This window comes from Glycomyces tritici (genome assembly GCF_030403505.1).
In genome coordinates this window covers 187,889-244,382 of sequence record NZ_JAUEMJ010000005.1, presented here as the reverse complement: position 1 = coordinate 244,382, position 56,494 = coordinate 187,889, and the positions used below count along the sequence as shown (strand labels likewise).

The following is a 56,494-nucleotide window of genomic DNA, read 5'->3' as shown; positions in this document are numbered from 1 at the left end:
ACCCGCGCGGCGAAGCGCCCGCCGCGCAGGGCCACCTCGATCCGGCGGCGGCCCCGCTCGACCCAGGCCGGAGCGCCGGCCTTCTCCAGGTCGAAGGTGAGCACGCCGTCGACCGCGCGGCCCTCGAAGCGCAGCCCGTCCGCGGCGATCGCGGTCAGCCGGGCCTCGTCGCCGCCGCTCCAGAGCCCGGGCAGACCGGGCAGCTGCGCGGGGGTCTCACGCAGCCAATGGAACGCGGTCAGGCTGAGCCACCCGTGCGGCTCGGTCAGCTCGGCCTCCCGGAGGCGGCGCCATGCGGTCCAGCCGCGCGTGAAGTCGTCAACGCGGGTAGCGGTCATCGCCGGTCCTCCCGTCGATCGGGTCCGAGGTGGACGGTGCCGGAGCGCCGCCTCGACCATGGGCGCCGGTCATCAGCGCAGCCCGGTGCCGTGCACGCCGTGCTCGTCGATCAGCGCCAGTTCCTCCTCGGTCAGCGGCGCGGCGTCCAGCGCCTCGGCGTTCTGCTCCAGTTGCGCGACCGAGCTGGCGCCGATGAGCGCCGAGGTGACCTCGGGGCGGCGCAGCACCCATTGGAGGGCGAGCTGCGCGAGCGACTGGCCGCGCGTGCGGGCAAGGTCGTCGAGCGCGGCGGCGCGCTTACGGTAGGTGTCGTCGATGACGTCGGGAGAGAGGAACGCGCTGTTCGCGGCGCGGGCGTCGGCCGGAATGCCGTGGAGGTACTTGTCGGTGAGCAGGCCCTGCGCGAGCGGCGAGTAGACGACCAGGCCGAAGCCGTCCGCGGCGGCGAGGTCGAGCAGGCCGTTCCGTTCGGGGCTGCGGTCGAAGATCGAGTAGCGCGGCTGGTGGACCAGGAGCGGCACGCCGGCCTGCCGCAGCAGTACGGCGGCCTTGTGCGCCCGCTCGGGGTCGTAGTTGGAGAGGCCCACGTACAGCGCCTTGCCCTGCCGCACGGCGTCGGCGAGGGCGCCGACGGTCTCCTCCAGAGGCGTGGTCGGGTCCTGGCGGTGGTGGTAGAAGACGTCCACGTAGTCGGTGCGGAGGTCGCGCAGACTGTGGTCGAGCGAGGCGAGGAGCGCCTTGCGGGAGCCGCCCTTGAGGTAAGGGCTCGGGCCGATCGGGTTGCCGGCCTTGGTGGTGAGGACGAGCTCGTCGCGGTACGGGGCGAGGTCCTTGGCGAGGACCTCCCCGAAGACCTGCTGGGCGGCGCGGTGGGGCGGCCCGTACCGGTCGGCGTTGTCGAAGTGGGCGATGCCGAGGTCGAAGGCGCGCAAGATGATCGCGCGCTGCGTCTCGTAGGGGTGGTCGGTGCCGAACCGCTGCCACAGGCCGAGGGAGAGCGCGGGGAGGTCGAGGCCGGAGTGCCCGGCCCGCCGGTAGGGCAGCCGCTCGTACCGGTCCCCGGCGGCGGCGTAGGTCGTCTCGAAAGCTCCGTGTGCCATGGGGGAAGCCTTTCAGGTGTGGTTCGCGCGGCTACGGCGGAGGGTGGGCCGCGCCTGGGGCGGCGGCACCGCCCTCACGCAATCTATACTACATCGATAGGATAACTCGAAGAACTGCCGCCCCCGACTTGGAGACCCGCTCATGAGCAGCCGATACCTCTGGTACATCCCCAATCAGGCCCACCCCGGGCACCGCGGCGACGACGTCGTCGAAGGCCACAACAGCCTCGACCACCTCACCGCCCACGCCGAAGCGCTCGAAGCGCACGGCTGGGGCGGCGCGCTCCTGGGCACCAGCTGGGGACGGCCGGACACCTTCACCGTCGCCGCCGCGCTCGCCGCGCGGACCACCGGTTTCAAACCCCTCATCGCGATCCGCCCCGGCTACTGGCGCCCCGCCAACTTCGCCTCGGCAGCCGCCACCCTCGACCACCTCACCGGGGGCCGGGTCCTCGTCAACATCGTCTCCGGCAAGGACGGCGTCGAAGCCTACGGCGACACCGAAGGCGCGCAGGCGGACCGCTACGCCCGCACCAAGGAGTTCATCCAGATCGCCCGCCGACTGTGGACCGAGGAGCGCGTCACCTACAAAGGCGAGTACTTCAGCGTCACCGACTCCAGCCTCGAACTGAAGCCGGTCGCCGACGGCGCGCGCCGCCACCCGACGCTCTATTTCGGCGGCGCCTCCGAAGCGGCCGAACAGGTCGCGGCCGCCGAGGCCGACGTGCAGCTGTTCTGGGGCGAGCCGCTCGACGGCGTCGCCGAACGCATCGACCGGCTCAAGCAGCTCAGCGCCTCGCTCGGCCGCGAGCACGCGCCGCTCGAGTTCGGCCTGCGCGTCACCACCCTCGTCCGCGACACCGCCGAAGAGGCCTGGGCCGACGCCGAAGCGCGCGTGCGGCAGATGGCCGACGCCGCCAAGGCCGCCCCCGACCACGACTGGCGCCAGGCCACCGGCCAGCGCCGCCTCCTCGACCTGGCCGCGCGCGGCGATGTGCTCGACGACAACCTCTACACCGCCCCTGGCAAGGTGGGCGGCGGCGGCGCTGGCACCACGTGGCTGGTCGGGTCGGCCGAGGACGTGGCCGAGTCGCTGCGCAAGTACGAGGCGCTGGGCATCAGCCACTTCGTCCTCTCCGACACGCCGTACCTGCAGGAGATCAAGCGCCAAGGGGATCAGCTCCTGCCGCTCCTGCGCGACTGACCGCCGCCGCGCCTCCGGTCCCCCGCGGGCGGCGACCGCGCTTCCCTGCCTGGTCCCTGATGCGTAAAGTCTCAGAACATGAGCGAGGACTGGCGGCGGGACCGGATCGGCAGCGCCCTTCGAGGCGAGAACCCCATGGTGCTCCGGCGGCTGGAGGCGGGGTTCGCGGTGATCGGGGACGTCCAGTTCCTGCCGGGCTACTCGGTACTGCTCGTGGACGACCCTGCGGTCCAGCGACTCTCGGAACTCCCCCGGGCCAGGCGGATCGCGTTCCTCTCCGATATGGACAGACTGGGCGAGGCGGTCGAACGCGCCTGCAGGAGACTCGACCCGGCCTTCCGCCGGGTCAACCTGGAGATCCTGGGGAACACCGATCCCTATCTCCATGCGCACGTCTGGCCCCGGTTCGACTGGGAGCCGGACGATCTCGTGGGCCGACCGGTGTGGCTCTACCCGCGGGAGCACTGGAGCGACGAGCGGTACGCGCTCGGCCCGCAGCACGGGGACCTGCGCGCAGCGATCGGCGAGGAACTGGACCGACTCGCGGTCAGCTGAGTTCCGGAGCCGCCTCGGGAAGCGGGCGCGCGCCTTCGGGGCGCAGGCCGTCGAGGATGAGCTGCAGGTAGCGGCGCCACAGGCCGGGGGACGCGTCCGGCACGTAGCCGGCGACGTAGTTCGGGGCGCACATCAGCAGGAACACATCGGTTCCCGTGACGTCGCCGCGTACCGAGCCGTGCTCGCGGGCGCGGTCGACCAGTCGATCCACTGCTTCGAGCATCCGGTCGCGAGCGCGGGCGACCTCGGCCATCGATGCGCTCGCCTCGGCCAGGAAGGACAGGTCGCGCTCCTGCCGCTGCATCGCCGCGGCGGTCAGGAACTCGCGCAGGGCCTCCCCCGCATCGTCGGCCTCGTGCAGGCGCTCGCCCAGGTCGCTCAGCGCCTCCATGCGGTCGATGAGGATCGCGGCGATCAGGTCGTCCTTGGTCGCGAAATGCCGGAACACCGTGCCCTTGCCGACCCCGGCCCGGCGGGCGATGTCCGCGACCGAGGCGTCGAGGCCGCGCTCGGCGAACTCGTCGGCGGCGGCGGCCAGCAGGAGCCCGCGGTTGCGGGCGGCGTCGGCGCGAAGCGGGCGGGTGTCGGGCATGACCCCACCCTATCAAGTTGACCGCGCGGTCCGGTTAGTGCTAGCGTTCCGACTCCAAGCTGACCGCACGGTCCGTTTATTGCATCCCAAGGAGCGCATATGAAGGCAGTCGTCGCCAACGACTACGGCCCGCCCGAGGACTACACCGTCGCCGACATCCCGACGCCCCGGCCCGGCCCGGGCCAGATCCAGGTCCGCATCGCCGCCGCCTCCGTCAACCCCGCCGACGTGCAGGTGCCCAGCGGCGAGTTCCGCGAGCAGTTCCCGCTCGAGTTCCCGCACGTCCCCGGCAACGACTTCGCCGGCACCGTCAGCGAAGTCGGGCCGGGAGTCGCCGGATTCGAGGTGGGCGACGAGGTCTTCGGCCAGGCCGTGCCGCGGGCCCTGCGGACCATAGCCGGCACCGAACGGCCCTCGCTCACCACCGGGACGCTCGCCGAATACGCGGTCTTCGAAGCGGACACCCCGTTCATCGCCCCACGGCCGCAAGGCATCAGCGTCGAGGACGCCGCGGCGCTCCCTACCGTGGGCCTCACGGTCCGCGCCATGCTCGCGAGCGTCGGCATCGCACCCGGTTCGTCGGCGCTCGTCGTCGGGGCCACCGGCGGCGTGGGCACCGCGCTGCTGCCCGCGCTGGCGGCCCTCGCGACGGTGACCGCGACCGCGAAGCCGGAGGACGCGGACCTGGTGCGCGGCCTCGGGGCGGCGGCGGTGATCGGGTACGGCGCGGCCGAGTATCCGTCTGATGTGGATGTGGCGTTCAACCTGGCGCTGCCCGGCGACCGGCTCACCGAGGTGGCCGCGGCGCTGCGGCCGGGCGGTCGGCTGGTGACCATCACCTTTCCCGTCACGCAGCCGGAATGGCTCGGGCGCGACGACGTCGACCTCCGGTTCGTGCTCGACATGGACGGGCGGCTCGGCGGGATGGCCGAGGTCGGCGAGGCGGCCGCGCGCGGTGAGCTGGCCGCGACGATCGGTCGGCGGTACTCGCTCGACCAAGGGCCGCAGGCGGTCGCGGACTTCGCGCGGCGGCACACCTTCGGCAAGCTCGTGGTCCGGGTCGACGCCGGGTTAGGGCCTGTCCTGCGAATCAGACCGGCCCGTTCCCCCGCTCGCTGCGTTGTCGGGCGGCTGGACGCGACACCGGTATGCAGCGGGCGATGGACTCGGATACCGCCGCCCTGATTCACAGGACACGCCCTAGTCGACGAGCTGCTCCAGGAGCTGTTCGACCACGTGCTCGGCGATCGCCATCGACGAGGTGGCCGCGGGCGAGGGCGCGTTGCGGACGGCGGTGACGGGTCCGAGGTGGTGGATGCGGAAGTCGTCGACCAGGCCGCCGTCCCGGTCGAGGGCCTGGGCCCGGACCCCGGCGCCGTCGCGTTCGACGTCCGCGAGGCCGATGTCCGGGAAGTACTGCTGCGCGGCTTCCATGTAGGCGCGCTTGGAGACCGACCCGTGGACCTCGAGGACGCCCATGCGCCAGTGCCGGGCGGCCATCCGCCAGGCTCCGGGCCAGGCCGCGAGCCGGGCGAGGTGCGCGGGGCTGAGGTCGCGCCAGCGGTAGCCCTCGGCGGCGAGGGCGAGGACGGCGTTCGGCCCGATCTCGACGGCGCCGGTGTCGACGCGGCGGGTGAAGTGGACGCCGAGGAACGGGTAGCCGGGCACGGGGATCGGGTAGACGAGCCCTCGCAGGAGATCGGCTTTCGCGTTCGTGACGCGCAGGTACTCCCCGCGGAAGGGCACGATGCGGGGGCCGGGCTCGTCGCCGGCGAGCGCCGCGACGCGGTCGGCCTGGAGGCCGGCGCACAGGACCAGGTGGTCCACGGTGACCCGCTCCTCGCCGGACGCGACGCGCACGCGCGAGCCGGCCGGCTCGATCCCGGTGACGGGGTAGCCCAGGCGCACTTCGCCTCCGGCGGCGGTCACTTCGGCGGCGAACGCGCGCGCTACGGCGGCGTAGTCCGTGACGGCGCTCCCCGGGGAGTGGATCGCGCCGAGGCCGGTCGCGTGCGGCTCGATCTCGCGGAGCTCCTCGGGGCCGACCCGGCGCAGGCCCAGGACGCCGTTGGCGACGGCGCGGCCGAACAGGGCGTCCATGCGCGGCACCTCCTCCTCGCGCACGGCGACCACAAGCTTCCCGCATTCCACATAGGGCAGTTGATGCTCGGCGCAGTACTCCTTGAGGAGGGCGACGCCGCGGGTGCACAACCGCGCCTTGAGACTGCCCGGGGTGTAATAGATCCCGGCGTGGACGACGCCGGAGTTGTGGCTCGTCTGGTGGGCCGCGACGCGGTCCTCCTTCTCGAAGACCACCACCTGCGCCCCGGGGCGGCGCCGCGCCAGTTCGCGCGCGACCGCCAGACCGACGATCCCCGCGCCTACGACTCCAAGTACCTCGTCAGCCATATCGGACCTCCACGATTGCGTATTGCATTCCCAGTTGTCCCATATGTAAACGCCGCCTTCGAAATCGGTGTGTTCGCACGAGGACGCGGGCAGGACGGGCCGGTTCACGGTCCTCGGCGAGGGCGAGTCGGTCGGGGCCGTGCCGGAGGCCGCCTCGGCGCACGCGGGTGCGGGCCGGTTCCCCGGCCCGCACCGCCGCTAGAGGGCCGAGAGCACGAGCAGGCCCGCGCCCACACCAGAGAGCACGAGGGTCGCGATCTCGAACTGCCGCTGGTTCACACGGTCGACCACCGCGCGGCCCAGGAGCGCGCCGACCGCGACGGCCGGGATGAGCAGCGCGGCCATGAGGAGCGTGTGCCAGGAGATGAGGCCGAGGCCGACGCTGAACGGGACCTTGAACAGGTTGACCGCGAAGAAGAACCACGCCATCGTCCCCAGGAACCGCAGCTTCGGGAAGCCCGAGAGCATCAGGTACAGGACCATGACCGGGCCCGCCGCGTTCGCCATCATCGTGGTCGCCCCCGCCGCGACCCCCGCGCCCGCGGCAGCGCTGCGGCGGGCGAGGCCGCTCGGCGGCTCCGGGTCCACCGCCTTGGGCCGCACCCGGTTCCACACCTGGATCGCGAGCATCACCAGCAGGATCGCGCCGATGAGCAGCCGCATCAGCGTGTCGTCCACGAACCACAGCACGACGGCGCCGACCACGGTGCCGACCACCACCCACGGGGCCAGGCGGGCGAGCACCCGCCACTCCACGTGCCGCGAGTAGAAGCGGATCGCGAAGAGGTCCGCGAGGATCAGCACCGGCAGCAGCGCGCCCGTGGACTCCTTGGCGGGGAGGACCGTGGCGAACAGCAGGATCGGCAGCGACCCCATGCCGCTGAAGCCGGTCTTGGCGATGCCGACGAGCACCGCCGCGAGGGCCAGCATGGCCCAGGCGGCGGCGCCTTCCGGGAGTGCGGTCACGGCCGGAGCCGGCCGTCCACGCGCTGCGGGACGGCCGCGTCGTCGCGAAGCTCCGGCGGCAGCACCGACTCCGGCGCGTTCTGCCAGGTCATCGGGCGCAGGAAGCGGCGGATCGCGGTCGCGCCCACCGAGGTGTGGAGCGTGTTCGTCGAAGGCCACGGGCCGCCGTGGTGCTGCGCCCAGGAGACGAGGACACCCGTGGGGAACTGGTCGAAGACGAGCCGCCCGGCCAGCGGCGTGACGAGCGCGACGAGCGCTTCGAGGTCCGGGTCCGCCTCGGCGGTGTGAAGGGTCGCCGTGAGCGAGGCGGGAAGCGCGGCGAAGGCGCGGCCGAGCTCCGCGGCGTCGCCGTAGCGGACCGCGATCGCGCTCGGGCCGAAGCACTCCTCGGCCACGGCGGGCGTGAAGTCCGCGGCGTCCACTTCGATCAGCCGCGGGCTGCCGAAGGAGCCCTCCTGCGGCGCGGCGGTGCCGACCGCGAGCTCCTTCACGCCCGGTGCGGCGGAGTAGGAGGCGGCGATCGCACGGTAGGACTCGGCGATGCGGGCGTTCAGCAGCGGATGCGCCGCGGTCTCGGCGACGAGGGCCGCGGCGGCGCCGAGAAGCGTGTCGCCCTCGGTCCCCTTGGGCACGAACACGATGCCGGGCTTGGTGCAGAGCTGCCCGCCCGAACCCGTGACGGAGGCGACGAGGCCGCTCGCAATGGCCTCGGGCCGCTCGGCCGCCGCGGCGGCGGAGACCACGAGCGGGTTGACGCTCGCGAGCTCGCCGTAGAACGGGATCGGCTCGGGGCGCTTGTTGATGATGTCCAGCAGGGCCTTGCCGCCGGTGAGCGAGCCGGTGAAGCCGACCGCCTTCACCGCGGGATCGGCGACGAGGGCCGCGCCGGCCTCGGTGCCGAAGACGATGCCCACGGTGCCCTCCGGCGCGTCCACGTCGGCGCAGGCCTGCACCAGCGCCTCATAGGACAGTTGCGAGAGCCCGAGGTGCGAGTCGTGCGCCTTCACGATCACCGGGTTCCCGGCGGCCAGCGCCGAGACGGTGTCGCCGCCGGGGACGGAGAACGCGAGCGGGAAGTTGGAGGCGCCGAAGACGGCGACCGGGCCGAGCGGGATGAGGAGGCGGCGCAGGTCGGGGCCGGGGCCCATCGGGGTGTCGGCGGCGTGGTCGATCGTGGCTTCGAGGTAGCCGCCGTCTTCGATGACGCTCGCGAAGAACTCGGCCTGGTAGGCGGTGCGGGTGAGTTCGCCGTTGAGGCGGGCTTCGGGGAGCCCGGTCTCCTGCTGCCCCAGGGCGACGATGGCGTCGCGGCGCTCTTCGAGGCGGGCCGCGGCGGCACGGAGGAGGCGGGCGCGGAAGGCGCGGCCGCGGCGGTCGAGTTCGGGGGCGGCGGCCGCTGCGGCGGCGGCGATGCGGCGGACCTCGTCGACGGAGGTGGGTGCGGCTTCGGCGACGTGGGCGCCGGTGCGCGGGTCGGTGCTGTGGATGCGGTCGGTCATGTCAGGCTCCTTGTTGTTCTTGGGCCGCTTGCGGTTGCGTCCGGTCGCTGTAGCCGAGTCGGCGGGAGAGGGCGGCGGCGGTCTCGGCGACGAGGGGGCCGAAGGGGTCGCGGGCGGCGTCCATGCGGTCGGTCGGCCCGGCAATGCTGATGGCGGCGGTGACCGCGCCGCTCTGGTCGAATACGGGTGCGCCGAAGCAGGTGCTGCCGGCGTCGAACTCGCCGTGCTCCTCGGCCCAGCCGCGCGTGCGCGCTTCGGCGACGGCCTCGCGGAGGCGGTCGCGGTCGCGGACGGTGGCGTCGGTGAAGGCCTGCATGGGGAGGCGCGCGATGGTCTGCTCGCAGTGCTCGGGTGCGAGGCCGGCGAGGTAGGCCTTGCCGACGGAGGTGGCGTGGAGGGGCCGGCGCGCGCCGAGTTCGGAGCGGACGTGCACGGCCTGGTGGCCGATCTCGCGGAAGACGAACACGATCTCGTCGCCGCTGTGCACGCCGAGGCTGACGGTCTCGCCGGTGCGGTGCGCGAGGTCGCGCAGGATCGGCGGGGCGATGGCGTGGACGTCCATGTTGTGCACGGCGGCCATCGCCATCCGGGCGGCGGCCGGGCCGAGTCGCCACTGGCCGTCGACGAGCTGGAGGTACTCGGCGGCTTCGAGGCGTTCGACGAGGCGGTAGACGGCGCTGCGGCTGACGCCGACGGCTTCGACGAGTTCGGTGGTGGTCGCCTTGCCGCGCATGGTGAGGACCTCGAGGATCTCCAGGGCCCGGTCGAGCGCGCCCTTCGGCCCCTCGGCGCGGGGTGTCACGCGGCGCCCTCGAACTGTGCAGAGCCGAACCGTTCGGTGGCCTCGGTCCAGGCGCGGGCCTGCTCGCTGAGGCTGAAGCCGAGGCCGGGCCGGGCGGGGACGATCATGCGGCCGTCGACGGTCTCGAGGCGCTCGTTGAACAGCGGCTCGAGCCACTCGAAGTGCTCGACCCACGGGTCGTGCTCGTAGGCGGCGGCGAGGTGGAGGTGGATCTCCATGGCGAAGTGCGGGGCCATGCGGACACGGGCCTGCTCGCCGAGGGCCATGATCTTGAGGAACGGGGTGATGCCGCCGACGCGGGGCGCGTCGGGCTGGATGAAGTCGACGCTGCGGTGCCGGATGAGTTCGGCGTGCTCGGCGGCGCTGGTGAGCATCTCGCCGGTGGCGATGGGGGTGGCGAGTTCGCGGGCGAGGTCGGCGTGGCCTTCGGCGTCGTAGGCGTCCAGCGGCTCTTCGATCCAGGTGAGATCGAACGCTTCGAGCCCTCGGCCCATGCGGATCGCGGTGCTGCGGTTCCACTGCTGGTTGGCGTCGACCATGAGCGGGAAGTCCTCGCCGAGGTGCTCGCGGACGGCGGCGACGCGGCGCAGGTCGATGCGGGTGTCGGGCTGGCCGACCTTGATCTTGATGCCGCCGATGCCGTTCGCGATGGCCTCGTCGGCGTTGTCGATGATCTCCTCGATGGACGAGGAGAGGAAGCCGCCTGAGGTGTTGTAGCAGGCCACGGAGTCGCGATGGGCGCCGAGGAGTTTCGCCAGGGGCAGGCCGGCGCGCTTGGCCTTGAGGTCCCACAGGGCGATGTCGAACGCGGCGATGGCCTGAGTGGACAGTCCGCTGCGGCCGACCGAGGCGCCCGACCACACGAGCTTGGTCCAGATGCGCTGGATGTCGTTGGGGTCCTCGCCGATGAGGTCGGGGGCGATCTCCCGGGCGTGCGCGTACTGGCCCTTGCCGCCGGCGCGCTTGGAGTAGCCGTAGCCGACGCCTTCGAGGCCGGACTCGGTGCGGATCTCCGCGAACAGGAACGCGATCTCGGTCATCGGCTTCTGGCGGCCGGTCAGGACCTTCGCGTCGCTGATGGCGGTCGTGAGCGGGAGGATCGCGTGCGAGATCCGCACGGAGGCGATGCGGTCGACGCTCGCCTCGCCCCGCTGGAGGGCGCTGAAATGGCGTTCGTTGACGGCGCTGGTCTCGGTGGCGCTGGTCTGCTCGATGAAGGTGGCTTCACTGGACATGTCGGCTCGCTTTCCGGTGAGGGACAGTCCCATTCATTGGGAATTCATATCGATGAATGGGACGTGACGAGCTTAGGCCAGGCCGCGGAGTGACGCAAGGGGCGCGGTCCGAAACCGATGGGATCGGGGTACGGGCCGGGTACGGGTTTCGGTGCAAGTCTCATGCAACCGGCCGGTCCTAATGTCATCTGCAGGTCGGGACACCTCCCCTGAGACGACCGGCCGCACCTCCCGAACCAGACCTGAGAAGTGGAGAACCCCATGGCCTCTCGATCCGAAACACCGAACCTCTCCCGACGCCGCCTGCTGCAGGCGGCTGCCATCGTCCCCGCGGTGGCGATCCCCACGCTCGCCGTCGCCAGTCCGGCGAACGCGGCGTACCAAGGCACCATCGCCCGCGACGAAGTGATGACACGGGCCCGCAACTGGTTCACTGAGGGCGTCCAGTACGACCAGGGCAGCACGTACCCCGACATCGAGGGCACCCACAGATACCGGACGGACTGCTCGGGCTTCGTCTCGATGGCCTGGCACACCTCCACTCCGGGCCACAGCACAAGGCACATCCCCGAGATCGCGGAACGGATCCAGTGGGACCAGCTCAAGCCCGGCGACGTGCTCAACTCCTACGACAACCACTGCATGCTGTACCACATGTGGGAGTCCCCCGGGTGGATCTGGATCTACGATCTGGCGTCGCCCGCAAGCGACATGCGGCACATCAAGGTGTTCACCGACGACCTGCGGGACCAGAACTACATCCCGCGGCGGTACCGGAACATCCGCGACAACTGACCGGTCACCGGCGGCGGGGCTCCGGCTCCGCCGCCGGCCACGCGCCGCGGGCGCGGCGGTATCCCCATCGCTCACACACTTCCTGGTCGCGCATACTCCGCCTCGACCCTGGCGGCCATGGGTGCCGCACCTGCAGCCCGGTACAACGTGACGGCCGCGGCCGCGAGCCGTGCGGCCGCCGCCCGGTCTTCGCTTGCGAGGCACTGGGCCTGCGCCGTCAGCGCGTCGGCCTCCAGGACGCCGTATCCGCGCCCGCGCGCGGCCTCGAGGGCGCGCTCCGCATGCCTGCGCGCGGCGGCGACGTCACCCCGGGCCAGCAGCACATTGGCGGTGCCTATGGTCGCGCGTGTTTCGAGGAACGGGTATTCGCCCGCTATCTCGAGCGCCCGCCCGAACGATTCATGAGCAGCCGCACCGGCATCGGCGCCCAAATGCGCTTCGCCGAGTGCGATCAGCAGGGCCGCCTGCGCGCGCCGGTCCCGGGCGATCACCGCGAGGTCGTACCCCTGCTCCGCGGCGCTCACCGCTGCCGCACTGCGGCCGCGTTGCGTATGCAGCAGGCTCAATTCCTCCAGCGCGGCCAGTTCACCGTTCAGATTGGCGGTGCGACGGTGCCCGTCCAACGCGGCGCGCAGGTGCTCCTCGGCCGCCGACTCGTGCCCGAGTCGGCGGAGCACCATACCGAGGTTCGAGCGGTTGGCCAGGAGGGATTTCTCGCGCCCCGTCTTCTGGTTGATGCGGAGGGCGGCGCCGAAGTACTCCGCCGCCTCCGTGAGTCGGCCCTGATCGAAGCAGACGTAGCCCAAGCCGTTGAGCGTCACCGCGCGAACATGCCCCAGTTCGTCGTCGCTGAGTTCGACCGCTCGGTGGAAGGACCGCTCCGCCTCGGCCAGTCGGCCCTGCTCGGCCAGTACCCAGCCGATGTTGTGCCGCAGGTAGGCAGCGGCCTGTCGCCACCCGCCGGTGTCGGCGGATCGCGCGCCCTCGGTGTAGACGGCGATCGCCGCTTCGTGGCGCCCGAGCGCCCACATCGCTTGTCCGCGAGTCATGTGCATCGCCGCTTGGGCGGAAGGATCATCGTGCGCGGCGCGCAGGCCCGCCTCGGCGGACCGCAGCCATCGGTCGGCCTGCCGGTTGATGAGGAAGTAGCCGCGGAGCTGATCGGCGATCTGCCAGGCGAGGTGGCGGTGCTCCTCGGTGTCCGCGATGCGCTCGATGAGCGCGACCAGCGCCGGTGCCTCAGTGTCGAGCCATGCCGAAGCGGCTTCGTGCGTCGCGAGCACAGCCTCTCGGTCGTCGCATGTGGACCATCTGACGAGCTGCGGGTACACCCACTCCATCGCCGCCGTCGCGACTCGCAGGTGCCAGGCGTAGTACCGGTCGCGGTCCGCGGCGTACTCCGCGGGGTCGCGCTCGGCGAGCAGCCTGGCCGCGTACAGGCCGAGCAGATCGTGGCAGCGGAACCGGTCCGGTGAGTACTGCAGGAGCATGTTGGCGTCGAGCAGCTCGCCGAGGATCCGGTCCGTCTCAGGCGCATCCGCATCGAGCAGGACCGCGGTGGCGTCCAGAGTGAAGTCGTCACCGGGGTGCAGCGCGCACAACCGGAACGCGCGCCGCGCGGCCTCGCTGAGATCCTGATAGCTGAGCTGGAAGCTGACCAGCACACTGAGCTCGCCGGTGCTCAGCTCGGCCAGCCGCCGGCTCTCGTCGAGCAGGCGCTTCGCCAGGTCGGCGGCGGACCACGCGGAGCGGCTCGCCAACCGCGCTCCCGCGATGCGCAGCGCCAGCGGCAGCTGCCCGCAGGCGGCGCTCAGTTGCCGGGCCGACTGCGGATCGGCGGCGATCCGCTGCGCACCTGCGGTGGCGGCCAGCAGGGCGAGGGCGTCGGCCACAGGAAGGGCGGGCAGGTCGACGACCGTGGCGCCCACCAGATCGGTGAGTCGCCTGCGGCTGGTCACCAGCACGCCGCACCCGCCGGTGCCGGGCAACAGCGGCGACACCTGCCGTCCGTCCTTCGCGTTGTCCAGGACCAGCAGCATCCGGCGTTCGGCGAGTTCGCTGCGCAGCAGCGCGGCGGCTTCGGCCTCGTCGGCGCCGATCCGCTCACCGGAGACGCCCAGCGCCCGCAGGAATCGTCCCATCGCCTCCAAAGGGGACAGCGGGGTGCCGGAGGCGCCGCGGAGGTCGGCGTACAGCTGTCCGTCCGGAAACGCCTCCCGCAGACGCCCAGATGCTTCCAGCGCCAGCGCGGTCTTGCCGATCCCCGCAGGACCGTTCACGGCGATGATTCGCGCCCCGACTCCCGACCGGTGGCCGCCGAGCGTCGCGACGATTCGGTCCAATTCCGCGGTGCGCCCTACGAAGTCCGGGGGTGGTGCCGGTACCTGCCGAATCGCGGCCCGCCGCCGCGACTCGTGCGCCTCCGCGCTCCAGCGCTGCCGGAGCGCCCCCTGGTGGGCGTCGCGGAGCCGCTCCCCCGGGTCGACGCCGAGCTGGTCGGCGAGTGCGGTGCGCACTCGGTCGAAGGCGGCGAGCGCCTCGGCCTGCCGACCGCTCGCCGACAGACTCGTGACGAGTTCCGTGTGCAGCGGTTCGTGCAGTTCGAACCGGTCGGCCAGTTCGCGCAGGCGCGGCAGCGCCTGGTCGGATTCGCCCAGGCTTCTTGCGGCCGAGGCATAGGCGCACAGGACGGTGACGTACTCCTCGGTCACGGCCGCCATGAGCGGTCCGTTCCGAAGTGCGTCCACATCGGTCTCTCCCCGCCACAGTCGAACCGCCTCGGTGAGGTGGTCCAGGGCCCGTTCCGGGTCGGGCTCCGCGGTGCCCAGGGAGGCCAGTTCCCGGAACCGTGCCAGGTCCAGCCGGCCCGGGTCCACTTCGAGGCGGTACCCGCCCGGGGCGGTCTGGAGCACCAGTCCCGAATCCGGCTGGAGCAGTCGCCGGAGCCTGCCGATATGGGCATGCAGGAGATTCGCGGCCGAGGCCGGGCGTCGCTCACCCCAGAGCAGCTCCATCAGGGCTTCGCGTCCCACGACGTCGCCGGCGCTCAGCGCGAGCCGCAACAGGAGGCACTGCAGCTTGGGTGAGGTCAGCGGCACCGGCATCCCGTTGTGCCACAGAGCGACCGGGCCCAAGATGCTCAGCGTCGTCCCGGCTTCGCACTCGGTGCGATCGGCGTCCTCGGGTGCGATCGGGGTCGGGGCGGTGTACACGTCGCCACCGAGAGCGGACGCGACGAATCGAGCACGGTCCTGATTCGACAGCTGCAGGGCATCGGCGAGGCGGTGCACCGAATCCCGCCGCGGCTGGCGGCTGCGTCCCTGCTCCAGGTCGCGGATGGCGGCCAAGCTGAGGCTGGAGCTCCCGGCGAGGTCCCGTTGGGTCAGGCCGAGGCGTTCACGATGCGCCTTGAGGAGCGCACCGAACCGCGACTCGGCACCGCCTGCGCTTGCGGGTGAGCCGCGACCGCGCGCTCCCAATGGCTCCGACACGTGACTCACATTACAACAGGACGACGAGAACGACCGTCCGCGACAGCCTCGGACTCGACCGAGGAGCGAGCGCGGCACGGCTCGCCGCTTTCGATCCGAACGAACGGGTCTCCCAGTGCCGCAACAGCGTCATCGCGGCCCGCAGCGGCCGAAGGAGCGCCCGGCCGCCGACTAGGTCAGGCGGTCGACGTCCGCGTCGATGTCGCCCACCGCGGGCTCGCCCGCCGTCTCGTACTCGAGCTTGACAGTGCCGTTCGCGAACACCCGCGACTCGGTCAGGCGCAGCGCGGTGGGCACCGCGCCGTCGGCGAAGACGCGCTTGCCCTGGGCGAGGACGACCGGGTAGACCCACAGGTTGAGGCGGTCGACGAGGCCGAGCCGCAGGAGCGACTGCACCAGGTCGAGGCTGCCGATGACGTGGACGTGCCCGAAGCGGTCCTTGAGCTCCCCCACGGCCTCGGCCAGGTCGCCCTGCAGCAGGCTCGCGGCGTCCCAGCCCAGCGGCGGTTGGAGCGTGCGCGAGGCGACGAACTTGGGGACGCGGTTGATGAGCGCGGTGAAGTCGAACTCCGCGGGGGCGGTGGGCCAGTAACCCGCGAAGATGTCGTACGTGCGGCGGCCGAGGAGGAGCGCGTCCATGCCCTTGGCCTGCTCGAAGATGAAGTGCTCCTCGTCGCGGTCGATGAGCGGCGCCTGCCAGCCGCCGTATGCGAAACCGCCCTCGGGGTCCTCCTCCGGCGCGCCGGGCGCCTGGGCCACGCCGTCGATCGACATGAACTCGGTGACGATGAGCTTGCCCATCTGCTGCTCCTCTGCTCGCTGGTCCTCAGGTATACCGACGACGCTACGGGCCGAAACTCATCGGGAAGGCGGCATCGGGGCGACACGGGCTCCGCCCGCCCGCGCCGCGCCGCACGCAATGCTTGGAGGGTCCTGTTACCGTTAGAACATGCCTGCGCTGCTCCTTCCCGGCGAGCCGACGCCGGTCCGGTTGATGAACACGGTCTGGGCCGACCGCTCCGGCCTCCACGACGACCTCGAGACCGCCGCCGACCTCCGCACCTGGATCGACGCGGTCGGCCCCGCCGCCGCCGAGGTCGGCGACGGCGACCTGGCCCGCTTCCGTTCTTTGCGGGACGCGCTGCGCCGCCTTGCCGCGTTCGCCACCGAGGACACCCGGCCCGCCGCCGCCTCGCCGCTGCGGGATCTCACCGAGGCCGTGGCCGAGGTCAACCGGGCGGCGGCGCTGGCGCCGGGCTGGCCGGTGCTCGAACTGGACGGGGACGCGCTCGCCCGCCGCTTCGGCAGCGAGGGGGACCCGGTGTCGCAATGCCTTGCCTCCCTTGCCGTGCAGGGCATCGAGCTGCTTACCGGCCCGGGCCGGGAGGACCTGCGCGCCTGCTACGGGCCCGGCTGCGTGCTCTACTTCGCCAAGGACCACCCGCGCCGCGAGTGGTGCTCGGCCGGGTGCGGCAACCGCGCCCGCGCGGCCCGGCACTACGCCAGGCACCGCACCGCCGCCGAGGGCTGACACTTCCGGGCCCAACGCCGCACGACCGCTGGTCGTGCGGCGTTTCGTCATGCCCGCCAACGGATCACGGCGGACAGCGACGACCGTCACAAATTTCTAATGGTTGTACGCGTTGCAATCATTAGGGACGCATGGGAAGCTTTCTTCTAACGGATTAACCGTTAGGCAATCGAAGTGCGTCTGACCCCGTGCAGTCCCTTCGCGACAGTCCTTCTCACCCGTGGAGCACCCATGACCGCAACGACCCTCAAGACCGGCCACGTCGGCATCAACGTCACCGACCTCCCCCGCTCGGTCGCCTTCTACCGCGAGATCTTCGGCCTCGGCCTCATCGGCGAGAAGACCGACGGCGAGGACCGGTTCGCCTTCCTCGGCGAGGACGACATCGTCCTGGCGCTGTGGGAGCAGAGCGAGGGGACCTTCGACACGCGCCGCCCCGGGCTGCACCACCTCTCGTTCGAGGCGCCCGACATCGCGGCCGTGCGCCGGGCCGAGGCCGCGCTCAAGGACGCCGGCGTCGAGCTGTTCTACGACGGCGTCGTCCCCCACGGCGAAGGCGCCGCCTCCGGCGGCGTGTTCTTCACCGACCCCGACGGCACCCGCCTCGAGATCTACGCCCCCACCGGTGCCGACACCGCCCCCGCGCCGGTCAAGGGCGCGCCCACCTGCGGCTTCTTCTAGACACCCGAGGCACGACGGCGTTCGCGGGCCGGCGGCCCGCGGGGGACCGGGGCCCCCCCCGGGGGGGGGTGCCCCCCCCCCCCCCCCCCCGCGGGGGGGGGGGGCCGGGGGCCCCCCCCACGCCCCGAAAGGAGCACGATGATCCACAAGGGAGAACGCGCCGTCCAGCGCCGGGTCGGCCTCGACCTCCCCGCCTGGGGTTCGGCCGGAGTGGACGCGGCGATCCCGGCGATCGCCGCCGAGTTCCTCGCCCGCCAGCGCATGGTCGTGATCGGCGCCGCCGACGACGACGGCGCGGTCTGGGCCAGCGCCCTCGCCGGCCCCGAAGGCTTCGTGGAGGCCATTGGCGAACGGACGATCACCGTCGACCGCGCACCGGTCGGCCCTGATCCGCTCGCCGGACTGTTCGACACCGAACGGGACCTGGGCATGCTCGCGATCGAACCGGCCACCCGCCGCCGGATGCGCGTCAACGGCGGCGCCCGGCGCGTCGGCGACCGGCTCGAGATCCGCACCGAGCAGGTCTACGCCAACTGCCCCAAGTACATCCAGGCCCGCACCCCCGAGGCCGCCGACGCTCCACCGGGGACGGCGACGGCGCGCACTTCGGCACGACTCACGCCCGAGCAGCAGGACTGGATCGCCGCGTCGGACACGTTCTTCGTCGCCACGCGCGCCGGCGGTCTCGGCGCGGACGCCTCCCACCGGGGCGGGAACCCCGGCTTCGTCGCCCTCACCGGCGACCGCGGCCTGGTCTGGCCCGACTACCTCGGCAACTCGATGTACATGACCCTCGGCAACCTCGAACTCGACCCGCGCTGCGGCCTGCTCTTCCCGGACTGGGAGCGGGGCCGGGCCCTGCACCTGACCGGGACCGCCCGCGTCGACTGGGACCCGGGCCGCGCCGCGGCGGTCCCCGGCGCGCAGCGGCTCGTCCGGTTCACGCTCGACCGCGCCGTCCAGATCGACGGCGCCCTGCCGCTGCGGTGGGCGTTCGGCGGCTACTCGAAGTTCAACCCTCGGAAGGAGACCCCATGAAGGTCCGCGTCGACCGATCCCGCTGCCAGGTCCTGGCCCAATGCGTCTTCACTGCGCCCGAAGTCTTCGGCATCGACGACGACGGGGACCTCGTCTACGACGCCGACCCCGACGACGCGCTGGCCGACGAGGTCGAGCAGGCCGCCCGCGCCTGCCCGCTGCAGGCCATCCTCATCGATTGACCTGCGCCGCAAGAGGTCCGGGCCGGAGACTCGTGGTCTCCGGCCCGGGGGTGTTGCGGTGTCGGGTCTCTAGAAGTGCACGTCGACGTAGCGGGGGCGGTACAGGCGGGCGTCCGTGTAGTGGTCGGATCCCTGGAAGCTGTTCACGTTGTAGGTGACGACGAGGGTGTCGCGGTCGCCGAGGTTCGGGTGGGCCTTCGCGTTGTAGGTGAAGACGTTCCCGCCGGTCTCCGGGGTCGTGTACAGCTCGGTCTTGCCGGTGTAGGGGCCGGTGATGGCGGCGCTGCGGTACATCACGATCTTGGCGCTGAGCGGTTCCGTCGCGTCGCCGGTGACGAGCGTGAACTTCCCCTGGAAGCGGGAGACGCTGAACTCGTTGGAGACGCCTTCGAGGATGCGGCTGGACGCGGCGGGGTCATCGGTCCACTCCCCCGCGTTGAAGTACTCCCAGCCCGCGGTGGTCAACGAACCGGTGGGGACGCGGGCCAGGTGGGCGTACTTCTGGGCCTGGTTGTCCTCGACGCCGAAGACGTAGGTGTAGCCGTCCGAGGGGTCCTCGTAGATCGCCGAGCCCCAGTTGACGGCGGCGTCCGGCAGTTCGGTGACCGACACGAGGCTCATGTCGGCCGGGTCGAGGGTCGCCACGGCGTTGCCGGTGAACTTGAAGTCGAAGACGCCGGTGCCGGTCTTGATGAACTCGAGCAGCATGACGCGGAGCAGGCCGTCCTCGACCGTGGCGTCCCCGAACCAGTACCAGCGCTGCGTCTCGTCCGCGCCCGCGACCTTCACGAGCGATTCGGGGGCGGCCTCCGTGCCGCCGGTGTGGGTGGTGAGGACGCCGCCGTCGTCCACGATGATCGAGTTGTGGAGGAACGGCGAGTCGGCGGGCCGGCCGCCGTCCGCGTCGACCTCGCCCATGAACGTGTCGGAGTAGATCCACGCGGTCGAGCCGTCCGGCAGGTCCACGCTGTACGCGGAGTCGGCGCCGGTCCAGCGCCCGGCGGTGTCGCCGTAGGTGCCGAAGCGCTCGGTGAGCTCGGTGTTGATCGCGGTGCCGCTCGGCGGGCAGGCGATCGGGGCGGCCGCGGCGGCAGATAGGGGTGCAGCAACGGAGAGGGGGACGAGGGCGGTCGCCAGTCCGGCGGCCACCGCGAGGGTGATTGATCGGCGTGTCATGGTCTGCTCCTTTGCAGGTTCATCGACGTGGAGGGGGATCGCTGGGGGACGTGGTCGGCGAGGACGCGGGCGGCGAACCGTTCGCCGATGAGCCGCTGCACGTCCGGACCGGGGTGCAGGTTGTCCGGCAGGGGCATCGTGGCGGCGTCGGCCTCGCCGTAGAGGGCCAGGCCGTCGAGGTAGTGGAGCCGGTGGTCGCCGTCGGCGCGGCGTCGGTCCACGATGGCGGCGAGTTCGGCGCGGATGACGCGCAGCGAGAGCTTGCCGGCCTCGGTGTCGGCCTCGCTGCCCGCCGCGATCGACCACTCCTCGGCCCGGGCCGGGTCCTGCATGGTCGGTCCGGCCGCGGTCTCGACCGGCTCGCACCAGATCGGCGAGACGAGCACGATCGGCGTGTCCGGGTGGCCGTCGCGGATCGTGTCGAGGAAGCCGTCGACCGCGGGCCGGAACCCGCGCACCCGCATCACGTCGCCGCAGACGAGGTTGATGCCGATCTTCAGACTGATGAGGTCGGCGGCCGTGTCCCGCATCGTCCTGGCGGTGAACGGGTCGAGCATCGCGTTGCCGCTGAACGCCAGGTTCGTCAGGGCCGCACCGGCCCTGAGCGCCGCGACCGCCGGCCACGTGCCGGTGGTGGTCGCCGCCCGGTAGCCGTGGCTGATCGAGCTGCCGTGGTGCACCCAGCGGAGCGCGGCGCCGTCCGGCACGGCGGTGACCGGGGCGTCGGCGCGCAGCGCGAGCAGTTCGACGTGGTCGTAGTACGGGAGCCACAGTTCCAGGTCGCGCTCGGCGCCCGTGCCGATCCCGGCGAATCGCACCGTCGCATCAGGACCCGGGACGATCTCGCCGTCCGGGCGCTCGAAGGTGAACACGAAGCGGGAGCCGACCGGGGCCGCTGCGGTCGCGACGACCGCGCCGCCCTCGGTGAGTTCGTAGACGCTCGGCGGCATGGGCGCCTCGGCGTCGGCGGCGATCCGCCTCGCCTGCAGGTCAAGCTCGATCACGTCGGCGGCCGTGCGGATCGCGAGCCGCACCCCGGCGCTCTCCGCGCTCGTCTGCACCATGAACCGGTCCGGGATCTGCCGCCGCGCCCACTGCGGCAGGCGGTGCGGGACCAGGCCGCGCTCAGTGGCCTCGACGTCGACCGCACCGCGGACCATCGAGGGGTGGATGTCGAAGGGCTGCAGGGTCATACGGCATCGGTGACGGTGCCGTCGGCGTGCACGTCCACCAAGCGGTCCCCGACGCGCAGGCCGCGCAGGACCGCGCCCGGATCGAGGTCGGCGATGCATCCGTGCGACGTGTCCAGGTCGGCGGAGCCGAGCCGCGGGTCGACGCCGAAGAACGACTCGATCACCAGGGCCACATACGCTCCGGCCGAGGAGCAGGCCCAGTCGATGATGTACGGCAGCTGCGGCGGGGCCTTGCGAGCACCGCCGTTGACGGGCGGCACGGCCTCCTCGGTGAAGTGCGCCTGCCCGGGCGGGCCCTGGTTCGCCGAGCGCGCCAGGCCCGGCAGCCAGTCGATGGCGACCTCGGGCGCGCCGAGCGCGACGAGCGAGCGCGCCGCGTCGGCCGGCCACGCCGGGTACGCGCCGTTCCACTGGTGGTCGGGTCGGGGGCTGAAGCTCGCATCCGGGTCCCATGGGGACAGTGAGCGGAGCCAGGCCTCGGTGCGCAGCTCGCGCTGGTAGAACTCGACCATCTCGCGGCGCGTCCCCTCCTCAAGGTCGGCGGCGATGGTCGTGCCCACGACGCTGAAGTCGTAGACGTGCCGCACCGGCACGCGGGTGCCGTCCGGCTGGCGCGCGGCGAAGTGGCCCGTGCCCGGCAGGTAGAGGTCGGCGACGGCTTTCACGAGCGCGTCGGCTTCCGCGGCGAGGGCGGCCGCGCCGTCCGTGTCGCCTTCGGCGGCAAGGATGCCCGCCACGGTGCGCAGGTTCCACACGTTCGCCGCGTTCAGGCTCGCGACCTCGTGGGTGTAGGAGCTGACGCATTCGAGGAGGTTGTCGATCTCGCCGTAGTCGGCGAGCGGTCCCGTGCCGCGCAGCGACTGCCAGGCCAGCGCCCAGTCGCGCAGGTGCTCGCGGACGGGGCGGTCCCCCGGGGTCTCGTCGAGGAGGGCCGTGTCGCGGGTGAACCGCAGGTAGTCGTGCACGAGCCGGGTCATCGCGTAGTCGTTGACCGAGTACCAGCGGCCCACGGGCCCGCCGGTGAGCGAGGAGGTGCCGAAGTGGGTGTGGATGTCCGAGGCGATCCAGTGCCGCAGCTGGGCCTTCATCGGCTCGGGGTCGAGGAGGGCGTGCGTGATGGAGCTGAGGCTGAAGTCCCAGATGAACGTGGTGGTGGCCCAGTAGTTGGGCATGAGGGTGTCGTAGCTGCGGCCGAGCACGTTGCCCGCGAAGTCGCGGCGGAACCAGACGGTGCCGAGCGCGCCCCACCAGTAGAGGCGGCGCAGCGCGTCGGAGTCGGTCTCCAATGTGGGCAGGTGGCCGGAGAACTCGGTGTTGCCGGGGGTGAAGGCGGCCTCGAGCTGGCGGTTCCAGAAGGCTTCGGCGCCTTGGACTGCGCCCGGGACGTCGGCGGCGACGCGTTCGAAGGCCGCGGTGGCGGCGTCCTCGGTGGTGCCGACGGCGTGGACGTACCCGAAGCGGGCGGTCGCCCCGGGGGCGAGGTCGAGGTGCACGGTGACGTCGCCGCCGCGTTCGATGCCGCCGATGCCGACCTCGTGCTCCCCGGCCATCGGGGCGATGCCGGAGAGCCGGACTTCGGCTGCGGTGTCGACGCCTTGGACGCTCCAGGCGGTGCCCTCCCGGTTGGCGAAGGCCAGACGGGACGCGCCGAGGGCGGCGCGGTTGCGCGCCTCCGGGGCCACCGCGTCGAGCCAGGCCGCTTCGGCGTGCGCGGCTCCGGCGGCGAGGGTGAGCGTGACCGGCACGGTCCGGGCCCGGTCGCCGGTGTTGGTGACGCTGATGTCGATCGCGACCGCGGTCTCGCCTGGGGCGCACACGGTCACTGTGGCCAGTTCGAGGCCGGGGAGGGTGGCGCTGCGGCGCACGCGGTCGGGGCGCCACTCGTGGGTGATCGGGGCGCCGTAGGACTCGAGCAGGCGCCCGTCCACGAAGCACGCGGCGGTGCGGGTGAGGCCTTGCGACACCGGCGGGAAGGTGACGGCGCTGACCGCGGTGAGGTCGTGGTCGACGCGGGCGGTGCCGAGGAAGTTGGTGAGGCCGCTCGGCGCGATCATGTCGTCGTAGTGGTGCGCGACCGGGTCGGCCGCGAGGTCGTCGACGTCGGGGATGAGGCGCATGGGGGCTCCTAGTACTGCCCGAGGGCGAGGCCGCGGGCGAAGAACTTCTGCGTGAACAGGAACAGGACCACTGTGGGCAGTGAGACGAGCAGGCCGCCCGCGAGCACCGTGGGCATCTGCGCGCCGCCGTAGGTGCTCTGCATCCCGGCGAGGCTGGTCACGATGGGCCGCACGGTGTCGGACTGGCTGAGCACCAGGCCGAGGAGGAAGTCGTTCCAGATGAAGGTGGCCTGCAGGATGAAGACCGCGACGAGCGCGCTGGAGGCCATCGGGAGGTAGACGCGGGCGAAGATGCGCCAGGTCGTCGCCCCGTCGAGCACGGCGGCCTCGAAGACGCTGTGCGCGATGCCGGTGAAGAAGTTGCGCATCACGAACGCCGAGAACGGGATCGAGATGGCCGTGTAGACGACGATCATGCCCGTGCGGGTGTCGAACAGGCCCGCCCGGGAGTAGGCGTCGAACAGCGGCAGCAGGATCATCTGGAGCGGGAACACGGTGCCGCCGAAGACCACGACGAACCAGGCGAAGCCGTGGCGCAGCCGGAGCGCGACGATCGCGAATCCGGCGGCGGCGCCGACCACGACGGCGATCGCGGGCGAGACGACCGCGTAGAGCAGGGTGCTCGCCGCGCTCTCGGCGAGCCCGGAGAGGCGCACCGCCTCGGCGATGTTCGCGAACAGCGAGAAGTCGGTGGGGAGCCAGGACTCCTTGGTGGTGAACGACTCCGGCGATTTCGCGGCGTTGACCAGGAGCAGGTACACCGGCAGGAGCCAGAACAGGCCGAGGACGGCCAGGACGGCGGTGCGGATGATGCGGGTGGTGTGCTTGAACGGCATGTCAGACCCCGTGCTTGCTGGAGAGCTGCTGGCGCAGGTAGAGGATCGAGGCCGCGAGCGTGACGATCGTGAGGAACACGGCGATCGCCGAGCCGAGGCCGTACTCGCTGTTCACGAAGGTCTCCTTGTACATCGTGAGCGCGAGCGTCTCGGAGGCCCGGCCGGGCCCGCCTTTCGTCATGCCCTGCACGATGTCGAAGGTCTTGAGGCTCGCGACGATCGAGAGGCCGACGACGACCGCGGTGAGCGGGCGGAGCATGGGCCACAGGATGCTCCGGAACAGGCGCAGCCCGTTCGCGCCGTCGACCCGCGCCGCCTCCAGCGGCTCCTTCGGGATCGACTGGAGGCCGATCGTGAAGAGCAGGGCGTTCACGCCGACGCCCTGCCATGCGGTCGCGAGGATCATCACGACCGTGTTGAGCGGGGCGTCGACGAGCCAGCGCGGCGTGTCGTCGATGCCGAAGGCGGCGAGCGCCTGGTCGAGCGCGCCGTCCCCGGAGAGGATGAACGACCAGATCACGCCGACCCCGATGCCGGAGAGGGCGTACGGGATGAGGAACGGCAGGCGCAGCCAGGTGCCGCCCTTGAGGTTCCAGGTGAGCAGGGCGACGCCGAGCCCGATCCCGACGGGGACGAGGAGAGTGCCGGCGACCCACAGCAGCGTGTTGAGCACGGAGCCGATGAACCCGGGGTCGTCGAGCATCTCCACGTAGTTCGCGAAGCCGACCCACTCGGGGTCGCCGAGGCCGTTGTACTCGGTGAGGCTGAGGAAGGTGGTCCACAGCAGCGGCAGGTAGAGCAGCACGGCCACGAGGATCACGCCGGGCGCGATGAACCCCAGGGCGGACCGGTCGAACGGGTCCTTGGGGCGCTTCGGTGCGGCCCGGTCGCGTCCCGAGGACCGGCGGAGCCGCTCCTCGGGACGCTTCAGGGTGGTCTGGTCGGACGTCATGCGGCGCTTACCCCTGGTCTGCCCAGTAGGCGTCGGCCTCGGCCTGGATGGCCTCCAGGAACGGGAGCGGGTCGCCGGGGTTGGCGATGAACGCGCCGAACTGCTCGAGGGCGACGGTGAGGATCGGCGTGGGCGTGGCCTCGTAGTAGCGGTCGAACCGCTCGTACCCGTCGCCGGCGACGGTGGTGCCGAGCTCTTCGAGCATCGGGTCGGCGACGACGGCCTGCGGGTTGAAGGCGACGTCGCCGCGGGCGGCGCTCCAGGCGGTCTGCGCGTCCGGGGACATCCACCATTCGGCGTACGCGAGGCCGAGGGTCTTCTGGGAGGAGTTCTCGGCGACGCAGAGCGGCCCCGATTCGACCGCGACGGGGGTCGTGCCGAGGTCGGGGTTCACGGCGGGGATGACGAACATGTCGTAGTCCTGGCCTGAGACCATGCCGGCGCCGTCGAGGGAGCCGTTGAAGAACGACCCGAAGTTGATCATCGCGAAGTCGCCCTGCTTGAGGCCCACGGCGGGGTCGACCGTGGCGCCGGCGTCGCTGAACCAGCCCGCTTCCTGCTGTGCGCGCCAGGTCTCCATGATCTCGACGATGCGCGGGTCGGTGTACTTCACTTCGCCTGTGGCGAGCCCGTTGTAGAGCTCGGGGTCGGTGCCGGCGACGAGCTGCTGGAACCAGGGGAAGGTGAACAGCGTGCTGGTCTGGTAGTACGGGGTGACGCCGGCGCCTTTGAGCTTCTCGGCGGCGGCGTCGAGCTCGGCCCAGGTGGCGGGCTCGGCGATGCCGTGCTCCTCGAAGAGGGGCTTGTTGTAGTACATGACCCAGTAGGCGATGTTCATCGGCACGCAGTACTGCTTGCCGTCGTAGGTGTAGGCGTCCTTGAGGTCCTCGCCGATCCAGCCTTCGTCCACGGCCTTGGCCCAGATGTCCGTGGTCTCGGCGACCAGGCCCTCGTCGACGAGTTCGCCGAGGGAGGGGCCGGTCTGCCAGGTGAAGAGGCCGGGGCTCTTGTCGGTGCGGAAGGACTGCTTGATGAACGCGTCGTACTGGGCGGCGTCGGAGTAGCCGGTGGTGTCGAGGCTGATGTCGACGTCGGACTCGCTCTGCGCGTTCAGCTCGTCGAAGTCGGGCTCCCAGGCGGCCTTGTTCGTGTAGAAGTCGAGCGTGCCGGTGGTGGCGCCGTCGTCGGCGCTGCCGCCGCCGCACGAGGCGAGCAGCATCGAGGCGGCAGCGGCGGCCGCGATGGCGGGGATCTTCCTGGATCGCATTGCGAACTCCTTTGTTCGGTAAGGGGGTGGGGTTGCAGTTCAGGCTTCGCCGGTCCGGGTGCCGCGGACCGAGGCTTTGACGGTCCCGAAGCGCTCGCTGCGGGAGCGGGCCGTGCGGCGGACGACGTAGGGGCCGACGGCGGCCGGGACGATGAACGTCTCGGCGTAGTGGATCGTGTAGGGCGCGAACGCTCCGGTGGGGCTGGTGATCTCGACTTCGTCGCCCTCGACGAGGTTGAGCACGTTGACGGTGCCCTCCGTGTCGTGGGCGGCTTGTTCTGCGAACCAGTGGCGGCGCACTTCGATGAACTCGAGCTCGTGGAGGCCGGTGCGCTCCTCGACGTTGCCTTTCTCGAGATCGCCGTCGCCGTCGCGCTTGATCTCCTCGACCCGGTTGACGAGGTTCGCCTCGGTCCAGGCCGTGTCGCGCTTCCAGACGAGGTTGCGCTCGCCGTGGTCGATGTGGACCGGGCGCGGGACGCCGTCGAGGCCGAGGCGGCCCCAGTCCCAGAGCTTGAAGGTGAAGATGAACGGGGTCGCCGAGATCTCCAGGACCATCGAGTTCGCGCCCGAGCTGTGGATGGTGCCGGCCGGGATGAGGAAGTGGTCGTGCTTCTTGGCGGGGAACGCGTTCACGTACTGCTCGGCGGGGAAGGGCCGCTCGCCGGACTCGGCGGCGCGGAGGTCGGCGAGCATCGCGTCCCGGTCGACGCCGTCCTTGGTGCCGAGGTAGACGACCGCGTCGTCCCCGGCGTCGAGCATGTAGTACGACTCGTCCTGCGTGTAGTGCATACCGAAGTGGCGCTGGATGTAGTCGGTGAGCGGGTGCACCTGGAGGGAGAGGTTGCCGCCCTCCATGGTGTCGAGGAAGTCGAAGCGGATCGGGAACTCGGCGCCGAACCGCGCGTAGGTCCGCTCCCCCAGCAGCGCTTCGGGTTGCGCGAGCACCAGGTCGAGGGAGGGGATCTCGACGACGGCGCCTTCGGCGTCCTCCAGGAGCAGCGAGTTCTCCTCCGGGACGCAGTCGAAGCACCACGCGTAGTTGGGCTTGGCGGGGTCGAGGTCGAGCCTCTGCTTCATCCACTGGCCGCCCCACACGCCGGGGTCGAAGAACGGGACGACCCGGAGCGGCGCGTGCGCGGCGTCGCGCAGGCCGGCGCGGAAGGCCTCGCCGGTGATCATGCCGGCGGCGCGATCGGTCGGCTCGGCGGCGCCGATCGCGTTGGCGTCCAAGACGAAGTCGAGCCGGTCGAACATGGCGGTCTTGTGGCGGTCGGCCACGCGCCACTCGACGAAGAACCCGCGCTTGTACTTGCGCAGCTGGTCCTCGTCCGGGTTCTCGGCGCGCCAGTTGGTGGCCCCGGCCCGCTGGCGCAGCTGGAGCTCCCAGCGGGCCATGTCCGCGAGCACCAGCGCGTACGGGTGCGCGAGGCGCCGGGCGACGAGGTCGGCGCCCCAGCCGAGCAGGACCGTGGGTTCGACGGCGCCGTCGACCTCGACGGCGAGCTTGTCGAGGCGCTCGGCGTCGTAGAAGGCGTCCACTGTGGCGTGCGAGAGGACGCCGAACACCCGGTCCTCGGTGAGGTTGTCCGCGAAGCGGGCGTCGATGTGCGCAATGGGGAGCGCGGCGGCGTCCTCGACGTCGACGACCCGCCACTGCGGCAGTGCGCCCGCGATCAGTTCGGCGAGCAGGGGGAGGTCCGCTCCGGGGTAGGCGTCGACCACGAGGAGCGGTGCTCGCCCGCCCGCTTTCGCGGCGGCCGTCTCGGCGGCGGCGGTCCATGCGCTCGCGCCGGTGAGGACCCGGGCGCCGGCCGGCAGCGGGACGGTCGGCTGCTTCTCGTACTGTCCGAGAGGGACGGTGGACACTGGCGCTCCTTCAGTTTCGGGGATCGGCGGCGAGGGCGGCGAGGCCGCGCAGCACCGAGAGGTCGGGGCGGTCGGGGACGACGAAGGCGGGCCGGTGCGAGCTGGTCCAGAGGTGCTCGCGGACGTACGCCTCGATCGGTGCGGCGACGGCGGTCCCGGCGCGCAGGATGCCGCCGGTGAGGATCACGACCTCGGGGTCGTAGGCGTGGCAGAGCGACACGGCGGTGGCGCCCCAGGCGCAGACCGCCCTGTCGCGCAAGGCGAGTGCCGCGTCGTCGTCGGTCTCGAACAGCGCCTTGACGTCGGTGACGGCGTCGCCGCGCACCGCGAGGTCGCGGCGCAGGGCCCAGGCTCCGGCGATGGACTCGGCGCAGCCGATGTTGCCGCAGTTGCACCGGGCGCCGGCGAAGTCGACGGTGAAGTGCCCGCCGAGGATGCCCGCGTGGTCGTGCGCTCCTCTGAGGAGGGTCCCGTCGATGAGCGCGGCGGTCCCGATGCCGGTGCCGAGGCTCATGAGGACCGCATCGCGCGCTCCGGCGGCGGAGCCGGTGGCGGTCTCGCCGATGAGCGCGGCGCGGGCGTCGTTCTCGATCACGGCGCGCAGCCCGAAGGATTCGCGGGCCCAGGCGATCAGGTCGAGGCCGTCGAGACGCGGGTGCTTGTCATGCGCTTTGACGAGGCGGCCGGCGGCACGGTCGACGACGCCGGGGACGGCGATGCCCACGGTTGCCGGGGCCTGCATGGGCGTGGTCTCGGCGAGCAGCGCCGCCGCGGCGTCGCGGACCTGTTCGAGGTCCCTCGCGCCCGTGGGGACGGTCGCGGTGCGCACGGGTTCGCCCCGGTCGAGGATGCCGAGCTTGATCTCGGAACCGCCGAAGTCGATGCAGAGCTCCATCGCCCGTCTCCCTCCTGCCGCACTGCCTGACGGTTGGTAACGTTACCAACCAAGGACGGGTTTTGGCAAACAGGCAGTTCAGAGCGGGTTCCACCCTCAGGGGTGCTCGATCGTGACAGGCAGTTCGACCGTGTTCGGCTCGCCTTCGGCGGTGCCCTCGAGCCTGGCGAACAGGAGGGTCGCGGCCTCGCGGCCGAGGAGTCGCGCGTCGTGGTCGATCACCGTGACCGGGACCGGCATGAGCTCGGAGAGCTCGAAGTCGTCGAAGCTCACGACGGCCGGGCGGGGCCCGGGGAGGCCGTCGCGGATGCGCCGCCCGATCTCGCGCAGTGCGCCGATCGTGTTGCGGTTGTTGGCGCTGAAGATCGCCGTCGGCGGCTCGGGGTGGTCGAGCATCGCCCGCGCGGCCCGGCTCGCGGCCTCCACGTCCTGCTGGTCCCGGGCGATGATCGACGGGTCGATCGGCGCGCCGCGCTCGGTCATCGCCTGCTCGTAGCCGCGGTACCGGCGCTCGCCGGTGAACACGGAGCTGCGGTTGCCGAGGAACCCGATGCGGGTGTGCCCGGCGTCGAGCAGGGAGACGGTGCCGCGGTAGGCGCCGCCCACGTCGTCGAGGAGCACCGTGTCGACGTCGAGGCCGGGCACGCGGCGCGAGGCGAGCACCAGCGGCACGTCCCCGAGCCGCTCCGGTTGCAGGTGCTCGGCGTCGCCGCTGGTCGGCACCAGGATGAGGCCGTCGACCTGGCGGCCGATGAAGTCGCTCACGAGCTGGCGCTCGCGCCCGGCGTCCTCGCCGGTGTTGCCGAGGATGATGCGCCGGCCGTGCGCGGCGGCGACCTCCTCGACGCCGAGCGCGAAGTTCCCGTAGTACGGGTTGGCGAGGTTGGTGATCGCGACGCCGATGAGACCGCTGGGCTGGCCGGGGCGCAGACTCCGCGCGTTCTCGTTGCGGTAGTAGCCGAGCTCGCGCACGGCCGCCATCACCCGCGCCTGGAGGTCGGGCCGCACGTTCACGCCGCCCGCGAGCGTGCGGGACACGGTCATCGGGCTCACCCCGGCGAGCGTGGCGACCTCTTTGATCGTCGGCTGGCGCGCGCCTCGCGATGTCGACATGCCCGCCCTCCTCTGCGTCGGCGCCAATCCTATGCGAACGCCGGGCCGGGCGCCGGTCTAGAGTCGGGCGGTCCCCCACCCCGAGAGGCCGGTACCCCGTGCGCACGCTCTACGTCGTCACCCACCCGCAGGCGACCCATCATGTCGAAGGCCGCGTCGGCGGCCGGTACGACTCGGACCTGACCCCCGCCGGAGCCGAGGCGGCCGGGCGCGTCAGCGAGGCACTGCGCTCCGCGATCCCAAACGAGGCCACAGTGGAGCTGTACTCGTCTGACCTCAAGCGCACCAAGCAGACCGCCGAGGTCATCGGGAAGCGGTTCGGGCTGGAGCCGGTGCTCGACGCGCGGCTGCGGGAGGCGTCCTTCGGCGAGGCCGAAGGGCACCCGCAGGCCCGTTGGGACGAGCTCTTCAGCCCGCCTCCGGCGGAAGGCGACCGGATGGGGCACCGCCACATCCCCGGCTCCGAATCGCGAGCCGAAGTGGCGCAGCGGATCTACGCGGCCGTCGACGAGATCACCGAGAGCCCGTGCGAGCACCAGATCGTCGTCACCCACGGCTACGCGTTCACGTTCGCGGTCGCCGCCTGGATCCGGATGCCGATCGAAGCGCTCGGGTACGCGCTCTTCAAGGCCCGCTCGGGCAGCATCACCACGCTCCACGAGGACGACCTGTACCGGGGGCGGCTGGTGCTGCGCCTCGGCGACACGCGCCACCTCGACTGATCCCGCCTGCGGCACAACCACTTCGGGAGGGGTCCCGAAATGAGCGGATATTTTCGGGCACGGGTGGGCCGTTCGGGTCGACCCTCATCTCACCCCCGAAAGGATGCACAGTGGACAGGAAGCAGCACCTGGTCCGCCTCGGCGCGGGCGTCGTCGCGGGCCTCGGCGCCGCGGCGATCGCCTGGACCGGCGTCGCCGCGAACGCGGAGGAGCCGGCGGCGGACGACTTCGAGGCCAAGGTCGTCGGCGGCCAGCCGGCCGCGGAGGGCCAGTACCCCTGGCTCGTCGCCGTCGGCGACGCCGGCTCGGGCGACCCGTACGAGCGGCGGTTCTGCGGCGGCTCGGTCATCGCCGAAGACGTGGTCCTCACCGCCGCGCACTGCGTCGACGAGGCCGACCCCGACGACCTCGTGGTGTTCTCCGGTTCGGTCGACCTCGAATCGGACGACATCGTGGAGACCGCCGTGACGGACCTCCACATCGCGCACGACTACGACGAGCCGGTCGAACTGGCCAACGACTGGGCGCTGCTGCGCCTGGACGACGCGCTCGACGTCGAACCGGTCGAGATGGGCACCGACCCCGAGGAGTTCGACGTCCTCGAGACCGCCGGCTGGGGCGAGACCGGCACCGGGTTCCCCACGGTCGCACGCTGGGTCGAAGTGCCGTTCGTCAGCGACGACGACTGCGAAGCGGCCTACCCCGGCGAGGTCGACCCGCAGACGATGCTCTGCGCGGGCGACCTCGAGAACGGCGGGGTCGACTCCTGCGGAGGCGACTCCGGCGGGCCGATCATGGCCCCCGGCGATGACGGCCTGATCCTGGTCGGCATCGTCAGCTGGGGCTACGGCTGCGCGCAGCCGGGCAACCCCGGCGTCTACGCCGAGCTCGCCGACTTCAACGGCGCGATCGACGACGTCCTGGAGGACTGGGACTAGCCCCCGGACCGCGGCGGGGCCGGGAGGGGCGACCCTCCCGGCCTCCTTCCGCGCCCGGACCGGAACGCGGCGCGTTACGGTCGTGCAGACCGGTCCGCACGAGGGAAGGAGCGACCCGACGATGATCAGCCTCAAGGACGTGCTGGAGGCCGCCGACCGCATCGCCCCGTTCGTCCGCGACACGCCGCTCTTCGCGGCCGATCCCGGCGAAGGCGGCTGCGAACTGCACTTCAAGGCGGAGTTCCTGCAGCACACCGGGAGTTTCAAACCGCGCGGCTCGTTCAACCGGCTCCTCACCGCGCGGGACTCGGGCGAACTCGATCCCCAGGTGGGCGTGGTCTGCGCGAGCGGCGGCAACGCCGGACTGGCCGCCTCCTACGCCGCGGCGGCGCTCGGCGTCCCCGCCCAGGTCTTCGTCCCCGCCACCGCTCCGGCGATGAAGGTGGCGAGACTCCGCACCCTCGGCGCGGACGTCCACCAGGTCGGTGAGCAGTACGCAGAGGCTTTCGAAGCGGCCGGGCGGCATGTGGCCAAGACCGGGGCCGCGTTCGTCCACGCGTACGACCAGCCCGCCGTCGCCGCCGGAGCGGGGACCATCGCGCTCGAGATCCTGCGCGACCTGCCGGAGGTCACCCGCGTCGTCGTGGCCGTCGGCGGCGGCGGCCTGCTCGCCGGCATCGCCACGGTCGCGGCCGAGCACGGCGTCCGCGTCGTCGCCGTCGAGCCCGAGCGGGCGCCCACGCTCCACGAGGCGCTGCGAGCCGGGGAACCGGTGGATGTCGACGTCTCCGGTGTCGCCGCCGACTCCTTGGGAGCCAAGCGGATCGGCGAGATCGCCTTCGCCGCGGCACAGGCCGCACGGGTGGATTCGGTGCTGGTGAGCGACGAGGCGATCAGCGCCGCGCGCCGAGCACTGTGGGACGACAGGCGCATCGTCGTCGAGCACGGCGCGGCGACCGCGCTCGCGGGCGTCCTCGGCGGACAGTCCGGAATCGGACCCGAAGACCGGGTCGCGGTCGTCCTCTGCGGCGCGAACACCGACCCGGGCGACCTGGCCGGGGGCCGCCGCTAGCGGTTCAGTCCGACCGCTCGTCCAGCCGCCCGTTGTCGAGCTGCAATTGGACGGTGCGGGTCCAGCCGATCGTCGCCACGGCGGCGAACCCGCCGTAGAACAGGATCGCGAGCAGGACCGGCAGTGATGTCCAGGACGAGCTCGCGGCGGCCACCACCAGCGCGTACACGGTGAACGAGAGCAGGGCCGCGGCGATGCCGCCGAAGGCGATGAAGATCTGCAGCTTGAAGATGCGGTACCGGCCCGTCAGTTCGCGGATCGTGACGGCCGCGCGGTGCCCGATGTCCTCGCGCTCGCTCGCAGGCAGACCCGCGCGGTTCACGACGTGCCGCTCCAGCAGCAGCACCGAGCGGGACCGGCTGAGGGCCGCCGCGACGAGGATCTGGTGCTGCGCGTGCATGAACCACAGCGGCGCCGCGCTGAAGGCCGCGACCCACTCGCCGCCGATGGGCCGCTGGCCGCCGAGGGCGATGATGGCGAGTCCGAGGTACGTGACCTGGACGGCGACGAGCGCGAGGCGCTCGCCCGCGAGCGTGGAGAGCTTCTCGCGGTCGGTCGTGTAGAGGGCGAGAAGCGCGTCCGTCCCGCCGGAGGAGTCAGTCGCCATGGGAGGGCCTTTCGGTAGGGTGTAGGCGCTCTCTTCGCACTGTACTGCGCCCCAGCGACATCGGGGTTCAGCGAAGGGCACGGCCGGTTCGCGCGGCATCCAGTCGTCGGCGCACCTGGGCCGGGGGCCCGTAGGTCACGTTCGCTCCGTTCGCGGGTTCGCGGGCGGGCGCCTGCGATAGGTTCGACGCGGCTTCGCGCGCTTTCGCGGGCCCGAATCGGGGTGGATGCCCTTGTCGGTCTTCGAGGCCGAATCTTCGGCGAGATCTGGGAGTGCTCATGGCCGGCGTCCGGCTCACTTCACGCGATATCCGCAGCGAATCGCGGCTCGTAGTCGTGCGCGCCCTGCTCGCGGCGGGCGAGGCGTCCCGGAACGGGCTCGCCGAGGCCACGGGGCTGAGCCTCGGGACGGTCTCCACGATCGTCCAGGACCTGCTCAAGTACGGGATCGTCACCGAGTCCAGGCTGCTGGGCGGCGGCATCGGCCGACCCACGACCGGTCTGCGGCTCAACGCCGACCGGGGCCGGGTGGTCGGCTTCTACCTGGAGGACCGGTACTTGGAGGCGACCGTGTTCGACGCGGCGCTCGGAGAACTCACGACGGTCGAGGCGGTCTCCGACGAATCCGTTGCGGAGGCCGACGGGATCATCGCCTGGATCGACCGCACGCTCGACACCGCTCTCGAACGCGCGCAGGCGAAACGCGAGGACGTCATCGGCGTCGGCATCCTGCTGCCCGGCGGCATGCAGCGCCCGGTGAAGGCCGCGACGGCGCCGGACGCGATCTGGCTCCACCTCGACCGCGTGCGCGACACGCTCGGCCTCCCGGTCGTGGTCGACAATCCGCTGAAGGCCATCGCGACCGCGGAGCTGTGGCTCGGCGCCGGGCGACGGGTCGCGAACGCGGTCACCGTCAGCCTCGGGTTCGGGGTGGGCGCGGGCATCATCCAGGACGGCGCGATCGTTCGCGGCGCCACGAACGCGGCGGGCGAATGGGGCCACAGCCTGCTCGCATTCGAAGGGCGCCAGTGCCAGTGCGGCCGCATGGGCTGCGTCGAGGCCTACGTGGGCGTCCCGGGCATCCGGCGGACCCTCGCCGAAACCGCGCCGGACCACCCGCTCGCCGCCGAGCCCGAGGACGCCGAAGGCCCCGAAGGGTTCGACCTCATCGCGGCCCTCGCCGACGCCGCCGAGGCAGGCGACCCTGCCGCCGTCGCCGTGATCGATCGCAGCGCCCACTACCTCGGTGCCGCGCTCGCCGATCTCGTCGCCATCCTCAACCCGGAGGTCATCGCCCTGACCGGCTGGGCCGCATGGCCGACGTGGCGCGAGCGCGTCGCGCCGATCGTCCGGCGCCGCGTCCGTGAGGACTCCCCCGGCGACGCGGCGGCCGATCTCGAGATCGAGCTCTCGCCGTCGTGCGGGATGGAGGGCATCGCCGCGATCGCACTCGAACGGTTCATGCGCGACATCGGCCTGGTCACCACCAGGGTGATCCCGGCGCTCTAACGCGACGGGCACCGCGAGGGCGGCCTTTCGGGTCGCGGCCGCGACGAGGAGGCCGAGCAGTGCGTACGTCGCGCCGAGGATGCCGGCGGCGGTCCAACCCGCGGCGCTGTAGGCCCAGGCGGTGGTGACCGCGCCGAGTGCGGAGCCGAGCGAGTAGCAGGCCATGTAGGCGCCGATGACGGCGCTGCTCTGGTCCGGGCGGGCGGTGGTGAGCAGGTGCTGGCTGCTCACGTGGGCGGACTGCACCGCGAAGTCGAGGACGACGATGCCCGCGATCAGTGTCCACAGTGATGTTCCAGCTTGGGCGATGAGGAGCCACGAGGCGGCGAGCAGGGCGAGGGACCGGACGGTGACCGGGTGGGCGAGTCCGCGGTCGGCCCAGCGTCCGGCGCGGGCCGCGCCGAGAGCTCCGGTGAGTCCGGCGAGGCCGAACAGGCCGATCGCGGTGGTGCCCAGGTTCCAGGGCTCGTCGCCGAGCGGGAGCGCGAGACCGCTCCACAGGGTGCCGAACGAGGCGAAGAGGAAGAACGCGACCAGGCCGCGGCTGCGGAGGAGCCGGTCGCCGATGACCAAGCGGCCCAAGGAGGCGAGCAGATCGGCGTACCGGACGCCGGGGCGGGCCGGGTCGGGCTTCAGGGTGAGCCGGGCGGTGAGCGCGAGGGCCGCGCAGAGTGCGGCGAGCACGAGATAGACCGTGCGCCAGTCGGTCAGGTCGCCCAGCGCGCCCGCGATGACCCGCACGCCGAGGATGCCGATGACCACGCCAGAGGTGACCGCGCCGATGTTGCGGCCGCGTTCGCCCGGCGGCGAGGCCGCGGCGGCGTAGGCGACGGCCGTCTGGACGACCACGGCGAACAGTCCGGCCAGGGCGAGGCCTGCGATCGCGGCCCAGGCGCCGGGTGCGGCGGCGGCGAGGCCCGCGCCGGCGGCGGTGAGGAGCAGGTGGACGGTGATGAGGCGGCGGCGGTCGTATCGGTCGCCGAGCGGTACGAGGAGCACGAGCCCGGCGAGGTAGCCGATCTGCCCGGCGGCGACGAGCCAGCCGAGCGTCCCGGGGCTCAGGCCGAGGTCGTCGCCCGCGGTCTCGAGCACGGGCTGGATGCCGTAGACGGTGGACACCGCTGCCGCGCATACGAGTGCGAGCACGGTGCGCTGCCCGCCGGTCAGGCCTGGGGTCACGACTGCCTCCAATAGGTTTCATTTTGCAACCGATTGGAGCGTAGGGCATAATGGTTGCAGAATGCAACTCATCTGGGAGGGGTCTCGGTGGACGTCACACTCACCGCGGGCGGGGACTGGAGCGATCCGGCCTGCCCGGTCGCCCGCGCCGTCGACCTGGTCGGCGACCGGTGGAGTCTGCTCATCGTGCGCGACGCGATGGACGGGGCGACCACGTTCACCGAGTTCCGCCAAGGGCTCGGCATCGCCCGCAACATCCTCACCGACCGGCTCCGCCGCCTCGTGGAGCACGGCATCCTCGCCAAGAGCCCCGGCACCGACGCCCGCAGCCACACCTACCGGCTCACTCCGGCCGGACAGGACCTCTTCACCGCCGTTGTGGCCCTGCGGCAATGGGGCCAGCGCCACGCGTTCGCGGCGGGCGAGGCGCACTCGGTCCTCGTCGACGGGCGGGGCCGCGAGGTCGCCGAGCTGCGGGCGCTCGGCCGGGACGGGGAACCGGTCTCGGCCGAGACGACGCGCGTGCGGAAGGTCGGCGAGTAGGCGGCGTCAGTTGCGGACGCGGTAGGTCACGTGGGTCACCGCGGTCGCGGCGCGGACGCTCACCTGCTCCAGGCGCAGCGGCGGGACGCCGTCGAAGAGGCGCGGACCCGCGCCGATCGTGATCGGGACGATGTGGAGCCGCAGCTCGTCGATCAGCCCGGCGGCAAGATACTGGTTGACGGTGGTCGCTCCGCCCATGACGTGGATCTCGCCGTCGCCGGCGGCCTCGCGCGCCTGCGCCAGTGCGGATTCGATGCCGTCGGTGACGAAGGTGTAGGTGGTGCCGCCGTCCATCGGCTGCGGCTCGCGCGCGTGGTGGGTGAGCACGAAGACCGGGGCGTGGAAGGGCGGGTTGGGGCCCCACCAGCCGTTCCACTCGCGGTCCCATTCGCCTCGGATGGGTCCGAACATGTTGCGGCCCATGATGAACGCCTTCGAGGAGGTCATCTGGGCGATCTCCTCGGGGTTCTCCTCGGGGGTGTTGAACATCCAGGCGTGCAGCCGCTCGCCGGTGCCCTCGCCGCCGTCGTCGCCGAACGGGCGCTCCTCGGTCTGGTTGAGCCCGGCCGCGTAGCCGTCGGCCGAGATCGAGATCCCGCAGATCACCTTGCCCATGTGCGCGTCCTCCTTGATGGCTGGGAATTCAGGATCGCATCCCGGACCGACATCCCGGCCGGTAAGCGGGGCAGGACGCCGCGGCCTTCGCGCACCTCGAAGACCAGCTGCGTCTCGGTCTGGCGCACCACGGCGTGGGCGGTGACGTGCTCGAGGATGAGGTCGCGCAGCGCCTCGGGCCCGGCTACGGCCACGTGCAGGAGGAAGTCGTCGTCGCCGCCGACATGGAAGACCGTCATCACCCCGGGCAGTTCGACCAGCCGGTCGTAGAGGCTGTGGACATGCTCGCGGCTGTGGCTTCCCAAGCGCACCTTGATGATCGCGTGGAGCGGGCGGCCGAAGGCCTCGGGGTCGAGCTGCGCGGCGATGCGGGTGAGGACGCCGGATTCGCGCAGCGCCCGCAGGCGGTAGGCGCAGGTCGACTCGGCGACGCCCGCGCGGGCCGCGAGCGCGGCGTTCGTCATGCGGCCGTCCTCGACGAGCGCGGCGAGGATCGCCAGGTCGGTGCCGTCCAGCGTCCCGGACTGGGGTTGTGTTTTCTTCGGCCGCTCGTCCGCCATGCCCGCCTCGATCGCTGTTTCTTCATGGATTTCCGCACTCACTGCTGGTTCCTGCAGCAAGTATTGCGGGTTGTTGTGGTTCAGCCTACATTCTGGGCATGAACTCGCCTCGACTGCAATTCGACACCGTCGCGGTCCACGCCGGCCGCGAGGACCTGGCGGCACTCGGCGTGCACGCGCTCCCCATCGACCTGTCCTCGACGAACCCCCTGCCCGGCATCGAGGCGGGCGGCCTCTCCTACGAGGCCATGGCGAACGGCGGGACGCCGACCGCCGAAGGCGGATCGGTCTACCAGCGCCTGTGGAATCCGACCGTGGCGCGGTTCGAGACGGCGCTGGCCCGGTTGGAGCACGCGGAGGCCGCAGTGGCGTTCTCCTCGGGAATGGCCGCGATGACCGCCGCGATCCTCGCGGGCGGCCAGGGACGGCACATCGTGGCGGTCCGCCCGCTGTACGGCGGGACCGACCATCTCCTGTCCTCGGGGCTGCTCGGGACCGAGACGACGTTCTGTGCGGCCGAGGAGGTCGCGGGCGCGATCCGGTCCGACACGGCGATGGTCGTGCTCGAGACGCCGGCGAACCCGACGCTCGAGCTGGTGGACATCGGCGCGGTGGTCGAAGCGGCCCAGGGCGTCCCGGTGCTGGTGGACAACACGTTCGCGACGCCGGTGCTGCAGAACCCGGTGGATTTCGGGGCCGCGATGGTCCTGCACAGCGCCACGAAGTACCTCGGCGGGCACGGCGACGTGGTCGCCGGGGTGATCGCCTGCGGCGAGGCGACCGCGGCGGCGCTGCGGCGGGTGCGGGCGGTCACGGGCGGGCTGCTCCACCCCCTCGGGGCGTATCTGCTCCACAGGGGACTGACGACGCTGCCGATCCGGGTGCGGGCCCAGCAGGAGGGCGCGCAGCGCGTCGCCGCCTGGCTCGAGCGCCATCCGGGCGTCGCCCGCGTCCACTACCCGGGGAGCGACGGCGACCCGAAGGGGCTGCTGGGGCGGCAGATGCGCGGCACCGGCGCGATGATCGCGGTCGACCTGCGCGGCGGCTACGAGCAGGCCGCGCACGTCACCGCCGCGGTGCGGCTGTTCACGCACGCGGTGTCGCTCGGCGGCGTCGACTCGCTGATCCAGCACCCGGCCGCGCTGACGCACCGGCCGGTCGCGGCCCACGCGCGCCCGGCCGCGAGTCTGGTCAGGCTCTCGATCGGCCTCGAAGCGCCCGAAGACCTCATCGCGGACCTGGATCAGGCGCTCACGCCGCCGCTCGCCACGACCGCAGCTTCTCTGGATTCCGCACGCCCCACAGCCGCGTGATCCTGCCGTTCGCGGTCGCGAACGCGAACACGGCCGCGACCGCGCCGCCCTCCCGCATCACGAGGCCGGGCCGGCCGTTGACCGTGGCCTCCACCAGGTCCTGACCGGTCAGCTTGTCCGCGAGGGACACCAGGTAGGCGGCTATCGGCTCGGCGCCTTCGAGCGGGTGGAGGGTCGCTTTGACGAGCCCGCCGCCGTCCCCGGCGGCGAGGGCGTTCGGGTCGAGCAGGTCCACGAGCGCGGTCATGTCCCGGGACTCCCACGCGCGCTTGAAGTCCCGGACGGTGTCGGCCTGCCGGGCGTCCGGTTCGACCGGCGGCCCGGCGTCGCCGATCCGGCGGCGGGCCGAGGAGGCGAGCTGGCGGCACGCGGCCGGGGACCGGCCGACGATGGCCGCGACCTCGCTGAAGGGGTAGCGGAAGACGTCGTGGAGGACGAACGCGACCCGCTCGGCCGGGGTCATCGCCTCGAGCACGACGAGGAAGGCCATGCTCACCGATTCGTCGAGCGTGACGCGGTCGGCGGGGTCGGCCGGGGCCGCGCCCGATCGCCCGCCGAGCCATTCGCCGCCCGGGAGCGGCTCCGGGATCCACTCGCCCACATAGCGTTCGCGCCTGGCGCGGGCGGAACCCAGCTGGTTGAGGCAGATGCGGCCGGCCACGGTGGTCAGCCAGGCGCCCACCGACTCGACCGCCGCCCGCCCTTCGGGCGGCATCGAGTACCAGCGGACGTAAGTCTCCTGCACGGCGTCCTCGGCCTCGGAGAGCGAGCCGAGGAGCCGGTACGCCAGGCCGAGGAGCCGCTGCCGCTCCCCCATGACCGCTTCCAGTCCCGGGTCGTTTCGGTCCGTCATGGTGCCCCTTTCGCTGCCCGTGGTTCGTCCGTACTGGTTCGACCGTGCAGCCCGCGCGAATGTGAGGTCCGCCGCGGCGCCTCACATTCGCGAGGAGCGCACGGTCAGACCGGTACCAGTGAAACCGCCACAGGAATGGAGCCGCGATGCACACCAGCGAAGCCGAAGTGAGGGCGCTCTTGGAGGTCCGCGCCGCATGCAGCCGCGACAAGGACGCGGAGCGGCTCATGTCGCTCTACTCCCCCGACATCGTGTACGTCGACGTCGTCCCGCCGCTGCGGATCACCGGCCGGGAGGCCGTGCGCGCCAACTTCGAGCGGTGGTTCGGCGAGTACGAGGGCCCGATCGACCTCGAGACGCACGAGCTCACCGTCGAGGCCGGTGAGGACCTCGCCTACGCGCACATGATCCACCGCGACACCGGGACCGTGAAGGACGGCACCCTGCGCTCGATACTGGTGCGGTCCACGGTCTGCCTGCGCCGCATCGAAGGCGAGTGGCTGATCACGCACGAGCACATCTCGGTCCCGGTCGACCCGGCCACGATGCGCGCCTGGCAGCCCCAGGAGTGAACGCCGGCGGCCGGCATGCGAAGCGGCGCTTCGCATGCCGGCCGCCCTCAGCGCAGGTCGTTCGCGCAGCGCAGGACCCCGGCGAACGCGGCCGGATCACCGGAGGCCGAGCGGACGCGGATCTCGGCCGACTCCCCGGCGCGGAGCGTCAGCATCCCCTGCTCGGCGCGGGCGGCCGGGTCGACCTTGTCCGCGTGGCAGTACAGGTCCCGCACCAGCGAGGTCGCGGCCACGCGCAGCACGCAGCCGCCCGCGGCCGCCTCGGCCTGCACGATGAACGGGCGCGGGTCCAGGTCCTGGTCGACCACTTCGGCGCCGTAGTGGAACGCGGGCGCGAAGCCGTCCCCTTCGGCGCGGATGAACTCCGTCCGCGGATCGGTGTACGCCGCGACCTCGGCCGGCACGACGATCGTGGCGCCGTCGCGGGGGTCGACACTGGCGTCGACCACGGCCTTGGCGAGGACAGTGCCGTCGAAGGCCTCGCGGGTCAGGGTGAACGACCCGGTGTACGCCTCTTCCTTGTCGTTCACGAGGACCAGCGCGAGCTGGTCGAACTCGGGCACGACGCCCTCCCAGGCGTTCGCGAAGGCCTCCGCCGACGGGCGCGGCTGGAGCGTCGCCAGGCGCGGCGCGTAGGAGTCGCGCAGCGCGTGCCACAGCGGCTTGCGGTGGCCCGCGAAGTCGACCGCGGCCCAGGAGACCACCGGCCAGTTGTCGTTGAGCTGCCACATGATCGTGCCCGTGTTGTGCGGCGTGAGCGACCGGTAGTGCTCGACGCCGAAGCGGATCGCGTGCGCCTGGTTGAGCTGCGTCGTCCAGTGCCAGTCCTCGATGGACTGCGGGTCGGGCAGGTGACCCTGCCAGCCGCGTTCGAGCTTCTCGTTGCCGCGGTTGGCCTTCTGGTGCACGAGCATCTCCGCGCCGAACGGGTCGAGCGGCTCGTCGTGCACCACGGCGGTGAGGGTCGACCACGCGGGCGGGGACTGGAAGCCGAACTCGGCGACGAAGCGGGGCCGGTAGTCGGCGTACACCTTGTAGTCCACGCGGTTCCACACGTCCCAGACGTGCATCGTGCCGTACCGCTCGTCGTTCGGGTGGCGGTAGTCGCCGAAGGAGTGCGGGCTCGCGGGCGAGTACGGGCGGGTCGGGTCGAGCTCGGCGACGATGTCCGGGAGCAGCCCGCTGTAGTAGGCGTCGCCCCAGCCGCGGCCGCCGAGGCGGTGCGCCCAGTTCCAGTCGACCGAGCCCCAGGTGTTCTCGTTGTTGCCGTTCCACAGGACGAGCGAGGGGTGCGGGCTGAGCCTGGTGACGTTCTCGCGGACCTCGGCCTCGATCTCGGTGCGCAGCGGGTCGTCCTCGCTGTACGCGGCGCAGGCGAACAGGAAGTCCTGCCACATGAGCAGGCCGTGCTCGTCGGCGAGGTCGTACAGGTCGTCGGACTCGTAGATCCCGCCGCCCCACACGCGCAGCAGGTTGATGTTCGCCTCGAGCGCGTCCGCGACGCGCAGCGCGTACCGGTCGCGGTCGATCTCGGTGAGGAAGGCGTGGTCGGGGATCCAGTTCGCGCCGCGCACGAGGACGCGCTCGCCGTTGACCTTCAGGTGGAACGGCGCGCCCGCTTCGTCCGGCGCGGTGTCGAGTTCGACGGTGCGGAAGCCGACCCGGCCGTGCCAGATCCCGTACCCCACTTCGATGTCCACCTTGTACAGCGGCTGGTCGCCGTAGCCGACGGGCCACCAGCGGCGCACGTCGGGCACGTCAGAGACGACCGCGACGGCGTTCTGGCCGGCGGGGACGGTCGCGGCGGTCTCGAGGGGACGGCCGTCGGGGCCGGTGACGACGACCAGGGCCTCCACGTCCTCGTCGCCCGCCGCGCGCTCGACCTCGAGGTGGACGGTGAGGACGCCGTCGTGGCCGCCCTCGGCGTTCGCGAGCACGTCGACCAGGGGCCGGACGGCGGCGACCCGTGCGCCCGACCAGGATTCGAGGCCGATCGGCTTCCAGATCCCGGCCCCGGCGACGTCGACGCCCCAGTCCCACCCGAACGAGCAGGCCATCTTCCGCAGCTGGTTGTACTCGTGGTGGTTGGTGTGCGGCAGCGCGCCGTCGCGCTCGGCGCGGGCTACCGCCTCCGGGACGGGGGCCGCGAAGGTGACGGTGAGGGTGTTCGCGCCCTCGCGCAGCGCCTTCCGCACGTCCCAGCGGTAGCCGCGGTGCTGGTTCTCGGTGCTGCCGATCTCGATCCCGTTGAGCGACAAGGTCGCCACGGTGTCCAGGCCGTGCGCGACCAGGTCGTGGCGGGCCGAGCCGTCGTCGGTCCAGTCGAACTCGGTCGAGAACCGCCAGGCGGTGTCGCCGATCCACTGCTGCGCGGACTCGTTGTCCCCGTCGAACGGATCAGCTATGAGCCCCGCCCGCAGCAGGTCCAGATGGGCCTCACCGGGAACGGCGGCCGGGATGCCGTCCGCGAGCGGCGCGGCCACCGCCTCGGGGACATCGGCGGCGAGGTCGGCGGCGGTCAGCGTCCACCCCTCGTGGAGCGCGCGGAAATACGGCGGGTGGGTCACGGTGACTCCTCATGGTCGATGGGCGGGCTTCGTGAGGGGCGGTTCGGTGCGATTGGGGTTCAGTCGGCGCGCACGGCGGTCCGCGTGCCCGCGGCGGCCTCGCGCCATTCGCCGGCGAAGTGGTCGTAGCAGGTGCTGTTGTCGATCGCCTTGCGGTCCACGGCGGCCTCCGAGGTCACGCGGCCGGGCCGCTCCGGGTCGGGGGCGGCCAGCGCGAGCAGCTTCGTGTAGTCGTGGTGCGGGTCGAGGATCACGGCGTCGGAGGGGCCGCGTTCGACGACCCGGCCGCGGTAGAGCACGACGATCTCGTCGGAGAAGTGGCGTGCGGTGGCGAGGTCGTGGGTGATGTAGAGGACCGCGAGCCGGTCTTCGCGCTGGAGGCGGCCGAGGAGGTTGAGCACGCCGAGGCGGATCGAGACGTCCAGCATGGACACCGGTTCGTCGGCGATCAGGACCTGCGCGCCCGGGGCGAGGGCCCGGGCGATGGCGACGCGCTGGCGCTGGCCGCCGGAGAGCTCGTGCGGGCGGCGGGGCGCGATGGCCTCGGCCGGGGTGAGGTTGACGCGTTCGAGCATCTCGAGGACCCGCTTGCGGGTCTCGTCCTGGGTCTTGGTGCGGCCGTGGATCTTCAGGGGCCGGGCGATGTGGTGCTCGATGGAGTGGAACGGGTTGAGGGAGGCGAAGGGGTCCTGGAAGACCATCTGCACTTCGCGGCGGTAGTGGCCGTTCGAGACGGGGGTGCCGTCGTCGAGCAGGACCTCCACGGTGCCGGAGGTGGGGCGTTCCATGCGGGTGAGGATCTTCGCGATGGTGGACTTGCCGGAGCCGGACTCGCCGACGAGGGCGACGGTGCGGCCGGGGGCGAGTTCGAGGCTCACGTGGTCGACGGCGCGCAGGCGGGTGCGCTTGAGTCCTGACCGGAGCGTGTAGTCCTTGACGAGGTCGGTGATCTTGACGCTGGTCATGCTCGCTCCTCCGCGGTTTCGGTGGTCTCGTCTGCGCTGGTCTCGTCGATGCCGGTGCGGATGAACGCGCCGCGCTCCCCCGAGAGGCTCGGGAAGGAGCCGAGGAGCTTCCGCGTGTAGGGGTGGCGCGCGTCGCGGTAGAGGCGGTCGGCCGCTTCGAGTTCGACGATCTCGCCTTCGAGCATCACGGCGATGCGGTCGGAGATCTCGAGCAGGAGCGGCAGGTCGTGGGTGATGAAGATGACGGCGAAGTCGAGTTCGTCGCGCAGGCGCACGATCTCGCGGAGGATGTCGCGCTGGACGACGACGTCGAGTGCGGTGGTGGGTTCGTCCATGATCATGATCTGCGGTTCCAGGAGCATGGCCATGGCGATCATGACGCGCTGGCGCATGCCGCCGGAGAGTTCGTGCGGGTAGGAGGCCAGGCGGCGGGGGTCGACGCCGACGCGGGTGAGGACGTCCTCGGAGCGGTCGCGGATCTCCTTGCGGGACATGCGGGGCCGGTGGGCGAGGAGGGTGTCCTTGAGTTGCGCGCGGACGGTGGTGACGGGGTTGAGGGCGTTCATGGCGCCTTGGAAGACCATGGAGAGCCGCTCCCAGCGGAAGGCGCGGAGCCCGGCGTCCTCGAGGGCGAGGATGTCGATGTCGCCTTCATCGCCGTGGAAGGTGATGCGGCCGGAGGCGATGCGCGCCGGCGGGCGGTGGAGGCGGTTGACGGCGTAGGCGAGGGTCGTCTTGCCGCAGCCGGATTCGCCGGCGAGGCCGAGGATCTCGCCGCGGTGGAGGGTGAGGTCGGCGTTCTTGACGGCGGTGATCGGCTCCTCGGTCTCGTAGACGACGGTGAGGTCTTCGACGGTGAGCACGGGTTCGGCGGTCTTCATCGGACGGTCTCCTCGTTGCGCGGCGCGGCCTTCCGGGGTGCCTGGCGGGGCGCCTTGCGCCCGGTGCGGGCGAGTTCGCGTTCGAGGCGGAGCGCGCGGCGGGCGCGTTTGCGGTGCAGGCGGGTGTTCTTGAGCTTGGGGTTGATGATCTCGTCGATGGAGAAGTTGATGAGGGCTAGGCCCATGCCGAACAGGGCGATCACGAGGCCGGGCGGGACGAACCACCACCAGGCGCCGAGCGGGAGCGCGAAGCCGTTCTGGGCGTAGAAGAGCATGGTGCCGAGGGTGGAGGAGTTGGAGGCGCCGAGGCCGATGAAGGAGAGTCCGGCCTCGCCCAGGAGCGCGGAGATGACGGCGAACACGAACTGCGAGGCGATGACCGGCAGCAGGTTCGGCAGGATCTCGACCACGATGACGCGCCAGGGCCGCTCGCCGGAGACCTGGGAGGCGGCCACGTAGTCGCGGTTGCGCACCGAGAGGGTCTGGGCGCGCAGCACCCGGGCCGAGCCGGCCCAGCTGGTGATGGCGAGGACCAGCGCGATCGTCCACAGTCCGCGGCTCTCGCGGGGCACGAAGCCGGAGATCACGATGACCAGCGGCAGGCCCGGGATGACCAGGGCGACGTTGGTGAAGAGGGAGAACGCCTCGTCGACGATCCGGCCCCGGTAGGCGCCGTAGATGCCGAAGAACGCGGAGAGGATCGTGGCGAGCACGCCGACGATGAAGCCGATCTGGAGCGATCCCCTTGTCGCGTAGGCGAGTTGGGCCATCACGTCCTGGCCGGTCTGGGTGGTGCCGAGGATGAATTCGCCCGTGGGCGCGGTGAGGCCCTGGTCGCGGATCTCGGTCGGGTCGCCCACGAGGTAGGGGCCGACGAGGCCGAAGAGGGTGATGCCGCCGACGAGGATGAGGCCGACGGCGAGCCAGGGCGTCATGGTGGGCAGGAGCATCCGCCAGCCCGAGCGCGGGGCCCTGCCGGTCTCGGCGGCGGCCTCGGCCAGCAGTTCGGCGTTGTCGCCCGCTGCGGGGGCGGTCGATGGGTTGGTCACGGCGGTCTCCCTTCAGTTCCGGGCGCGGGTGCGCGGGTCGATGACGCCGTAGAGGAGGTCGACCACGAGGTTGGCGCCGAGGACGGCGAGGGTGATGAAGAGGAACACGCCCTGCATGAGCGCGTAGTCGTTGTTCTGGACGGCGCCGAGGAGCCGGTTGCCGATGCCCGGGTAGGAGAACACCTGCTCGGTGATCACCGAGCCGGTGACGACGAAGCCGAGGGAGAGTGCGAACCCGGCCACGGAGGGCAGGACGGCGTTGCGGGAGGCGTAGGAGCGCAGGATCTTGCGCGGGGTCAGGCCTTTGGCCTCGGCCGTGAGGATGTAGTCCTCGGACAAGGTGGAGACCATCATGTTGCGCATGCCCAGGAGCCAGCCGCCGATGGAGGCGAGCACGATCGTGAGCGCGGGCAGGAAGCCGTACTGGATCGCGGAGGCGATGAACTCCCAGTTCCAGCCGGGGGTGAGCACCACGTCGTAGCCGCCCTGCATGGGGAACCAGCCGAGGACGCGGGCGAGCAGGTAGGTGAGGAGCAGCGCGAGCCAGAAGTACGGCACGGCCGCGAGGAGCGTCGTGGCGGGGATGAGGGAGTCGAGCCAGGTGCCCGGCTTCCAGCCGACGAACGCGCCGAGCGCGACCCCGAGGACGGCGGCGATGATCGTCGAGAGGCCGACGAGCACCACCGTCCACGGGATCGACTGGCTGATGACCTCCGAGACGGGGGCCGGGTAGTAGCTCACCGAGACGCCCAGGTCCCCTCGGAACATGTTGCCGAGGTAGTCCCAGTATTGCGTCCACAGTGGCCTCGAGTCGTCGCCCCCGAGGAGGAGCGCGTACGCCTTCCTGGTCTCGGGGCTGACCGCGCCGCCGCGCTGCTGGAGCTTGGCGAGCAGGATGTCGACCGGGTTGCCCGGCAGCATCCGCGGGATCGCGAAGTTCAGCGTCAGCGCCGCCCACAGGGCGATGGCGTAGAAGCCGATTTTGCGCAGGAAGTAGCTCACGGAGTCCTCCTTCGGGGGCGACTGCGGCTAGGAGGCCGGCTCGAGGTGCTTGAAGATCTCGGCGGCGTCCCACGCCGACCAGACCGCCGGGAAGGCGTACAGGTCGTCGTCGGAGGGCCAGCCGGTGAACTTCGCGGTGTTCCACACGCTCGTGGTGCCGCCGGTGAGGATCGGGATGAACGGCATGTCGCGCACGATCTCCGTGTGGATCACGTCGAACTGGGCCTGGCGGGCGGGGTCCTCAGGGGACAGCAGCGCCAGGTTCGCGACCGCCTCGTCCACCACCGGGTTGGCGTAGCGCGAGTAGTTGTTGCCCGCGGTCTCGCCCACCGGCACGCCGGAGACGAAGAAGTAGTTGTAGACGTAGTACGGGTCGGGCGCGGGGCCCTGCCACAGCGAGTCGATGGCCAGCTGGAAGGTGCCCGAGCCCTTCTTCTCGGTCCACTCGTTCCAGGAGGACTGCGCGGCCTTCACTTCGATGCCGGCCTCCTTCGCCTGGGAGGCGATGGTGTCGACGGCGGTGATGTAGTCGGTCCAGCCGGTCACGACCTCGACGGTGAGCGAGAGCCGCTCGCCGTCCTTGGCGTAGATGCCGTCGTCGCCCTTGGCCCAGCCGGCGCCCTCGAGGATCGAGGCGGCCTCGGCGGCGTTCGGCTCCATCGGCACCGTGGGCTCGGCGATCGAGGCGCCCACGTACTCGTCCTGGCTCGGGGTCAGCGCGAAGGTCGGCGACATGTCGCTGGCGGTGTCCATGAACGCGAGGCTGTTGAGCTGCGTGCGGTCCATCGCGTAGTACAGCGCGCGGCGCACGGCCGGGTCGGTCTGCGGCCCTTCGCATCCCTGCTCGGCGCTGGCGCAGGTGGAGAGGACCATCTGGTTCTGCCACTGCGTGTACGCGTCGTAGTTCGGGAAGTTCTCGTGGGTGTTCTGGATGTCCGGGATCGGGCCGGTCTGCCAGTCGATGGTGCCCGCGGCGATCGCATCGGCGCCGGCCTGGTTGCCGGAGAGCGCGAGGAAGCGGATCTGCTTCACCTTCGGCTCGCCGCCCCAGTAGTCGGGGTTGGACTTGTAGGTGAACGCCTGCGGCTTGAAGTCGTCGAGCAGGTACGCACCGGTGCCGACGGGCTCCTCGTTGACGTCCTCCGCGGGGTTGACGTCCTTCCACAGGTGCTCGGGCACGATCGGGGTGCTCATGAAGTCCGGGCCCTTGACGAACGCGGGCGCGGCGAAGGTGAAGGTGACGTGCGTGTCGTCGACCGCGACGACCTCGCCGTCGAAGCCGCCGTTGTTGATGGCGGGGTTGTCCTTGATCATCCCGAAGGTGAACGCGACGTCGTCGGCGGTGAACGCCTCGCCGTCGCTCCACTCGACGCCCTCGCGCAGCGTCACCGAGAGCTCGGTGCCGTCCTCGTTCCAGGCCTGCTCGGTGCCCAGGAGCGGGACCGGCTCGGCGACCTCGGCCTTGTTGTAGAAGAACAGGGATTCGTAGATCGTGCCGAGGGCGCCGATCCGCGTGGGCGAGAACGGGTTGAAGTTGATCTGGTAGTCGCCGGCCTGGCCGGTGTAGGCGATGAGCGTCGAGGGGTCGCCGCTGCCGCCGGAGCCGCCGGAGGAGCAGCCGGTCGCGAGCAGGCCGAGCGCGGCCGCTCCCGCGACCAGCGCAGCGGCACTGCGCCTTCTGAGTTGGAGAGACATCGTTGTCCTTTCAGGACCGTGAGGAGGGAGTTCCCACGGGACGGAGGGGTGGCGTCCGCGCCGGGCGCCGAGTTTATTATTGACGCGTTAAATTAAACGTGTCAAGAAGTAGTTCATGTCAATGCACGAATGCGTTCGGGCAGGAGCGCGCACGGCCGCTTCGGCGCCAGTGCGCAGCCGCCGAGGCGGTACCCCCGCCGGGCACCACGCCCGGTCGCGGGCGCCGCTGCCCCGAGGCAATCCGCTCGGTGCGTCCGCGCCGGGCAAGTATGGTGGTGCGGATCGGTCGCCCCAGGCAGACGGCCGCGCCAGGCTCAGGAGGTCGCAGTGAGGTCGTTCGGCTCGGACACGCGGATGTCCACGCTGGCCGTGGTGCTCGACCTCATCCGGGAGCGCACCACCGTCAGCCGCGTGGAGCTCGCGGAGGCCACCGGCCTGACGCAGGCGACCATGACCCACGCCGTGCGGCGGCTCATCGCGCTCGGCATGGTCCACGAGGTCGGCACCGCCCGCTCGGCCCGCGGCACACCGCGGCGCCTCCTCGAACTCCAGCCCGACGCGCGGCACATGGTCGGCGTCCAGTTCGACCGCTACACGGCCCTCGGCGTCGTCGTCGACCTCGCCGGGCGCGTGGTGGCGCAGACGGCAATGCCAGGCTCCGGCGACCGCGACCCGGGCGCGGTGCTCGCCGACTACGCCGCGAGGATCGAAGGGCTGCTGCAGGACTCGGGCGTGCCGCGCAACGGCGTGCTCGGCATCGGGCTCGCGACGCACGGGCCTCAGGACCGCGACGCGGGCGTGCTGCTCACCGAGTTCCCCTCCCCCGCCTGGCGCGGCTACCCCCTCGCCGCCGAGCTCTCGGCGGCCACCGGGCTCCCGGTGCGGATCGAGAACGACGCCACCGCCGCCGGGCTCGGCGTCCAGGCGCAGGGCAGCGCGTCCTCGAGCTTCGCCGTCGTGTTCATGTCCGGCGGCATCGGCTCCGGCGTCATCCTCGACGGCTTCCCCTACCGCGGCGTGACCTCGAACGGCGTCGAACTCGGCCATATCTCCGTCGACGCCCTCGGCGAGGTCTGCGGCTGCGGCAACCGCGGCTGCCTCGAGATCGTCGGCGGCCCGAACGCCGTGGTCCGCAACGCCCAGGCGCACCCGGGCCTGAGCGGGCGGCTCGACCTCGATGGCGACCAGCTCGACGCGTTCATGGCGATCGGCCGCGCCGCGCTCGCGGGCGACCCCGACGCCGCCGCGATCATCGACGACTCCGCGCAGGTGCTCGCCGTCGCCACCGTCTCGCTCGTGAACATGTTCGACGTCGGCCGCGTCGTGCTCGCCGGGCGGGCCTTCGCCGACCTCGGCCCGCGCTACCGGGACGCGATCCAGGAAGTGCTCGACCGCGCCGTCTTCATGCGCCAGGTCCACAACGTCCAGGTCGAACTCGCCGACGACGTCTCCCAGGCCCCGGCGATCGGCGGCGCCGCCATGGTGCTGCGGAACTTCCTCGAGTCCTCGGGCCTGCGCGACCGCGACACCGCGACCGGCTGAACCGAACACCGTCGCGGTGGCCGGCTCGCCCGCGAGCGGACGCGCCGCAGTCCCCGGACAGGACCGGGCCGATCGAGCCCCGCCTCCCCTTGCGCCGGAGGGAATCCCGTACCTAGACTGAGGCCGCCCCGAACGCACGACCCCCTTCACCTCGGCCACTCGAGCGGCCCCGTTCGGCGCACCCCCGACCGTTCCCCCGAACGGCGCACGAAGCGACCGAGGTGAACCCAGATGACCATACTGTCCGATTTCGACAGACGATCGGTGGCGGCGCTGCTCGCGCTCGCAGTGGCCGCGTTCTGCTACGTGACCGTCGAGACCGTCCCCGTGGGACTGCTCTCCGAGATCGCCGCCGACCTCGACGTCTCGCCCTCCCGTGTGGGACTCCTGGTCACCGGCTACAGCATCACCGTCGCCGTACTCACGCTGCCGCTGGTCAAACTGGTCGCCAACGTGCCTCGCCGCCCGCTGCTCCTCGCGCTCATGGCCGTCCTCGTCGCCGCGACCGCGCTCTCGGCCGCCGCCCCCACGTACGAGCTGCTGTTCGCGGCGCGCGTGGCGACCGCACTCAGCCAGGCCGTGTTCTGGGGCATCGTCGCACCGGTGGCCGCCGGGATGTTCCCCGCCCATGTTCGCGGGCGCGTCATGGCGGTGGTCTTCACCGGCGGGTCCATCGGACCGATGCTCGGCGTACCCGCCGGCACCTGGCTCGGCCAGGCCGCGAACTGGCAGACCGCCTTCCTCGCCTTCTCCGGGCTGGGCATGATCGCGCTCCTCACCCTCGTGATCGCCCTGCCCTCCAAGCCGACCCGCAACGAGCACGCCGGGCGCGGCACCACCCCGGACGCCCGCCAGTTCACACTGGTGCTCGTCACCAGCTCGCTCGCGGTCGCCGGGTTCTTCGCCGCGTTCACGTACACGTCGACGTTCGTCACGGTGGTCGCCGGGATGTCCGCGGCGCTGCTCGGACCGCTGCTGCTGGCGCGCGGACTGGCCGACTTCGGCGGCATCGCCGCGGGCGGCGCCCTCTCCGACCGGAACCAGCGGCTGGCCGTGATCCTGCCCGTCGGCCTGCTCGCCGCCGCCATGCTCGCCATGTTCGCGTTCGGCACCGACCCCTGGGCCGCCGCCGCGACCATCATGCTCACCGGGCTCGCGATGGGCGCGCTCATCCCCGCCCTGCAGAACCGGGTCATGGAGTTCGCGCCCGGCAGCACCGACACCGCCTCGGCCGGGAACTCGATCGCGTTCAACATCGGCATCGCCCTCGGCTCGTCCCTCGGCGGCCTCACCCTCTCCCAGGCGGGGCCGCGGGGCACCGCGCTCACCGGGGCGGCGCTCGCACTGGCGGCGTTGGCGTTCGCGGCGTCGATGAAGGCCAGCGCCAGGATCGAGGCGGAGCCGGCCCCCGACCGCGCCGAGGCCGGCGAACACTGAGCACGCCGGGGCCGCGGCCGAACCCCTGGCAGGGCCGCCCGGCCACCGGTACACTTCGCCGCGTCGCGACCTGATAGGAGAACCACAGCATGCGCATCGTCGTCATCGGCGGCTCCGGCCACATCGGCACCTTCCTCGTCCCGCGCCTCGTCCGCGCCGGGCACGACGTGGTCAACATCAGCCGCGGCACCAGCACCGCCTATGCCGACGCACCCGAATGGGCCGAGGTGCGCCAGGTCGTCGCCGACCGCGAACGCCAGGACGCCGAGGGCGTCTTCGGCGCCACGGTCCGCGACCTCGAACCGGACGTCGTCGTCGACCTCGTCTGCTTCACCCTCGCCTCAGCCACCGCGCTCGTGGAGGCCCTGCGCGGCACCGGCGCGCACCTGATCCACTGCGGCTCCATCTGGCGGTACGGCAAGAGCCGCAAGGTCCCCATCGACGAGAGCGGCAGCGGGGCCGAAGCGCCGCTCGACGAGTACGGGATCCAGAAGGACCGGATCGCGCGGATGCTCAAGGAGGAGACCGCGAACGGCGGCCTCGTCACCACCTCGATCCACCCCGGGCACATCGTCGGCCCCGGCTGGCACCCGATCGGCCCGCTCGGCAACCTCGACCCGGACGTCTGGACGGCCATCGCGGACGGCAAGCCGCTCCAGGTGCCCGGCAGCGGCGCCGAGACGATGCACCACGTCCACGCCGACGACCTCGCCCAGGCCTTCCAGCTGGCCGCCGAGCACCGCGACGCCGCCGCAGGCGAGGACTTCAACATCGTCGCGCCCACCGCGCTCAGCGTCCGCGGCTACGCCGACATCGCCGCCGCCTGGTTCGGCCGCACCGCGAACCTCGAGCCGGTGAGCTGGGACGAGTTCCGCGCCTCCACCACGGCCGAGCACGCGCAGGTCTCCTGGGGGCACCTCGACCGAAGCCAGTGCTTCAGCATCGAGAAGGCCAAGGCCCGCTTGGGATACGCCCCGGCGTACGAGCCCGAGCAGGCCGTCCTCGAATCGTTGCGCTGGCTCATCGACAACGGACGACTCGAAGTGCCGCACCGACTCAAGGTCTGAACCCGCCGCGTCCTGTGCGGCGGCTCCAGTCCAAAGGCCCGCCAAGTCCTGCACCACCGAAATGGAACTGGGCTGGACTGGGCTGGACTGGGCTGGACTGGGCTGGACTGGGCTGGGCTGGCCTGGGCTGGCCTGGGCTGGACTGAAACTGGCTGGACTTGATTCTGCTTGGGCTACAACCGATCAGCGACGGCGACAGCAAGGACCAGGTCGGGGCAGGACACCGACGCGAGGACTGGTGGCAGTCAGAGCGGTCAACGACGGTGAAACGGGTGCCCGGGTTCGAGTGCGTTGCCGTCGTTGCGGTCGTCCTCGGGCCATCCGCCGAGGCTTGGGTCGTTGAAGCCGCCATGGCGGCAGGTGGGTGGTCGGTGGCGGTCAAAGCAATCAGCGAGGACGAGGGTATGGCCAGGTCCGGGGCCGCTGCCGTCGCAGAGGCCTCACTTGGGACCCCGCCGAGGGCCCTGGAGCGGCTGGCGGCGATGACCGGCTGGCGTTGTCGTCGCACGGCATCGCAATATGGCTGGCTGGTGGTGTGGCGAGGCACCGCGATGGCCGGCCGGTTGTGGTTCGGGGTTGCAGTGAGCGGCCCGAAGCCGCGGTGGCTCTCGCTGCGCCGGTCCATGGGCATGGCCGCGTCCTTCATGTCGTGTCACCTCCTTTCGCTGTGCCGTAGTTGATTGCGCGAAGCATTGGTGCGCTTCGCTTTGGCGTGAGGCCGTTGCCTGATCACGCCGTACCTGCCGGGGAGGATGTTCGTGCCCTTCGTGCCTGCGGGACCGGTGTGGTCGATGGCGATTCGACTCCTGGTGCTCGTTCCCTCCTTCCTCCTTCCGGGGTCCCGACCTGGAGGCAGGGCCTCTTGCGCGCATGGTGGCGCCCGGACGGGGGTGGTGGTCTTGCTTTCGCCATGGACGTGTCGGTACTGCCGGGCAGAGTCCTCAATTGCTCAACCTGGCACATGCCGTTCGCGCTGGCGGGTCTGGCTTGGGTTGAAGCGCCTCCGAGTGAGGTGCTTCCTTCTGGTGAGGGTGATCCGGACCAGGATCGTCCACCCAGTCACGGCCCATCGGGGGCGCGGACAGCTGCGGGCGATGGCACGGGGATGAGATCTGGAACCCCCCATGGGGGCTGAGCGCCTCGAAACAAGTCGGTTTGTCGGTTCGGCCAGAGGCTTGGCTTAGTCTGCTTACACCAGCCCCGACACCTGTACAAATTTCCTGTCCCTGTACGTAACTCAAGTATCCCTCGAACAGCCCCCGACCGTCATCACCCACAGGCGTACAAGACCCTCACGTTCCGCCCCGGTCCCACTACGCCGCAAGGAAAGACGCCCGCGTTCGCGAGTCGCCACCCCGGCCCCACCGCGCCACCGCACCGCAAGCCAAGACGCCCCCGGGCGCGAGCGCCGCCCCGGCCCCACCGCACCACAAGCCAAGACGCCCCGTCCATGAGTCCCCGCCCACCCCCGAACGAACCCGCAACCCCGCCACCGAACCGCACCCCGACCTCACCTCTTCGTCGCCGCCCGCTTGAACCCGGATTAAGAACCCACCCCACCGTGGACACGGCCGTAACAGGCGGCCAGCGCCGCAGCCCGCGCGTGCAGCGCATCCCGCAACGACTGCGGCGCAAGGGCTTCGGCGTCCGTCCCGAGCTGCCACAGCGCCCATTCGGCGTGCTCGGCGTCCTGGTAGGTGACCTCGAGCCGCACGCGGCCGTCCGGCTCGGGGGCCTCCGCGCGCACGGCCACCGCCGACTGCAGGAGGTCGTCCCGGCGACCCGGGTCGACCCTGACCTGCACGGTGAGGTGCCCCTCGGCGAGGAACCGCGCGCACCGCTCCTGCCAGATCCGGTCCAGATCGAGCCGGTCCGGCCGCTCGGCCGGTTCGGTGAGCACTTCGGCCGCAAGGCAACGCGAGAGCCGGTAGGTGCGGTCCGCGCCGGAGCGGGTGGCCAGCAGGTAGGCGCGGTCGCGCACCGTGACCAGGCCGAGGGGGTCGACGGTGCGCCACTGCGGCTCCTCGCCGCTGGCCGCGTAGTGGAGGCGCAGGCGCCGTCCCGCCAGCACGGCGCGCCGGACCTCGTGCATGACGGCTTCGGGGACCGCTTCGGCGGTGTGCCGCCGCGAGAGCAGGTCCGTCTCGGGTTCGACCAGGAACCGCCCGGCCGCCTCCCCCACCGCGGCCTGGTGGCGCTCCGGCAGCGCGTCGACCACTTTGCGCATGGCCGACGCCAGCGCCGAGCCCAGGCCGAAGGCTCGCTCGCCGCTCCCCGAACCGGCGGTCAGGAGGGCCAGGGCCTCATCGTGGTTGAGCCCGGTGAGCTCGGTCCGGAATCCGGGCAGGAGCGCGAAGCCGCCGTGGCGGCCGCGTTCGGCGTAGACCGGGACGCCCGCGGCGGAGAGGGCTTCGATGTCGCGCAGCACGGTGCGGGTGGAGACCTCGAGTTCCCCGGCGAGGGTCTCGGCGGTCATCCGGCCGCGCTGGCGCAGGAGGAGGACCAGGGAGACCAGGCGATCGGCGCGCATGCGGAAACTCTACTGGAATACCTGACACTAGATGTCGTGATTGGGTGCGAGGCTCTGTTCCACGGCGGCAGCGTGCCGCCGATGTGCATGGAATGGAGCCGTTGTGGCGATGGAACGAACCGCGGTCAACCCGGTGGACTGGTCGCTCGCGCTGGGGTTCAACCAGGGCGAGCTGGTGTCGGGGCAGACCCGCACGCTGTACTGCTCGGGCCAGACCGCGATGGACGGCGAGGGCAAGCCGCAGCACGAGGGCGACATGGCGGCGCAGCTGGCGCTGAGCCTGGACAACCTGGAGGCCGTGCTCGCCGCGGCGGGAATGTCGCTGTCGAACCTCGTGCGGCTCAACGTGTACACGACGGATGTGGACCTGCTGTTCCCGCATTACGGGGTGCTGGCCGCACGCCTCGGGGCGGCGCAGGCGGCGCCGGCGACCACGATGCTCGGGGTGGCGCGGTTGGCGGTCCCCGGCCAGATGGTCGAGCTCGAGGGCACTGCCGTCGCGTAAGGGAGCGCCGCTCCCCGTGCCGGGTCTCCGGCCCGGGGAGCGGGCGTGCTCACATGTGGCGCAGGAGGAACGCTTCGGTGAGTTCGAGCAGGTGCTCGCGGGCGGGGACGGTCTCGAAGCCGTGGCCGACGCCGTTGAGCTTGTGGTATTCGAGCTGGGACTCGTAGAGGTCGTGGTAGCCGTCGAAGACGCCGGGGCCGAAGACGTTGTCCTCGGAGCCGGCGGCGAGGAGTACGGGGCCGGTGTGGCCGCGGGCGTCGGCGAACGCGTCGATGGTCTCGGCGTCGTCGGCGTAGCGCTTGAAGATCGGGGTGCCGCCGAAGTCGTCGTAGCCGTGCTCGGCGATGACGGCCTGCCGGTGCTTGGTGACTTCGGCGTCCACGGCGATGGCGGCGGGGGCCCACAGGGCGAGCGAGCGGACCTGGCGCTTGGCGGCGGCGAGCGAGGCGGTCAGGCCGCCGAGGCTCATGCCGAGCAGGGAGAGCCGGTCGGCATCGACGCCGCTGTGGGCGCCGACCGCGTCAAGCACGGCGAGGACCTGCGAGACCTGGTCGGAGACGGTGATGTCGCCGTACTCGCCGTCGGATTCGCCGCCGCCGGCGAAGTCGAAGCGGTAGGCGGCGACGCCGCGTTCGGCCAGGCGCCTGCCCAGGCGCACGAAGGTGTGGCCGAACTCGGTCCGGTTGCCGGAGAAGCCGTGGCACAGGACGACCGCGGGTGCGGGGGCCTCCTGCGGGAGGTGGAGGGTGCCGCGCAGGGTGCGGCCTTCGTGCTGGACGTTCAGGGGTTCCATGCCGCGAAACGTAGCATTCCGAAAAGCTTTCGCCTGGCCGGTCGGCCGGCTCGCAGCGGGCGGGCCCGGCCGCGGCGAGGGGAGGTCGCCGGGGCCGGGCCCCCCCCGGGGGGTTGACCAAACCCCCCCCGGGGTGGGCGGG

50 protein-coding genes and 1 pseudogene (1 of these 51 only partly in view) are annotated in these 56,494 nt (G+C 71.7%); 19 read left to right on the top strand and 32 right to left on the bottom strand.

Annotation, left to right across the window (positions count from 1 at the left end; translation table 11 throughout):
- Both QWI33_RS17970 and QWI33_RS17965 read right to left on the bottom strand, forming a co-directional pair.
- Nucleotides 1–66: the 5' end (the start) of a DUF1684 domain-containing protein gene (locus QWI33_RS17970; RefSeq protein ID WP_289958709.1), read on the bottom strand. 459 nt of this gene lie to the left of the window's left edge; only the first 66 of its 525 coding nucleotides appear in the window; its start codon is at nt 64–66; its stop codon lies off the left edge, out of view.
- A 344-nt stretch (nt 67–410) separates the two neighbouring features.
- Nucleotides 411–1,439: an aldo/keto reductase gene (locus tag QWI33_RS17965; RefSeq protein ID WP_289958522.1), complete on the bottom strand. Its 1,029-nt coding sequence runs from the start codon at nt 1,437–1,439 to the stop codon at nt 411–413.
- Between the two features lie 142 nt (nt 1,440–1,581).
- Here QWI33_RS17965 and QWI33_RS17960 point away from each other — a divergent pair, with 142 nt between their 5' ends.
- Nucleotides 1,582–2,643 carry an LLM class flavin-dependent oxidoreductase gene (locus QWI33_RS17960; RefSeq protein ID WP_289958521.1) on the top strand — a complete coding sequence of 354 codons (1,062 nt, stop codon included), beginning with the start codon at nt 1,582–1,584 and terminating at the stop codon, nt 2,641–2,643.
- Nucleotides 2,644–2,721: 78 nt separating this feature from the next.
- Nucleotides 2,722–3,198 (top strand): HIT family protein, encoded by a 477-nt coding sequence (locus QWI33_RS17955; protein WP_289958520.1) that lies wholly within the window; start codon nt 2,722–2,724, stop codon nt 3,196–3,198.
- Here QWI33_RS17955 and QWI33_RS17950 read toward each other — a convergent pair.
- A complete protein-coding gene (locus tag QWI33_RS17950) occupies nt 3,191–3,790 on the bottom strand; it encodes a TetR/AcrR family transcriptional regulator (RefSeq protein WP_289958519.1) in 600 nt (199 codons plus the stop codon). The genes QWI33_RS17955 and QWI33_RS17950 overlap by 8 nt on opposite strands.
- A gap of 99 nt (nt 3,791–3,889) precedes the next feature.
- On the opposite strand from QWI33_RS17950, the gene QWI33_RS17945 reads away from it, so the two are divergent.
- On the top strand, nt 3,890–4,975 hold the full coding sequence (locus QWI33_RS17945; RefSeq protein ID WP_289958518.1) for an NADP-dependent oxidoreductase: 1,086 nt from the start codon (nt 3,890–3,892) through the stop codon (nt 4,973–4,975).
- 15 nt (nt 4,976–4,990) lie between these two features.
- Here QWI33_RS17945 and lhgO read toward each other — a convergent pair whose 3' ends face one another.
- The 5 genes from lhgO to QWI33_RS17920 form a co-directional block, all read right to left on the bottom strand.
- Nucleotides 4,991–6,199, bottom strand: coding sequence for an L-2-hydroxyglutarate oxidase (gene lhgO / locus QWI33_RS17940; RefSeq protein WP_289958517.1), 1,209 nt, complete (start codon nt 6,197–6,199; stop codon nt 4,991–4,993).
- Nucleotides 6,200–6,397: 198 nt separating this feature from the next.
- Nucleotides 6,398–7,165, bottom strand: coding sequence for a sulfite exporter TauE/SafE family protein (locus QWI33_RS17935; RefSeq protein ID WP_289958516.1), 768 nt, complete (start codon nt 7,163–7,165; stop codon nt 6,398–6,400).
- Nucleotides 7,162–8,664 (bottom strand): aldehyde dehydrogenase family protein, encoded by a 1,503-nt coding sequence (locus tag QWI33_RS17930; protein ID WP_289958515.1) that lies wholly within the window; start codon nt 8,662–8,664, stop codon nt 7,162–7,164. Before QWI33_RS17930 ends, QWI33_RS17935 begins: the two co-directional genes overlap by 4 nt.
- 1 nt (nt 8,665) lies before the next feature.
- Nucleotides 8,666–9,466 carry an IclR family transcriptional regulator gene (locus tag QWI33_RS17925; protein ID WP_289958514.1) on the bottom strand — a complete coding sequence of 267 codons (801 nt, stop codon included), beginning with the start codon at nt 9,464–9,466 and terminating at the stop codon, nt 8,666–8,668.
- Nucleotides 9,463–10,701 (bottom strand): L-talarate/galactarate dehydratase, encoded by a 1,239-nt coding sequence (locus QWI33_RS17920; protein WP_289958513.1) that lies wholly within the window; start codon nt 10,699–10,701, stop codon nt 9,463–9,465. The genes QWI33_RS17925 and QWI33_RS17920 overlap by 4 nt, the downstream gene beginning before the upstream one ends.
- Nucleotides 10,702–10,962: 261 nt before the next feature.
- On the opposite strand from QWI33_RS17920, the gene QWI33_RS17915 reads away from it, so the two are divergent.
- Nucleotides 10,963–11,496, top strand: a complete 534-nt coding sequence (locus tag QWI33_RS17915) for a twin-arginine translocation signal domain-containing protein (RefSeq protein ID WP_289958512.1) — start codon at nt 10,963–10,965, stop codon at nt 11,494–11,496.
- Nucleotides 11,497–11,567: 71 nt separating this feature from the next.
- Here the strand turns inward: QWI33_RS17915 and QWI33_RS17910 are convergent, their stop codons facing one another.
- Nucleotides 11,568–15,065 carry a BTAD domain-containing putative transcriptional regulator gene (locus QWI33_RS17910; protein WP_289958511.1) on the bottom strand — a complete coding sequence of 1,166 codons (3,498 nt, stop codon included), beginning with the start codon at nt 15,063–15,065 and terminating at the stop codon, nt 11,568–11,570.
- Nucleotides 15,066–15,158: 93 nt separating this feature from the next.
- Nucleotides 15,159–15,788, bottom strand: coding sequence for a dihydrofolate reductase family protein (locus QWI33_RS17905; RefSeq protein WP_289958510.1), 630 nt, complete (start codon nt 15,786–15,788; stop codon nt 15,159–15,161).
- Between the two features lie 148 nt (nt 15,789–15,936).
- On the opposite strand from QWI33_RS17905, the gene QWI33_RS17900 reads away from it, so the two are divergent.
- The 4 genes from QWI33_RS17900 (at nt 15,937) to QWI33_RS17885 (ending at nt 18,419) form a co-directional block, all read left to right on the top strand.
- Nucleotides 15,937–16,518, top strand: coding sequence for a CGNR zinc finger domain-containing protein (locus tag QWI33_RS17900; RefSeq protein ID WP_289958509.1), 582 nt, complete (start codon nt 15,937–15,939; stop codon nt 16,516–16,518).
- A 231-nt stretch (nt 16,519–16,749) separates the two neighbouring features.
- The gene (locus tag QWI33_RS17895) at nt 16,750–17,199 is read left to right on the top strand and encodes a VOC family protein (protein ID WP_289958508.1); all 450 of its coding nucleotides are present in this window, start codon (nt 16,750–16,752) and stop codon (nt 17,197–17,199) included.
- Nucleotides 17,200–17,337: 138 nt separating this feature from the next.
- Nucleotides 17,338–18,237, top strand: a complete 900-nt coding sequence (locus QWI33_RS17890; protein WP_289958507.1) for a pyridoxamine 5'-phosphate oxidase family protein — start codon at nt 17,338–17,340, stop codon at nt 18,235–18,237.
- The gene (locus QWI33_RS17885; protein ID WP_289958506.1) at nt 18,234–18,419 is read left to right on the top strand and encodes a ferredoxin; all 186 of its coding nucleotides are present in this window, start codon (nt 18,234–18,236) and stop codon (nt 18,417–18,419) included. The genes QWI33_RS17890 and QWI33_RS17885 overlap by 4 nt, the downstream gene beginning before the upstream one ends.
- 69 nt (nt 18,420–18,488) lie before the next feature.
- Here QWI33_RS17885 and QWI33_RS17880 read toward each other — a convergent pair whose 3' ends face one another.
- The 9 genes from QWI33_RS17880 to QWI33_RS17840 all read right to left on the bottom strand — a co-directional run bounded on the left by QWI33_RS17880 (nt 18,489) and on the right by QWI33_RS17840 (nt 29,837).
- Nucleotides 18,489–19,595: a DUF5005 domain-containing protein gene (locus QWI33_RS17880; RefSeq protein WP_289958505.1), complete on the bottom strand. Its 1,107-nt coding sequence runs from the start codon at nt 19,593–19,595 to the stop codon at nt 18,489–18,491.
- Nucleotides 19,592–20,788, bottom strand: coding sequence for a GDSL-type esterase/lipase family protein (locus QWI33_RS17875; RefSeq protein WP_289958504.1), 1,197 nt, complete (start codon nt 20,786–20,788; stop codon nt 19,592–19,594). The genes QWI33_RS17880 and QWI33_RS17875 overlap by 4 nt, the downstream gene beginning before the upstream one ends.
- Entirely contained in the window at nt 20,785–22,905 is a 2,121-nt protein-coding gene (locus QWI33_RS17870) for a glucosidase family protein (protein ID WP_289958503.1), read from the bottom strand. Before QWI33_RS17870 ends, QWI33_RS17875 begins: the two co-directional genes overlap by 4 nt.
- Nucleotides 22,906–22,913: 8 nt before the next feature.
- Entirely contained in the window at nt 22,914–23,741 is an 828-nt protein-coding gene (locus QWI33_RS17865) for a carbohydrate ABC transporter permease (RefSeq protein ID WP_289958502.1), read from the bottom strand.
- A gap of 1 nt (nt 23,742) precedes the next feature.
- Nucleotides 23,743–24,693 carry a carbohydrate ABC transporter permease gene (locus QWI33_RS17860; protein ID WP_289958501.1) on the bottom strand — a complete coding sequence of 317 codons (951 nt, stop codon included), beginning with the start codon at nt 24,691–24,693 and terminating at the stop codon, nt 23,743–23,745.
- Between the two features lie 7 nt (nt 24,694–24,700).
- Nucleotides 24,701–25,960 carry an ABC transporter substrate-binding protein gene (locus QWI33_RS17855; protein ID WP_289958500.1) on the bottom strand — a complete coding sequence of 420 codons (1,260 nt, stop codon included), beginning with the start codon at nt 25,958–25,960 and terminating at the stop codon, nt 24,701–24,703.
- A gap of 39 nt (nt 25,961–25,999) precedes the next feature.
- Complete coding sequence (locus QWI33_RS17850; RefSeq protein ID WP_289958499.1) at nt 26,000–27,829, bottom strand: class I mannose-6-phosphate isomerase; 1,830 nt, start codon at nt 27,827–27,829, stop codon at nt 26,000–26,002.
- A gap of 10 nt (nt 27,830–27,839) precedes the next feature.
- Nucleotides 27,840–28,724, bottom strand: a complete 885-nt coding sequence (locus QWI33_RS17845) for an ROK family protein (RefSeq protein WP_289958498.1) — start codon at nt 28,722–28,724, stop codon at nt 27,840–27,842.
- 96 nt (nt 28,725–28,820) lie between these two features.
- A complete protein-coding gene (locus QWI33_RS17840; protein ID WP_289958497.1) occupies nt 28,821–29,837 on the bottom strand; it encodes a LacI family DNA-binding transcriptional regulator in 1,017 nt (338 codons plus the stop codon).
- A 98-nt stretch (nt 29,838–29,935) separates the two neighbouring features.
- Between QWI33_RS17840 and QWI33_RS17835 the strand changes: the two genes are divergently transcribed.
- From QWI33_RS17835 to QWI33_RS17825, 3 genes are all read left to right on the top strand, one after another.
- Nucleotides 29,936–30,559 carry a histidine phosphatase family protein gene (locus QWI33_RS17835; protein ID WP_289958496.1) on the top strand — a complete coding sequence of 208 codons (624 nt, stop codon included), beginning with the start codon at nt 29,936–29,938 and terminating at the stop codon, nt 30,557–30,559.
- Nucleotides 30,560–30,669: 110 nt separating this feature from the next.
- Entirely contained in the window at nt 30,670–31,497 is an 828-nt protein-coding gene (locus QWI33_RS17830; RefSeq protein WP_289958495.1) for a S1 family peptidase, read from the top strand.
- Nucleotides 31,498–31,618: 121 nt separating this feature from the next.
- A complete protein-coding gene (locus QWI33_RS17825; protein WP_289958494.1) occupies nt 31,619–32,569 on the top strand; it encodes a threonine/serine dehydratase in 951 nt (316 codons plus the stop codon).
- Between the two features lie 4 nt (nt 32,570–32,573).
- Here QWI33_RS17825 and QWI33_RS17820 read toward each other — a convergent pair whose 3' ends face one another.
- Nucleotides 32,574–33,176, bottom strand: a complete 603-nt coding sequence (locus tag QWI33_RS17820; RefSeq protein ID WP_289958493.1) for a hypothetical protein — start codon at nt 33,174–33,176, stop codon at nt 32,574–32,576.
- 278 nt (nt 33,177–33,454) lie between these two features.
- Between QWI33_RS17820 and QWI33_RS17815 the strand changes: the two genes are divergently transcribed.
- A complete protein-coding gene (locus QWI33_RS17815) occupies nt 33,455–34,684 on the top strand; it encodes an ROK family transcriptional regulator (protein ID WP_289958492.1) in 1,230 nt (409 codons plus the stop codon).
- Between the two features lie 24 nt (nt 34,685–34,708).
- Here the strand turns inward: QWI33_RS17815 and QWI33_RS17810 are convergent.
- Nucleotides 34,709–35,863, bottom strand: a pseudogene (locus QWI33_RS17810) (MFS transporter); the annotation flags it as partial.
- Between the two features lie 87 nt (nt 35,864–35,950).
- Here QWI33_RS17810 and QWI33_RS17805 point away from each other — a divergent pair.
- The gene (locus QWI33_RS17805; RefSeq protein WP_289958491.1) at nt 35,951–36,406 is read left to right on the top strand and encodes a winged helix-turn-helix transcriptional regulator; all 456 of its coding nucleotides are present in this window, start codon (nt 35,951–35,953) and stop codon (nt 36,404–36,406) included.
- Between the two features lie 6 nt (nt 36,407–36,412).
- Here the strand turns inward: QWI33_RS17805 and QWI33_RS17800 are convergent, their stop codons facing one another.
- Nucleotides 36,413–37,021 (bottom strand): dihydrofolate reductase family protein, encoded by a 609-nt coding sequence (locus QWI33_RS17800; protein WP_289958490.1) that lies wholly within the window; start codon nt 37,019–37,021, stop codon nt 36,413–36,415.
- On the bottom strand, nt 37,009–37,623 hold the full coding sequence (locus QWI33_RS17795; RefSeq protein ID WP_289958489.1) for an Lrp/AsnC family transcriptional regulator: 615 nt from the start codon (nt 37,621–37,623) through the stop codon (nt 37,009–37,011). The genes QWI33_RS17800 and QWI33_RS17795 overlap by 13 nt, the downstream gene beginning before the upstream one ends.
- 56 nt (nt 37,624–37,679) lie before the next feature.
- Here QWI33_RS17795 and QWI33_RS17790 point away from each other — a divergent pair, with 56 nt between their 5' ends.
- Nucleotides 37,680–38,894 (top strand): trans-sulfuration enzyme family protein, encoded by a 1,215-nt coding sequence (locus QWI33_RS17790; RefSeq protein WP_289958488.1) that lies wholly within the window; start codon nt 37,680–37,682, stop codon nt 38,892–38,894.
- Here the strand turns inward: QWI33_RS17790 and sigJ are convergent.
- Complete coding sequence (sigJ, locus tag QWI33_RS17785; RefSeq protein ID WP_289958487.1) at nt 38,833–39,747, bottom strand: RNA polymerase sigma factor SigJ; 915 nt, start codon at nt 39,745–39,747, stop codon at nt 38,833–38,835. The two genes, QWI33_RS17790 and sigJ, sit on opposite strands and share 62 nt — an antisense overlap.
- Nucleotides 39,748–39,893: 146 nt before the next feature.
- On the opposite strand from sigJ, the gene QWI33_RS17780 reads away from it, so the two are divergent.
- On the top strand, nt 39,894–40,319 hold the full coding sequence (locus QWI33_RS17780) for a YybH family protein (protein ID WP_289958486.1): 426 nt from the start codon (nt 39,894–39,896) through the stop codon (nt 40,317–40,319).
- 47 nt (nt 40,320–40,366) lie between these two features.
- Here the strand turns inward: QWI33_RS17780 and QWI33_RS17775 are convergent, their stop codons facing one another.
- From QWI33_RS17775 to QWI33_RS17750, 6 genes are read right to left on the bottom strand one after another with little or no spacing between them, the layout of a single operon-like run.
- Nucleotides 40,367–42,886 (bottom strand): glycoside hydrolase family 2 protein, encoded by a 2,520-nt coding sequence (locus QWI33_RS17775; protein ID WP_289958485.1) that lies wholly within the window; start codon nt 42,884–42,886, stop codon nt 40,367–40,369.
- Nucleotides 42,887–42,945: 59 nt separating this feature from the next.
- A complete protein-coding gene (locus tag QWI33_RS17770; protein ID WP_289958484.1) occupies nt 42,946–43,851 on the bottom strand; it encodes an ABC transporter ATP-binding protein in 906 nt (301 codons plus the stop codon).
- Entirely contained in the window at nt 43,848–44,732 is an 885-nt protein-coding gene (locus QWI33_RS17765; protein WP_289958483.1) for an ABC transporter ATP-binding protein, read from the bottom strand. The genes QWI33_RS17770 and QWI33_RS17765 overlap by 4 nt, the downstream gene beginning before the upstream one ends.
- Nucleotides 44,729–45,781, bottom strand: a complete 1,053-nt coding sequence (locus tag QWI33_RS17760; protein WP_289958482.1) for an ABC transporter permease — start codon at nt 45,779–45,781, stop codon at nt 44,729–44,731. The genes QWI33_RS17765 and QWI33_RS17760 overlap by 4 nt, the downstream gene beginning before the upstream one ends.
- Before the next feature lie 12 nt (nt 45,782–45,793).
- Nucleotides 45,794–46,783 carry an ABC transporter permease gene (locus QWI33_RS17755; protein ID WP_270113529.1) on the bottom strand — a complete coding sequence of 330 codons (990 nt, stop codon included), beginning with the start codon at nt 46,781–46,783 and terminating at the stop codon, nt 45,794–45,796.
- 27 nt (nt 46,784–46,810) lie between these two features.
- Complete coding sequence (locus QWI33_RS17750) at nt 46,811–48,478, bottom strand: ABC transporter substrate-binding protein (RefSeq protein ID WP_289958481.1); 1,668 nt, start codon at nt 48,476–48,478, stop codon at nt 46,811–46,813.
- 327 nt (nt 48,479–48,805) lie between these two features.
- On the opposite strand from QWI33_RS17750, the gene QWI33_RS17745 reads away from it, so the two are divergent.
- The 3 genes from QWI33_RS17745 (at nt 48,806) to QWI33_RS17735 (ending at nt 52,524) form a co-directional block, all read left to right on the top strand.
- On the top strand, nt 48,806–50,020 hold the full coding sequence (locus tag QWI33_RS17745) for an ROK family transcriptional regulator (RefSeq protein WP_289958480.1): 1,215 nt from the start codon (nt 48,806–48,808) through the stop codon (nt 50,018–50,020).
- 231 nt (nt 50,021–50,251) lie between these two features.
- A complete protein-coding gene (locus QWI33_RS17740) occupies nt 50,252–51,457 on the top strand; it encodes an MFS transporter (protein WP_289958479.1) in 1,206 nt (401 codons plus the stop codon).
- An 89-nt stretch (nt 51,458–51,546) separates the two neighbouring features.
- A complete protein-coding gene (locus tag QWI33_RS17735) occupies nt 51,547–52,524 on the top strand; it encodes an NAD-dependent epimerase/dehydratase family protein (protein ID WP_289958478.1) in 978 nt (325 codons plus the stop codon).
- 1,543 nt (nt 52,525–54,067) lie between these two features.
- Here the strand turns inward: QWI33_RS17735 and QWI33_RS17730 are convergent.
- On the bottom strand, nt 54,068–55,054 hold the full coding sequence (locus QWI33_RS17730) for a helix-turn-helix transcriptional regulator (RefSeq protein WP_289958477.1): 987 nt from the start codon (nt 55,052–55,054) through the stop codon (nt 54,068–54,070).
- Between the two features lie 109 nt (nt 55,055–55,163).
- On the opposite strand from QWI33_RS17730, the gene QWI33_RS17725 reads away from it, so the two are divergent.
- The gene (locus tag QWI33_RS17725; RefSeq protein WP_289958476.1) at nt 55,164–55,559 is read left to right on the top strand and encodes a RidA family protein; all 396 of its coding nucleotides are present in this window, start codon (nt 55,164–55,166) and stop codon (nt 55,557–55,559) included.
- A gap of 49 nt (nt 55,560–55,608) precedes the next feature.
- On the opposite strand, the gene QWI33_RS17720 is transcribed toward QWI33_RS17725, so the two are convergent.
- Nucleotides 55,609–56,352, bottom strand: coding sequence for an alpha/beta hydrolase family protein (locus tag QWI33_RS17720; protein ID WP_289958475.1), 744 nt, complete (start codon nt 56,350–56,352; stop codon nt 55,609–55,611).
- Nucleotides 56,353–56,494: the final 142 nt, after the last annotated feature.

Bases quoted from the DNA above. Each gene is read 5' to 3' on its own strand.
- QWI33_RS17845 (WP_289958498.1), bottom strand. From the start codon at position 28,724: ATGGAGCTCTGCATCGACTTCGGCGGTTCCGAGATCAAGCTCGGCATC.
- QWI33_RS17815 (WP_289958492.1), top strand. From the start codon at position 33,455: ATGGCCGGCGTCCGGCTCACTTCACGCGATATCCGCAGCGAATCGCGG.
- QWI33_RS17750 (WP_289958481.1), bottom strand. From the start codon at position 48,478: ATGTCTCTCCAACTCAGAAGGCGCAGTGCCGCTGCGCTGGTCGCGGGA.
- QWI33_RS17770 (WP_289958484.1), bottom strand. From the start codon at position 43,851: ATGACCAGCGTCAAGATCACCGACCTCGTCAAGGACTACACGCTCCGG.
- QWI33_RS17890 (WP_289958507.1), top strand. From the start codon at position 17,338: ATGATCCACAAGGGAGAACGCGCCGTCCAGCGCCGGGTCGGCCTCGAC.
- QWI33_RS17780 (WP_289958486.1), top strand. From the start codon at position 39,894: ATGCACACCAGCGAAGCCGAAGTGAGGGCGCTCTTGGAGGTCCGCGCC.
- QWI33_RS17865 (WP_289958502.1), bottom strand. From the start codon at position 23,741: ATGCCGTTCAAGCACACCACCCGCATCATCCGCACCGCCGTCCTGGCC.
- QWI33_RS17900 (WP_289958509.1), top strand. From the start codon at position 15,937: ATGCCTGCGCTGCTCCTTCCCGGCGAGCCGACGCCGGTCCGGTTGATG.
- QWI33_RS17730 (WP_289958477.1), bottom strand. From the start codon at position 55,054: ATGCGCGCCGATCGCCTGGTCTCCCTGGTCCTCCTCCTGCGCCAGCGC.
- QWI33_RS17765 (WP_289958483.1), bottom strand. From the start codon at position 44,732: ATGAAGACCGCCGAACCCGTGCTCACCGTCGAAGACCTCACCGTCGTC.
- QWI33_RS17790 (WP_289958488.1), top strand. From the start codon at position 37,680: ATGAACTCGCCTCGACTGCAATTCGACACCGTCGCGGTCCACGCCGGC.
- QWI33_RS17855 (WP_289958500.1), bottom strand. From the start codon at position 25,960: ATGCGATCCAGGAAGATCCCCGCCATCGCGGCCGCCGCTGCCGCCTCG.
- QWI33_RS17950 (WP_289958519.1), bottom strand. From the start codon at position 3,790: ATGCCCGACACCCGCCCGCTTCGCGCCGACGCCGCCCGCAACCGCGGG.
- QWI33_RS17840 (WP_289958497.1), bottom strand. From the start codon at position 29,837: ATGTCGACATCGCGAGGCGCGCGCCAGCCGACGATCAAAGAGGTCGCC.
- QWI33_RS17965 (WP_289958522.1), bottom strand. From the start codon at position 1,439: ATGGCACACGGAGCTTTCGAGACGACCTACGCCGCCGCCGGGGACCGG.
- QWI33_RS17860 (WP_289958501.1), bottom strand. From the start codon at position 24,693: ATGACGTCCGACCAGACCACCCTGAAGCGTCCCGAGGAGCGGCTCCGC.
- QWI33_RS17825 (WP_289958494.1), top strand. From the start codon at position 31,619: ATGATCAGCCTCAAGGACGTGCTGGAGGCCGCCGACCGCATCGCCCCG.
- QWI33_RS17885 (WP_289958506.1), top strand. From the start codon at position 18,234: ATGAAGGTCCGCGTCGACCGATCCCGCTGCCAGGTCCTGGCCCAATGC.
- QWI33_RS17915 (WP_289958512.1), top strand. From the start codon at position 10,963: ATGGCCTCTCGATCCGAAACACCGAACCTCTCCCGACGCCGCCTGCTG.
- QWI33_RS17880 (WP_289958505.1), bottom strand. From the start codon at position 19,595: ATGACACGCCGATCAATCACCCTCGCGGTGGCCGCCGGACTGGCGACC.
- QWI33_RS17820 (WP_289958493.1), bottom strand. From the start codon at position 33,176: ATGGCGACTGACTCCTCCGGCGGGACGGACGCGCTTCTCGCCCTCTAC.
- sigJ (WP_289958487.1), bottom strand. From the start codon at position 39,747: ATGACGGACCGAAACGACCCGGGACTGGAAGCGGTCATGGGGGAGCGG.
- QWI33_RS17870 (WP_289958503.1), bottom strand. From the start codon at position 22,905: ATGCGCCTCATCCCCGACGTCGACGACCTCGCGGCCGACCCGGTCGCG.
- QWI33_RS17930 (WP_289958515.1), bottom strand. From the start codon at position 8,664: ATGACCGACCGCATCCACAGCACCGACCCGCGCACCGGCGCCCACGTC.
- QWI33_RS17800 (WP_289958490.1), bottom strand. From the start codon at position 37,021: ATGGGCAAGGTGATCTGCGGGATCTCGATCTCGGCCGACGGCTACGCG.
- QWI33_RS17740 (WP_289958479.1), top strand. From the start codon at position 50,252: ATGACCATACTGTCCGATTTCGACAGACGATCGGTGGCGGCGCTGCTC.
- QWI33_RS17905 (WP_289958510.1), bottom strand. From the start codon at position 15,788: ATGGGCAAGCTCATCGTCACCGAGTTCATGTCGATCGACGGCGTGGCC.
- QWI33_RS17955 (WP_289958520.1), top strand. From the start codon at position 2,722: ATGAGCGAGGACTGGCGGCGGGACCGGATCGGCAGCGCCCTTCGAGGC.
- lhgO (WP_289958517.1), bottom strand. From the start codon at position 6,199: ATGGCTGACGAGGTACTTGGAGTCGTAGGCGCGGGGATCGTCGGTCTG.
- QWI33_RS17920 (WP_289958513.1), bottom strand. From the start codon at position 10,701: ATGTCCAGTGAAGCCACCTTCATCGAGCAGACCAGCGCCACCGAGACC.
- QWI33_RS17945 (WP_289958518.1), top strand. From the start codon at position 3,890: ATGAAGGCAGTCGTCGCCAACGACTACGGCCCGCCCGAGGACTACACC.
- QWI33_RS17720 (WP_289958475.1), bottom strand. From the start codon at position 56,352: ATGGAACCCCTGAACGTCCAGCACGAAGGCCGCACCCTGCGCGGCACC.
- QWI33_RS17895 (WP_289958508.1), top strand. From the start codon at position 16,750: ATGACCGCAACGACCCTCAAGACCGGCCACGTCGGCATCAACGTCACC.
- QWI33_RS17960 (WP_289958521.1), top strand. From the start codon at position 1,582: ATGAGCAGCCGATACCTCTGGTACATCCCCAATCAGGCCCACCCCGGG.
- QWI33_RS17875 (WP_289958504.1), bottom strand. From the start codon at position 20,788: ATGACCCTGCAGCCCTTCGACATCCACCCCTCGATGGTCCGCGGTGCG.
- QWI33_RS17735 (WP_289958478.1), top strand. From the start codon at position 51,547: ATGCGCATCGTCGTCATCGGCGGCTCCGGCCACATCGGCACCTTCCTC.
- QWI33_RS17725 (WP_289958476.1), top strand. From the start codon at position 55,164: ATGGAACGAACCGCGGTCAACCCGGTGGACTGGTCGCTCGCGCTGGGG.